The following is a 42,319-nucleotide window of genomic DNA, read 5'->3' as shown; positions in this document are numbered from 1 at the left end:
CCCCGCGGGTGCGGGGGCCGGCGCGCGGTGTGGTCCGCCTGCCGGGGACGGCGGCTTCGGGGACCGTCGGCGTCCTCGTCAGCCGGCGAGGAGCTGGAGCGTGTCGATCACGCGGTTCGAGAAGCCCCACTCGTTGTCGTACCAGGCGACGACCTTGATGTGGCGGCCCTCGACGCGGGTGAGTTCCGAGTCGAAGATCGAGGAGGCCGGGTTGCCGGTGATGTCGGAGGAGACGAGCGCGTCCTCCGAGTACTCCAGGACGCCCTTGAGCGGGCCCTCGGCGGCGGTGCGGTACGCCGCGAGGACGTCCTCGCGGGTCACGTCGCGGGAGACGGTCGTGTTCAGCTCGACGATCGAGCCGACCGGGACCGGCACGCGGATCGAGTCGCCGGACAGCTTGCCGTCGAGGTTCGGCAGCACGTGGCCGATGGCCTTGGCGGCGCCCGTCGAGGTGGGGACGATGTTGACGCCGGCGGCGCGGGCGCGGCGCGGGTCGCGGTGCGGGCCGTCCTGCAGGTTCTGCTCCTGCGTGTAGGCGTGGACCGTCGTCATGAAGCCGTGCTCGATGCCGGCGAGGTCGTCGAGGACCTTGGCCAGGGGAGCGAGCGCGTTGGTCGTGCACGAGGCGTTCGAGACGATCGTGTGCAGCTCCGCGTCGTACGCGTCGGTGTTGACGCCGTACGCGAGGGTGACGTCGGCGCCGTCGGCGGGGGCGCTGACGAGCACCTTCCTGGCACCCGCGTCGATGTGGGCGCGGGCCGCCTTGGCCGAGGTGAAGCGGCCGGTCGCCTCCAGGACGATGTCGACGCCGAGTTCGGCCCAGGGAAGCTGCGCCGGCTCGCGCTCGGCGAGCACCTTGATGCGGTGCCCGTCGACGACCAGGGTGTCGCCGTCCACGCTCACGGGGCGGCCGAGGCGACCGGAGGTCGAGTCGAAGGCGAGAAGACGCGCGAGCGCGGTGGGCTCGGTGAGGTCGTTGACGGCGACGATCTCGAGGCTGCTGTCGCGCTCGAGCAGCGCGCGCAGCACGTTGCGTCCGATGCGGCCGAATCCGTTGATGGCGATACGAGTCATGGCGATGTCCCTTCGGTTCGCCACCCATGCTCGTGCGCGGCGCCCGCCCGTGACAGCGGCGTGATCGCCACGGTCCGCAAGTATCGCGCCAGAGCGCGGCGGGCCCCGGGACCGGGCCCCGTCCCCTCTACTCGCCCTGGGCGAACGTGCGCCGGTACTCGCTCGGCGTGGTGCCCAGGATCCGCTGGAAGTGCAGCCGCAGATTGGCCCCGGTGCCGAGGCCCACGTCGGCGGCGATCTGCTCGACGCCCCGCTCGGAGCGTTCGAGCAGCTCGCGGGCCCGGTCGACGCGGGCCCGCATGACCCACTGCATGGGGGTGTAGCCGGTGTCCTCGACGAACCGGCGCGAGAAGGTGCGCGCCGACACCGCCGCGTGCCGGGCCAGGACGTCGAGGGTGAGGGGTTCGCCGAGCCGGTGCAGCGCCCACTCGCGGGTGGCGGCGAACCGCTCGCCGAGCGGTTCGGGCACGCTGCGCGGCACGTACTGCGCCTGGCCGCCGCTGCGGTACGGGGCGGCGACCAGGCGCCGGGCCGCGTGGTTCGACGCGGCCACCCCGAGGTCCCCGCGCAGGATGTGCAGGCACAGGTCGATGCCCGAGGCGGCACCGGCGGACGTCAGGACGCTGCCCTCGTCGACGAAGAGGACGTTCTCGTCGACGCGGATCAGGGGGCGCTTCGCGGCGAGCGCCCGCGCGTAGTGCCAGTGCGTGGTGGCGCGCCTGCCGTCGAGGAGTCCCGTGGCGGCCAGCGCGAAGGCGCCCGTGGAGATCGCGGCGAGCCGCGCGCCCCGCGCGTGGGCGGCGATCAGCGCGTCGACGACGGCCCGCGGCGGGTCCTCGCGGTCGGGGAAGCGGTAGCCGGGGACGAAGACGATGTCGGCCCACGCGAGCGCGTCCAGGCCGTGGGCGACCTGGTACGCCAGGCCGTCGCCCCCGGCGACGACGCCGGGTTCGGCGCCGCACACCCGTACCTCGTACGGCATGCTCGCGCGGGTCGTGAACACCTGCGCGGGGATGCCGACGTCGAGGGGTTTCGCCCCTTCGAGGACGAGGACGGCGACGCGATGCAGACGGGAAACGGGCACGTCATGAGGGTACGCGGGGCGTGTCGGGGGTGGGGCGCGGGCATCCGGGTCCGACCGCGGCAGGGGGGACGCGCGAACCGGGAGCGGCCTCTTCGCATTCCGTTACCCGTGTCAGGAACCCTTCCCGGGCGTTGGCACTCATGATCAATGGGCCCGGGGCCGCACCGTGACGGCGGCGCTCCTCCGGGCTCCGCGGCGCACCGCTGCCGTGTGCCGTTCCGGACGATTCCGACGAAGTCGAGGAAACCACCGTGCCCCTGACGCCGCACCGACGCCTGGTCGTGAGCGCCACCCTGATCGCCGCACTCGCCGCGGGCGTGGCTCCCGCCACCAGTGCGTCCGCCGCCCCGCGGACCCCGGTCGTCCCGCAGGCCCCCGCCGCCCCGACGGCGAAGACCGTTCCCGCCCCCGACATGAAGGGCGTGGCCACCGCGCTGGACGCCGCCCTGGCCAACGGCGCGCCGGGGGCGATGGCCCGCTTCTCCGGCCCCGGCGGCGTCCAGAGCCGCGCGGTCGGCGTCCAGGACCGGGTGAAGGGCACGCCCATGGACGTCCGGTCGCGGTTCCGCATCGGCAGCGTCAGCAAGACGTTCTCCGCGGTCGTGCTCCTCCAGCTGGTGCAGGAGAAGCGGCTGAGGCTCGATGCGCCGGTCAACGCGTACCTGCCCGGCCTGCTCCCCGACGACCGCATCACGGTCCGTCACCTGCTCACCCACCGCAGCGGGCTCGCCGACTACACCGACCCGATGTTCGCCGCCACGGTGCCGGGCTTCGAGTCCGTGCGGAACAGGGTGTTCGGCTACCGGGAGCTCGTGAATCTCTCCCTGGCGCTGCCCCGGACCACCGAGCCCGGCGTGTCGTACAAGTACTCGAACGCCAACTTCGTGGTGGTCGGGATGCTCGTCGAGAAGCTCACGGGCAAGCCGGTGGCGGACGCGTACCAGCGCCGCATTTTCACGCCGCTGGGGCTGCGGGACACCTCGTACGTCCACCCCGACACCCGCATCGCGGGCCGGCACGTGCGCGGTTACCTGTACCCCGACGCGGCCGGCGACCCGCTGGTGGACTCCACGGAACAGACCGCGTCCTGGGCGCAGTCGGCCGGGGCCGTCATCTCCAGCCCCGCCGATCTGAACACCTTCACCGAGGCCCTCATGAGCGGCCGTCTGCTGTCCCCGGCCATGATGGAGGCGATGACGACGGTGACGCCGACGGACACCACCGGCGCCCGGTTCTACGGGCTCGGCCTGCGCCGCTACGACCTGTCGTGCGGCACCCGGGTGTACGGCCACACCGGCACCGTGCAGGGCTTCTACACGTACGCCTTCTCGACGCGCGACGGCCGGCGCAGCCTCTCGGCCATGGCCAACTCCTCGAACCGCGGCGTGGTCAACACGGCGCTCGGCGGAACGCTGGAGGCGGCGTTCTGCGGCAGGAAGCCGACCGTGGCGCCGTCGTCGCGCGCCGCCTCGCCCTCGGCCCGTGACTTCTCGTCGCTGCCGGCGGAGCGGGACCTGGCCGAGCGGCACTGACCGGCTCCCCGAGGGGGCGTCCGCGGTCTCCACCGGGCGGACGCCCCCTCGGGTTCACGCCTGGTACTCGGTGAGGTCGATGGCGTAGACGCGCAGGGGCACGCCGAGGACCGGGTGGTCCAGGTCGCGCTCGGGCGCCATGCCGAGCTTGGCGGCGACGTTCTCGGACGCGCGGTCGCCGAGGTGCGTGACGGCGACGACCCGGTCGAGCCCCCGGTCCTGGAGCGCCCACTCGAGGACCGCGTGGGCGGCCTCGGAGGCGTACCCCTGGCCCCAGAACTGCCGGCCGAGACGCCAGCGGATCTCGACGTCCGGCACCGTCTCGTCCGGTACGGAGAGCCCCGCGAGGCCGATCAGCTCGCCGGAGGCGATGAGCTCCACGGCGAAGAGGCCGAAGCCCTCCTCGTCCCACTCCTCCTCGTACCGCTCGATGTCCTCGGCGGTCTCCTCCAGGTCTCGGAGGGAGCCGTCGCCGATCCGGCGCATGACCTCGGGGTCGGCGTTGATCTCGGACAGCGGGACGAGGTCGTCGTCGCTCCAGCGGCGGAGGACGAGGCGGGGGGTGCGGATCTCGGTCATGGTCCCATCCTGACGCACGCGGCGGACCGCCCGCGCCACCGGGCGACGGGGGTCCGCCGGCCACGGCCCCGCACATGGTGACGCCCCGGAGGCGCCGGCTGCCTCCGGGGCGTTTCCCGGTCCCGTGGTACCGCGGACCGTGTCGCGGTCCGTGTTACGGGACGATCCGCAGGAGGCGGTTCGGGGAGCCGCTGCCCGGGCCGGTGACCTTGCCGGGCGTGGAGCCGTTGACGAGGGCCGTGGCGACCTGGGCCGGGGTGGCGGAGGGGTGTCCGGCGAGGTAGACCGCCGCGGCGCCCGCCACGTGCGGGGCGGCCATCGAGGTGCCCGAGATGGTGTTGGTGGCGCTGTCGCTCGTGTGCCAGCCCGCGGTAATGGACACACCGGGGGCGAAGAGGTCGAGCACCGAACCGTAGTTGGACCAGCTCGCCTTCGCGTCGGTGTTGCTCGTGGCGCCGACGGTGAGGGCCTCGGCGACCCGGGCGGGCGACGAGGAGGAGGCGTTGGCGCCGGAGTTGCCGGCCGCGACGGCGTAGGTGATGCCGTCGGCGATGGACCTCTTCACCGCGTTGTCGAGGGTGGTGGAGGCGCCGCCGCCGAGGGAGAGGTTGGCCACGGCCGGGGTGCCGGCGGTGTGGTGGGAGGTGACCCAGTCGATGCCCGCGATGACGCCGGCGGTGGTGCCGGAGCCGTTGTTGTCGAGGACGCGGACGGCGACGACCTTCGCCTTCTTGGCCACGCCGTAGGTGGTGCCGGCGACGGTCGTGGCGACGTGGGTGCCGTGTCCGTTGCCGTCCTGGGCGACCGTGTCGCCCTCGACCGCGTCGTAGCCGTTCACGGCGCGCCCGGTCAGCTGGGAGTGGCTGATGCGGACCCCGGTGTCGATGACGTAGGCCGTGACGCCGCCGCCCGCGCTGTCGGGGTAGGTGTACGTGCCGGAGAGCGGCAGGTTCGCCTGGTCGATGCGGTCCAGGCCCCAGGGGGCGTTGGTCTGCGTCGCGTCGGAGCGGACCACCTGGTTCTGCTCGACGGAGGCGACGGACGGGTCGGCGGCGAGGCGGCGGGCCGCCGTCGCGTCGAGGGTGGCCGTGTAGCCGTTGAGGGCGGAGCCGAACGTCTTGCGGACGGTGCCGCCGTAGGCGGATATCAGCTTCCGGCCCTTGTCCGAGCCGGCCTTGAAGCCCGCGCCCTGCTTCAGGGTGACGATGTAGCTGCCGGGGACGGCGTCGGCCGAACCCGCCGCGAGGACCGTGCCCTCGGCCGGGGCCGCCTGGGCGGGGACGGCGGCGAAGGTGCCGAGCAGGGCGGCCGCGGTGGCGGCGGAGGCCGTCACGGCGAAGCGGGTCTTGGTGCTCTTCGGGAGTGCCATTGCGAGGGAGTCCTCCTCGTCCGCGTCGTGCCCGGGGGGTGGGACGGCACGACTGTGGGGGGGTGCACGTGGGGCCACGTACACGGTCGGAACCGGTGTGTCCGGTCTCGGCGTGATCAGCAGCCTGGCGGCTCTACGGGCGTAGCTCAAGGAAGTTGACGCCTTGTCATGCATCCGCCATACGCCTGCAATCGAACCCCCTTCGAAGCCCCTCCGGGTGGCCTGATCAGGCACGCGGGTGGCCGGAAACCGGACCGGCCCGGTCTGCACGGTCCGGCCGGCCCGGCTGGTCCGGCTGGTCCGTCTGATCCGTCTGATCCGTCTGATCCGCGGATTCCACCGGAGCCTCCGCGAGGCAGCGGGCGAGCGCCCCGGCGAAGCCGTCCGGGTTGTCCAGCATCAGGTTGTGCCCCGCGCCGGGGACCTCGGTCACCGGGACGCCGAACGCGGCGGCCTTCTCCGCGGCGGCGTCCGGCAGGCTCTCCTCCCCGACGAGGAAAGCGCGGGGCGCCGTGATCCCGGCCAGCAGGTCCCCCGTGGCGGGCGTGCTCCCCTCGACGAGCGCCACCGCACTGCGGTGGACGGCCAGCGGGTCGGCGAGGCGCAGCCGGGCGGCGTAGTCGGCACGTCCGGCGAGGGCGAGCATGCGGGAGAAGCCCCTCTCCACGAACGCCTCCTCGCTCTGGGCGGCCACCGGCGAGCTGAACGCGCCCCCGCCCGCGTACAGGTTGGGCTCCGCCACCACGAGCCGGGCGACCAGGTCGGGCCGGGCCGCCGCCAGGTGGATGGCCACGGCGCCGCCCATCGAGTGCCCGACGAGGTCCACCCCTGCCACACCGAGGTGGTCGAGGACGGCGGCCACCACCGCCGCCTGGGACTCCATGCGGTAGTCGAAGTCCGCGGGCCGGTCGCTCAGTCCGTGCCCGAGGAGGTCCACCAGGAGCGCCCGGCCGCCGCGGAGCGCGGGATGGGTGGCGATGTGGGCGAAGTCCGAGGCGGCCGTGCACCCGAGGCCGTGGACGAAGACCCGTACGGGCTCTTCCCCCGGCAGGTCGATCCACCGGACGTACGCCCGCTCCTCCGTCAGGAACAACTCCCGCATGCCACTGCTCCCCCGCGTCGTACCGCTGTCGTGTCGCCGTCGGGCGCCACCCTACGAGCCGGTACCGACGACACCCGCCGGAGCGGCCTGCTCCCGCGCGCGGGGGCGGTCGGATAGCGTCGGGTCCGACGCCGAGTCGGCGACGCCGGACACGACCCGAAAGGACGCCCATGCCCCTCGAAGGTGAGTACGAGCCCAGCCCGGAGGCGTGGGTGCGGAACCAGGTCGAGCTCTACGAGTCCTCCGGGGGCACGGAGGGCACGACCATGCGCGGCCTGCCCGTGGTCCTGGTGACCAACCGCGGTGCGAAGAGCGGCAAGCTCCGCAAGACCCCGCTGATGCGGGTCGAGCACGACGGGGCGTACGCGCTCGTGGCGTCGAACGGCGGCGCCGTGAAGCACCCCGTCTGGTACCACAACCTCGTCGCCTCGCCGCTGGTCGACCTGCGCGACGGCACCGAGGTGTGGGACATGAAGGCCCGTATCGTCACCGGCGAGGAGCGCCGGGCGTGGTGGGACCGGGCCGTCGCCGCCTTCCCGGACTACGCCGACTACCAGCGCAAGACGGACCGCGAGATCCCGGTGTTCGTGGTGGAGCGGGTCGGCTGACCGACCGGCGGAGGAAGTGCCCGGGCCGGGGGCGGTCCGGGCCCTTCCCCTGTCGTTGCTCAGCCGGTGCGGAGGACCCGGAAGCGGCCGGGTTCCGCCGGGTCCCGGTCGGCGACCTGGACCGGCGCCCAGGTCCACTGCAGGACGCCGATGTCCGGCGTGCGGGAGAACCGGATCGGCCCCCGGGTGCCCTCGGCCTCCACGCGCGGCCACGACGCGGCGACGGACGCCCGGTCCGTGCCGTGGGAACGCAGCGCCGCGGCGAGGAAGGTGACGGTGTCCCAGCCTTCGAAGGCGACGAAGGAGGGGTCCTCGCCCAGCCGTTCGCCCAGTTCCCTCCCGACCCGTTCGCCGAGCGGGCCCGGGGACTCGGGCAGGTAGCGCAGGAACGGGATCCCGGCACCGTCCCCGCCCAGCGCCGCGGCCCATCCCGCGAACTCCGGCTGTCCGGCGGGGGCGCCGATCAGGAGTTCCGCGAGCCGCCGGTCGCCCCGGACGGCCCTGACGATCGGCACCGCCGGTTCCGGTTGGCCGACGAGGAGCAGGAGCGCCGTCGCGCCGTGCTCGACGAGCGCGTCGCACAGGGCCCCGGGGGTGAGCGCGTTCGCGTCGAGTGCGACGACGGTGCCGCCCCGGGGGGCGAGGTGCTCCCGCAGGACGCGGGTTCCGGACGCCCAGTAGACGCTCGGCTGGGTCGCCACGGCGATCCGGTGCCGGCCCTCGGCGAGGAGGAAGTCCGCGTAGAGCCGCCAGCCGTGGGACTGGGCCGGGGCCAGGCGCGCGACCCACTCCGTCGGCTCCTCGGTGAGCGCGTCGAGCACGGCGGAGGAGCAGAGGAACGGCACGCCGAGGGCTGCGGCGCGGGCGGCGGCGGCGCGGGCGACGACGCTGTGGTACTCGCCCGCCACGGCGGCCACGCCCAGGCCGGCCAGTTCGTCCACGGCCGCCGCGGCCCGCTCCGGGTCGGCCGCGGTGTCCCGGACCAGGAGTTCCAGCGGCCTGCCGTCGATGCCGCCGGTGTCGTTGACCTCGCGGACGGCCAGGTCGAGTCCGGCGAGCAGGTGCCGGCCCGCCTCGACCCAGCCGGGCGGCGTCAGCGGAACGAGGGCGCCCAGGCGGACGGGCGGTCCGCCCGCCCGCTGCTCCGCTCCGGACGGCGACGGTGACGTGCTCGGCGGCATGCTCGCTGACGTGTTCATCGGGTGGCGCCTCCCCTGGGACGATGCGGTCGCGGTCCGCCCGGGTCAGGCGCCGGCCGGGACCGGCGGTCCGCGTCCCCCGCGTCCCGGCCCGGCGGGCACACCCGGACGGTCACGCCGGACATTGGATCCGCCGCCGCCCCGGCGGGCAACCGGTTATCCGTCCGCCGGACCGGCCGACCTCGCCGCCGGCCGTACGCCGCCGGTCTCCGTCCCGGGGCCCGGCCGCCCGGTCACCCGGGTCAGCCCCACTCCGAGCAGGACGACCGCCATGCCCGTCACCACCCGTGCGGTCAGCGGCTCGTCGAGGACGAGTGCGCCCAGGGCCACGGACACCACCGGCAGCAGGTAGCCGACCGTCGCGGCGCTGGTGGGGCCCTCCTCGGCGATCATGCGGTAGTTCAGGTGGAAGGTGACCCCGGTCGCGAGGACGCCGAGGACGACGACCGCGCACACCCCGGTCCAGGTGACCGCCGCCGGGCCGCCCGCCGCCGGGACGGGCGCGCTCAGGGCGGTCGCCGTCAGGAGCTGCGCGGCGGAGAGGGCCAGCGGAGCGGTGCCCCGGCCGGTCAGCCGGCGGGCCATGTACGCGAAGGCCACCGCGTAGCTCGCGGAGGCGCCGAGCAGGGCGAGCGCGCCTCCGCTCAGCAGGCCGGAGCCCGCGCTCCAGGGCGCGAAGATCAGCAGGACGCCGGCGAACCCGAGGACGAGCCCGCCGAGCCGGAGGGCGCGGAACGGGCGCTCCGTGCCCAGGCCCAGGCCGATGAGGAGGGACCAGAGCGGGGTGGTGGCGTTCAGGACGCCCGCCACTCCGCTGTCGACGGTCTGCTCGCCGACCGAGAAGAGCAGGAACGGCAGCGCGTTGCAGAAGAAGGCGGCGACGACCAGCCGCCCCCAGGTGCCCCGGTCCCTCGGCAGCCGCTGCCCGGCCCCGTGCGCGAGCGCCAGGAGCACCGCCGCGCCGAGGAGGCACCGCACGAAGGTGATCCATCCCGGTGTGAGGCCCTCGTTGAGGGAGATCTTGATCCAGAGGAAGCCCGAGCCCCAGAGCAGGGCGAGGACGCCCATGCGTGTCGCCGACGTCATGCCTCCACGCTCCCTCGCCCCCTGCGTGCAGGACAAGCGAAGAGTCGTACATCCAGCGTTAAGCTCTCCTACATGCTGGACGTGAAGCGCATGCAGGTGCTCCGGGCCGTGGTCGCCAGCGGCTCCGTCACGGGCGCCGCCGCGAACCTGGGGTACACCCCCTCCGCCGTGAGTCAGCAGATCGCCGTCCTGGAGAAGGAGGCGGGCATCGCGCTGCTCGAACGCTTCGGCCGGGGCGTGCGGCCGACCGCCGCCGGGCTGCTGCTCACCGAGCACGCCGCCGCCATCGGCAGCCGGCTGGCGGAGGCCGAGACCGCCCTCGCGGACCTGCGGGCGGGTCGTACGGGGCGGATCTCCGTCCGCTACTTCGCCACGGCGGGCGCCGACCTCGTCGCCCCCGCCCTGGCCCGCTTCCGTACCGAGCACCCCGGTGTGCGCGTGGATCTGAGGATCGCGGAGGGCGCGCCCGACGCGGAGGCGGACCTCACCCTCGTCGTACGGCCCCGGGGCGGCCCGGACGCGTACGGCGAGGGCTTCCGGCTCGTCCACCTGGTCGACGACCCGTACCGGGCCGTGCTGCCGAAGGGGCATCCGCTGGCCGGCCGCCGCGCCGCCGTCGACCTGGCGGCGCTCGCCGCCGAGCCGTGGGTCGGCAGCGAGCGGCCGGGGCCCTGTCTCGACGCGGTCCTGGACGCCTGCGCGGCGGCCGGGTTCAGTCCGGACGTCGCGGTGGAGTGCGAGGAGTACGCCACCGCCCAGGGTTTCGTCGCGGCCGGCCTGGGCGTCAGTCTGATTCCGCTGATGGGGCTGGGCAGCCGTCACCCGGGCGTGGTCGTCCGCAGGGTCCGGGGCCCGGAGCCGGTGCGCGCGATCCACGCGGCGGTGCGGGAGTCCTCGCTCGCCCTGCCCGCCGTGCGCGGCCTGCTGACCGCGCTCCGGGAGGTGTGAGCGCCCGGGTCAGGCCGGGGCCAGGACCGTTAGGAGGAGGGCGACCTCCCGGGCCACGGCCGCGCGGGCCGGGGTCAGGTAGTGGCGGGGGTCGACCGCGTCGGGGTGGTCGGCGAGGTGGTCCCGGACCGCCCGGGTGAAGGCCTTGTTCAGGTGGGTGGAGACGTTCACCTTGGTCATGCCGGCCGTGACGGCGGTGGTGAGGTCCGCGTTCGAGACGCCGGAGGAGCCGTGCAGGACCAGCGGCACGTCGACCGCGACGCGCAGACGGGCGATCAGGTCGAAGTCGAGGACCGCGTCACGGGTCAGCATCTGGTGGGAGCTGCCGACGGCGACGGCAAGGGCGTCGACTCCGGTGGCGGCGACGAAGGCGCGGGCCTCCTCCGGGTCCGTGCGCACGCCCGGGGTGTGGGCGCCGCCCTTGCCGCCGACCTCGCCGAGTTCGGCCTCGACCCAGACGCCGTGGCGGTGGCACTCCTCCACGATCTCGCGGGTCGCGGCGACGTTCTCGGCGTAGGGGAGCTTCGAGGCGTCGAACATGACGGAGCCCAGGCCGAGTCCGACGGCCTCGCGGACGAGGTCGGGGTTCTCGGCGTGGTCGAGGTGGACGGCCACGGGGACCTTGGCGGCGCGGGCGACCGCCAGGGAGGCGAGGGCGACCGGCTCCAGGGCGCCGTGGTAGCGGACGGTGTTCTCGCTGATCTGGAGGACGACCGGCCGGTCGGCGTCCTCGGCGCCGGCCACGATGGCCTGGGCGTGTTCGAGCTGGAGGACGTTGAAGGCCCCCACTCCGGTGCCGGCCGCGCGGGCGCGGCGGGCGATCTCGTCGGTCGGCGTCAGCGGCATGGCGCGTCTTCTTCCGGGATGCGGTCGGCTTCTTCTGGGGTGCGGTCGGCGGGGCGGCGGCCGGGCGCGGCCGTCGGGGCGCCGGACACGACGGCCCGGTCGGCGGACATGGCCGCCGGGCCGTCGGGTGCGGCCGCCGTGTCGCCGGGCGTGGCTGTCGGACCGTCAGGCATGGACGTCGGAGAGGACCACGGAGCGGGTCAGGTTGCGCGGGGTGTCGGGGTTCAGGCCCCGGGCCTCCGCGACGGCGACGGCGAGGCGCTGGGCGCGGACCAGGTCCGCGAGCGGGTCGAGGCCGCTCTCGGAGAGGATGCCGCCGACCTTCCGCACGTCGTCCGCGAGTCCGGCGGGGAGGGCGCCGAAGCCCCAGGCGACCCGGCCGGGGCCGGTGATGCTGATCGGGCCGTGGCGGTACTCCATCGCGGGGTACGCCTCCGTCCACGCGCCCGCCGCCTCGCGCATCTTGAGGCCGGCCTCCAGGGCGAGTCCGTAGGTCCAGCCGCTGCCGAGGAAGGTGAACTGCTCGGCCGTGAGGACGTCTTCGCCCAGCGGGGAGGCGAGGGCCTGCTCGGCGTCCCGCGCGGCGTCCTCGACGGTGGACACGCCCTCGGGGAGGGCGTCCTCGGCCTCCAGGTGGGCGCGGAAGAGGGCGAGCGCCGTGGTGGCGAAGCGGGTCTGGACGACCGACTCCTCGTCCGCGAAGTCGAGGACGGCGACCTCGTCGGCGAGGCCCATCACCGGGGTGGTCGGGTCGGCCGTGACCGCGCCCGTGGGCACGGTGCCGCGCAGCCGGGAGAGGACGGCGAGGACCTCGCTGGTGGTGCCGGAGCGGGTGAGGGCGACGACCCGGTCGTAGCGGCGCCCGTGGGGGAACTCGGAGGCCGCGAAGGCGTCGGTCTCGCCGTGGCCGCCGGACTCGCGCAGCTCGGCGTAGGCCAGGGCCATGAACCAGGAGGTGCCGCAGCCGACGACCGCGACCCGCTCGCCCCGCCGGGGCAGGGCGGCGACGTGCCGGGGCAGGGTGCGGACGGCCTGGCGCCAGGTCGCCGGCTGGGAGGCGATCTCCACGGCGGTGCGGGTGGTGCTCATGCCGATCTCCTTGCAAGAAAGACTGCGAGATATTGAACGAACATGCTTGAAGTCGAAGTCATTCAAGCAGAAACATGCATGACGTTTCCAGATCCCACACCCCTCGGCGGCTAGAATCGGACGCTCGCACGACCGGGAGGGAGGGACCCATGTCCAAGCACGAGCGGTGGAACACGCTCCTCGAACTACTGGCGGCCTCGGGAAGGATCGAGGTGGAGGAGGCGGCGACGACGCTCGACGTCTCTGCGGCCACGATCCGCCGGGACCTCGACGAACTCGCCGAGCAGCAGCTCCTCGTACGGACGCGGGGCGGCGCGGTCGCGCACGGCGTGTCGTACGAACTCCCCCTGCGGTACAAGTCGACGCGGCACGCGCCGGAGAAGAAGCGGATCGCGGAGACCGCGGCCGACCTGGTCGCGCCCGGCGAGGTCGTCGGGCTCAACGGCGGCACGACGACGACGGAGGTGGCGCGGGCGCTGGCGCTGCGGTTCGCGAGCGGACGCGCCGAGGGCCCCGGCCCGGTGACGGCGCCCTCGGGCCCGGCGCTGACCGTGGTCACCAACGCGCTCAACATCGCGGGCGAGCTCGCGGTGCGCCCGCAGATCAAGCTCGTCACGACGGGCGGCGTCGCCCGGCCCCAGACCTACGAGCTGGTCGGCCCGTTGACGGTCGGGGTGCTCAGCGAGGTGGTGCTCGACGTGGTGGTGCTGGGAGTCGACGGGATCGACGCCGGGTTGGGCGTGATGGCGCACCACGAGGACGAGGCGAGCATCAGCCGGCTCTTCGCGGAACGGGCGAGCCGGGTGGTCGTGGTGACCGACTCCTCGAAGATGGGCCGCCGGGCGTTCGCGCGGATCTGCGGCCTGGACCGGATCGACACCCTGGTGACCGACACCGGCATCGCGCCGGAGACGGTCGCCCGGCTCACCGAGGCCGGGGTGAAGGTCCTCACCGTCTGACCCGCCCGCCGCTCCCGGCGGAGGAGCGCTTCGACGACCGGCCCCGACGATCGGAGGGGAGGGCGGGTGCGGCACCGTCAACGGCCGGCGTGCGCGGCGCGGCGGATCGTGGCGTCGAGGAGGCCGAGCGCGTCCTCGGCCGTGCGTCCGGGAGCCCTGTTCCACGGACCGATGAGGTCCCGCCAGCCCCGCGACCGCAGCTCGGTCATGATCCAGGCGGCCGCCTCGTTCATGGTGTCCGCGCCGCCGTGACCGAGGCGGTGGGCCGCGAGGAGCGCCCCGCAGACGCAGCGGGCCCCGCGCCTGTCGCGCAGTCTGTACGGGGCGTTCTGCCAGCCCCACTCGGTCAGGACGAGGCGCGCGTAGCCGAGGTGGACCGAGGGGCGCAGCTCGGGCCGGCCGATGCGGCGCCAGACGTGGAGACGGTCCGGCAGTACGGCTCCGATCCGGCCGGGGAGGCGCTCGGCCGGGCCCGGGGCCGGGAGCGCGTCGAGCGCCTCGGCCACGAGCCGGTCCACGGGCACGCTGAGCAGGTCCCGCCAGCCCCGCCCCTCCCCCGGCGGCAGCGGCTCGGGGGCGGGCGCGAGCGGTTCGGGAGCGGTCCAGTCGGTGACGAGCCGCTGCCAGACGGCGCTCTCGTAGAGGGCGGCGGCCTCGCGGTCGAGGGTGTCGGGGGCGTCGGGGGCGAGCTGGGGAACGGCGGGTGGCATCGGGCGGCTCCTGGGTCGGGCACTTCATCCTTCGAGAAGGATGTCGGCTTTGCACCCTTTGCCCTTGAGTGACCCTGATGAGAACAAAGCACCCCTCACTCTCCCGAAGGCCCCACTCCATATATTTTCGCCTTATTTACCCATCAATGGAATTACGCCGCATATTCGGACATAACTCACCGGGTGACGCGACTCACTCCGCACGGCCCACCACACGGCCCCCACCCGCCCCGCCCCATACCGCACAAGGAAGTTCGGCACTTCTGCGGACCGGCCGATCTTGAATTCCCCGAATTCGGTGATCCAATTACGGGGGCCACCGCTCTGATCCTCTTGTTATTCGCCGCATTACTGGCCTACGGTCACCCCCATTCGAGCGGAACGCCTAATCCTGCCGCCGCTCGACAACCTCCCTTTTCACCCGACGGCAGGAGCGGGGGACCCACGAATACGCCGGCCCGGAATCCGGGACGGCTCGGGGTGCAGCCGCGTGCGCGCGGCCGGACATCTCCCGTCCGAACCCGACAGCTCACCTCGTAGGCGCCGGAGAGGAATCCGTCATGCCTGCACACGGTAAGCACCGCCGCATCCGCCGCAGCCGCGTCTCCCGCGGTCTGGCCCTGGTCGGGACGGGTGGGGCCGCGCTGTCCCTGCCCCTGATCGCCTCCACCACGGCCGGAGCCGCGACCGCCGCGCCCGCCGCCGGGACCCCGGAGATCGCCGCCGAGGCCTTCGCCGCTCCCGCCGCCGCCCCGGTCGCCGCCAAGGCCCCGGCCGCCCCGGCGGCCGCGCGCACGTACACCGTCGTGAGCGGTGACTCGCTTTCCCTGATCGCCCAGAAGAAGGGAATTCAGGGAGGCTGGAAGAGCCTTTACCGTGCCAACCAGAGCGCCGTGGGTGACAACCCGTCACTCATTCACCCCGGTCTGGAACTGACGATTCATCGGGGTTCGGCCGAGGCCGCTCCCGCGCGGGCCGAGACGCAGGAAAAGGCCGAGCGGAAGAGCACCGCGAAGACGGAGAAGTCCGGTACGACCGAACGGGCGAACCGCTCCGAGCGCCGCGCCACGCCGACCGCCGCCACCACCGGCACGGGTGCCTCCGCCGCCGCTCCCGCGGTCGCCGCCGCCCCGGCCGCCGTCCCCCAGTACACCGACAACCTCGACGGCTGGATCCGGGAGTCGCTGGACGTCATGGCCCGGCACGGCATCCCCGGTTCCTACGAGGGCATCCACCGCAACATCATGCGCGAGTCCTCCGGCAACCCGCTGGCCATCAACAACTGGGACATCAACGCCGTCAACGGCACCCCCTCGAAGGGCCTCCTCCAGGTCATCGAGCCGACGTTCCTCGCCTACCACGTGCCCGGCACGGCGATGGACCTGTACGACCCGGTCGCCAACATCACCGCCGCCTGCAACTACGCGGCCGACCGCTACGGCTCCATCGACAACGTCAACGGGGCCTACTAGTCCGCACCGGGCACTTCCGGGGCCGGGGCGCCCCGGAAGTGCTTGGTGAACCAGGAGGTGGCGAGCTCCGCCACCTCCTCCAGGGCGCCGGGCTCCTCGAAGAGGTGGGTGGCGCCCTCCACCACGTCCAGCCGGTGCTCGCAGCGCAGCAGCGCCCCGGCCCGCCGGTTGAGGTCCAGGACCAGCGGGTCCTCGCCGCCCACCACCAGGAGGGTCGGGGCCCGCACCCCGGCCAGGCGGTCGGCCGCGAGGTCCGGCCGCCCGCCGCGCGAGACGACGGCGGCGACGGGGGACGCGGGGTCGCCCGCCGCCCACAGCGCGGCCGCCGCCCCCGTGCTCGCGCCGAAGTAGCCGAGCGGGAGGCCCGCGACGTCGGGCCGCTCGGCCAGCCGCTCCGTGGCCCCGGCGAGCCGCCCCGCGAGGAGCGGGGTGTCGAAGACGTGCGCCCGGTCGGCCGCCTCGGCCTCTCCGAGCAGGTCGAACAGCAGGGTCCCGAGACCGGCCCTGTTCAGCTCCGCCGCGACCGCCCGGTTCCGGGGGCTGTGGCGGCTGCTGCCGCTGCCGTGGGCGAACAGGACGAGCCCGACGGCCCCCTCGGGCACGGCGAGCCTCCCGGCGAGGACGGCGCCGTCGACCGGGATCCGTACGTCCGTGTCCAGGACGACGGGGTCGCGCGCGGCCCGGCTCCGGTCCAGACAGGCGATCACCTCGTCGTCCGGCGTCTGCGGGAACTCCCGGTAGAACTGGCCGACGGCGTAGAACCCCTCCGGGGTGCGGACGCCGACGGTCTCGTCGGCCTCGCCGCCGAGTCGGGCCGTCCAGCCGGGCGGAGCGACCGGCACCGCGAGGACGATCCGGGCCGCTCCCCGGGCGCGGACCACCCGGCAGGCCGCCAGGGCCGTGGCGCCGGTGGCCAGCCCGTCGTCGACGACGAGGACCGTCCGCCCTTCGAGCGGCACGGGCGTCCGGCTGCCCCGGTAGCGGCGGGCGCGCTGGTCCAGTTCGGCCAGCTCGCGCTGCTCCACGGCGGCCAGCGCGCGGTCGTCCACCCCGGCCTCGTGGATCACCCCGTCGTTGAGCACCCGCACGCCGCCCTCGCCGATCGCGCCCATCGCGACCTCCGGCCGGTGGGGCACGCCCAGCTTCCGCACGAGGCAGATGTCGAGCGGGGCGCCGAGGGCGTCGGCGACCTCGGCGGCCACCGGCACGCCGCCGCGCGGAAGGCCGAGGACCACGACGTCCTGGTCCCTGAAGTGGTCGAGCCGGGCGGCGAGCTGCCGCCCGGCGTCGCCGCGATCGCTGAAGAACATGGTCCGACGCCCTTCCGCCTGTGCGCCCGCCCGGGCGGGCCCGGGACGGACGACCACGTTCCTCCAGGGTAGGCGCGGCGGGCCGCGGGGGTCGCCGTCAGGCGGCGAGGAAGGCCTCGATGGCCTCGGCGAGGGCCTTCGGGGTCTCCTCGGGGGCGTGGTGCCCGGCGTCCTCGATGACCTCCAGGCGCGCGTTGGGGTACCAGCGCAGCCAGGTGCCCTCCATCGCCTCGGCGCCGAGCGCCGGGTCGTGCGCGCCGACGACGAGGAGGACGGGCGTGGGGTTGTCGCGGACGCGCTCGTGGAAGTCGGCGCGGGACCAGGAGTCCAGGTAGGCGCGGAAGGCCGTGGCGGAGGAGCGGCCGAGGGAGCGGTCGACGAGCCTGCCGAGCCAGGCGTCGTCGTACCGGCCGCCGGTGGTGTGGTCGATGATCGCGCGCCGGTTGGCCGGCTCCCCGGCGGCACCGGCGAAGAGGTCCCAGGACTCCCCGTCGAGGGGGAACCCGGCGGCGGAGACCGGCGAGACGCCGATGAGCGAGCGCACCCGGCCGGGGGCTTCGAGGAGCATCAGCTGGGCCGCCTTGCCGCCCATCGAGTGGCCGATGACGGAGAAGGAGTCCCAGCCGAGGTCGTCGGCGACCGCCAGGGCGTCGGCGGCGACCTCCTCCATCGTGTAGGCGCCCTCATGGTCGAGGGCCTCGCCGTAGCCGCGGCAGTCGACGAAGGCGTAGGTGCCGACGGCGCCGTCCAGATGGGCGCGCAGCGGGGCGAAGCCGGTGCGGTCGCCGAACCAGTCGTGGAGCACGAGGGCCCTCGCCGGCCCCTCGCCGTGGACGTCGTACGGAAGAACCCGGCCGGTCATCGTGCCCCCTGGTCGCGCGGTGGCGCCGCCGATTCGACGACGGCGGTCGACCACCGAGTGTGACGGAACGGGCGCACACGGTCAACGCCCTCGACCGGTGGAGGGTCCTCCCGGGATGCGGGCGCTTCGGCTCCCGGGGCATCCTTGCTGTGTGACCTCGCACGGTGCTTCCGGCCTCGGCCCGGCGGGCGGTACCGGGCGTCCGTCCGGGAGCGGAGCCGGCGGCGAGCCCGCTCCCGTAGCCCTGACGTGGGCGCTCGCGGAGGCGGCGCTCGGGGCCGTGGAGGAGGTCGGCGGATACGCGGGCGGGGTGTACCTGCGCTCCGAGACTCCCGGTCTGCTGCGGCTCGCGGTCCTCGTGGGGCTGCCGGGGCCGTTGTTCCGACCGTGGTGGCGGATGCACGCCAATCGTCCGTTCCCGGTGGCGGAGGTCCACCGTTCGGGCCAGGCCGTCCACCTCGCCGACGTCGAGGAGGCGATGCGACGCTTCCCCCAGCTGGTGGCGAGCCTGCCGTTCCCCTTCGCTTCGCTGTACGCGCCGGTGACGGCGGGCCGCGAGCGCTTCGGCGTGCTCGTGGCTCTGCGCGCGCCCACCCCGGGCGTACCGGTGGACGCGCGGGACCGGAGCCGGATGACGCGGGGCGCGCTCCGGCTCGGCGAGGCCCTCACCGAGCTGTCCCACGCGGGAACGGCGGTCGAGTGGGCGGGCGATCCGGTGTGCGTGCAGCTGCCGACCGGCTCGGGACCGCCGGTGCGGTTCGGCTCCTTCGACTGGGACCTGGTCGCGGGCACCGTGACGATGGACGAGGGTCTCCTGAAGATCCTCGGCGCGGGTGTGCCCTCGTCCTGCACGATCGAGACCCTCATGTCCCTCCTGGAGCCGGAGGACGGGTACGCGCTGTGGGCGGCGGCCCGGCACGCGACGGGCGCCGGCGGGCGCCCCCTGGTGCGCCGGCTCCGGCTGAAGGGCCCGGACGGCGGGCTGCACCTCCTGGAGGTGTCCGCACGCGCGCGGCGGACCGGCACCGAGAAGGGCTCCAGACTCGTGGGCACCCTCGTCGACCTCGGTACCGGCCTGATCGGCTCGGACGCCACCGACCGGCTGCCGCGGGCGCTCCTGGCCGTCGACCGACTCGGCCGCGTCACGTACGTCAACGAGCGCACGGAGCAGTTGCTCGGCCGGCCGCGCGGGGACCTGGCCGGGCGGCCGCTGTGGGAGGCGCTGCCCTGGTTCGGGCACGCCTTCCACCAGGAGCAGCTGCGCGCCGCCCTGCTCTCGGGCGAACCGGTGCGCTTCCTGGCCCGCCCCGAGGGGGGCCACTGGCTGTCGGTCTCGCTGCATCCGGGACGGGACGGGGTGACGATGGTGCTCCAGCCCGAGGAGGGGGTGGCGGTCCGCGCGCACGGGGCCGGGACGGGCCGGCGCATCGCGGACGACCTGGCCTCGCCCGGGGACCGGGCGGCGGACCTGTACCGGCCGGTGGCCCTCGCGATCGCGCTCACCGAGGCGGTGACGGCGCGCCAGGTGTCGGCGGTGGTGACGGAGGAGCTGCTGCCGGCGTTCGGCGGGCGGCAGCTGGCGATCTACCTGCTGAGCGACCGGCGCCTCTACCTGGCGTGGGAGACGGGTTTCCCGCAGGGCTTCCTCGAACCCTTCGACGGCGTGGGCCTGGACGCGCGGGTGCCTGGGGTGGTGACGCTGACGACGGGCAGGCCGCTGTTCTTCGAGTCCATGGAGCAGTTGGGCCGGGCGTATCCGGGCCTTCCGCTGGACGCGGAGCAGGGGGCTCGGGCGTTCCTGCCGCTGATCGCCTCGGGCCGGCCGGTGGGCTCCTGCATCCTCGGCTTCGACCAACCGCGCGGGTTCAGCCCGGAGGAGCGGACCGTCCTCACGGCGCTCGCGGGGCTGATCGCGCAGGCCCTGGAGCGGGCGCAGCGGTACGACACCGAGTCGGCGGTCGCGCGCGGGCTCCAGGACGCGCTGCTGCCGCACCGGTTGCCGGTCCGGGTCGGGGTGGACACGGTGGGCCGCTACCTTCCGGGCACGCAGGGCATGGACGTGGGCGGGGACTGGTACGACGTGATCGAGACGGAGCAGGGGCGGCTCGCCCTGGTCATCGGCGACGTGCAGGGCCACGGGGTGGCCGCCGCCGCCACCATGGGCCAGCTGCGCAGCGCGGTGCGGGCGTTCGCGCTCGGGGGCCACCGGCCGCAGGACGTCATGCGGGGCACCAACCGGCTCCTGATCGACCTGGATCCGGGGCAGTTCGCGAGCTGCTGCTACGTCCTGCTCGATCCGGAGACGGGCGAGGCGCGGGCGGTGCGGGCGGGACACCCGCAGCCGCTGCTGCTGCGGCCGGACGGGACGGCGCGGCAACTGGACCTGCCGGGCGGGATGGTCCTCGGGATCGACGACGGGGCCACGTACCCGGTGTCCAGGCTGCGGCTGGCCCCCGGGGCGGTGCTCGCGCTGTTCACGGACGGGCTCGTGGAGCGGCCGGGCAGGGACATCGACGAGGGGATCGAGCGGTTGCGCCGGGCGCTCGCCGCGACGGCCTCCCTGCCGCTCTCGGAGACGGCGGACCGGCTGACCCGGGAGGCCCGGCAGGCCACGGCCCGGCCGGACGACATCGCCCTGCTGCTCGCGGCGCGTTGGCCGGAGGGCGGCTGAACCGTACGGGGAGGTCCGCGCCGGGCGGAAGGAGCGTAGGGGGATCCGAGCCGGGCGAAAGAGCCGTACGGAGGGAGTCCGCGCCAGGTCGGAGGAGTCCGGCGGCGGTACGCGTGCGCGTGTCCCGTTCACCCGGTCGGGCCCGCGGCACTGGTCGGCGGCCCCGGGCCCGGGGAGGCTGGGGGTGCCGCGCCGATCAGGCCGGACGAGTCAGGGCGGAAGCCCGAGGAGGACACGTGCAGCAGGACAAGCAGCCCGAGTACGGCCCCGTGGTCTTCCGCGACCGCTCGGCCGGGTACGCGTTTCTGACCCGCTCCACCGCGACCAGCGACCGGACCATCGAGTGGGACGACGGCAACACGTACCCCGTGATCGACGTCGAGATCTCCTCCGAGAGCCACCCGTTCTACACGGGCAAGGCGCGGACCGTGGACACCGAGGGCCGGATCGCCAGGTTCGAGCGCCGTTTCGGCGAGCAGGGCTCTTCGGAGGGCTGAGCACTCCCCCGGGGCAGCGGCCCGGCCTTCAGGGCTTCGGGAACGCGGCGGGGCGGGAACACGGGTCCGTGGGACCGCGTTCCCGCCCCGGCCGGGGTCGGTGAGCGGGGGCCCGGGGCCCTCCGCTCAGCTCCGGAAGGCGATCAGGCCTTCACGACGCCGGACTCGGCGACCTTGACGGAGGCCTTGGTGGAGCCGGAGGGGGAGCCGAGGCCCTCGATCTTCTTGACCAGGTCCTGGCCCTCGACGACCTCGCCGAAGACGACGTGCTTGCCGTCGAGCCAGTCGGTGACGATCGTGGTGATGAAGAACTGCGAGCCGTTGGTGTTCCGGCCGGCGTTGGCCATCGAGAGCAGGAACGGGCGGTCGTGCTTCAGCTGGAAGTTCTCGTCCGCGAACTTCTCGCCGTAGATGCTCTTGCCGCCGGTGCCGTTGCCGTTGGTGAAGTCGCCGCCCTGGAGCATGAACTGCGGGATGACGCGGTGGAACGGGGAACCGGCGTAACCGAAGCCGTGCTGGCCGGTGGCGAGCTCGCGGAAGTTCTGCGCGGTCTTCGGCACGACGTCGTCGAACAGCTGGAAGACGATGCGGCCCGCGGGCTCGTCGTTGATGGTGATGTCGAAGTAAACGTTGTCGCTCATGGGGACATCCTGTCATTACTCGCGCACCGGGTGCGCACGGGCTGCCTCCGGCCGTGTCACGGCGCGCCGGTGCCCCGCCGCCCGTGGGGAGCGCGGGGCACCGTTCGCACCGCCGGACAGGTCCTAGAGCAGTCCGCCGGTCTCCGGGGACTGGAGGGCGCCCCCGGCGCCCTGGACGGTGTCCTGGAGGACGGACTCGGCGCCCTTGTCCTCCTGGAGGAGGCCGAGGGGGCTGCCGACGGGGTTGTCCCCGACGACGGCGTTGGCCTGCGGCGGAGGTGTGATGAGGGCGGTGACGACACCTGCGGCGAGGGAGGCGATGGCGAGCATGCTGCGCTTCTTCATGCCCGGGTCAACTGCCGAACGGCCGAGGGGTTACGGGCTTTCCCGGATCGGACGCGGATCGGGCCCGGTCCGGCCCCGTACCCAGACGAGCAGCAGCAGGGAGGCGACGGCGGCGAGGGCGCACCAGGTGGAGACGAACTCGGTGGTCCACAGGAGGGCGCAGACGACGGCTCCGGCCCCGGCCAGGAGCCCGAGGAGCCGCAGGAGCCGGTCGCGGGCGAGGAGCAGGGCGCCGACGGTGGCGAGGAGGTACGCGGCGAGGAGCAGCGGCGCGTGCGGCAGGTCGACGACGTAGCCGAGGGTGCGGCCGCGGATCTCGGCGGTGACGGGGCCGGTGGCGAGCCGGTGCGCCAGGACGCCGGCGGTCGCGAGACCGGCGGCGAGCGGTACGAGCAGGCGCGGCCGGTCGGCGGGGCGGGCGGCGGTCAGGACGCCGACGGAGAGCCAGAGGGGCAGCAGGGGAAGGGCGATGACGGCCCAGGCGAGGGTGGCGGGCCCGGATCCGCCGCCGGCGTGCCAGACGGCGGCCTCCACGACCTGGTGGGCGCCCAGGAGCAGGGGCAGGGCGGCGAGCGGCGCGTCCCCGGGACGCCGTACGGAGGCGAGGGAGGCCACGCCCACGGCGCCGATCCCGAGGCCCGCCCAGAGGTCGGCCGTCGCGCTCCAGCACATAGCGCACTTCTACCCCATATCGGGTGGAACCGTACGGCCGTGGCGGATGTCTCTCCCGGTGACATCACTGTCCCCGAGCACCAGGAAATGGGGGACGTCATGCAGCACCGTCATGCGTTCGCCGCCGTCTCCGCCGTCGCCGCGGGAGTCCTGCTGACCGCCGGGATCGGCGCCACGATCCCGGCGGGCGCGGCCGGCACCCCGCCCCGGAGCGGGCCCGCCCCGTCCACGGCCCTGGTCGTCGACGCCCGCTGGGGCGGCCACGCGGCCTTCGACCGGCTCGTGATCGACGTGCGGGGCGCCGTGCCCGCGGTCACCGTGCGCCAGGTCTCCGCCCTGTACCAGGACGGCTCGGGACGAAAGGTCCCACTGCCGGGGAGGTACTTCCTGGAGATCAGGCTCTCCCCCGCCGCCGCCCACGACGGCGCCGGAAGGTCCGTGTACCGGGGCCCCCGGCTGGCCGAGGTCTCCCTGCCCGCGCTCAAGGGGGTCGCGCTGACGGGCGACTTCGAGGGCGTGGTCACCGTCGGAGCGGCCTTCGACGCCAAGCCGGTCCACAAGACCTTCCGGCTGCACGCGCCGGAGCGACTCGTGGTCGACATCGCCCATCCGGTGGGCTGCCGGTCCTGAGGCGCGCCGCCGGTGCGGCCGGTCGGCCGCACCGGCACGCGCGTGCCTTTCCTACGAGCCGGTCTCCACGTACAGGGGGATTCCGGTCCGCCGGGCGCGGTCGGTCGCCGCGAGGCGGGCGAACTCGGCCGGGTCCATCTCCCGCTCCCATTCGTCGAGGGTGCGCAGGCGGTACTCGCTGTGTTCGCCGGGGTCGAGGACGACGGCGGCGATCTGCTCGTCCGTCAGTTCGCCCCCGTCGAAGACGAAGCCGATGTGGTTGGCGGGCCAGGCGTCGCCCCGGTCGGTCGTGAAGTGGGTGCCGAGCAGCCGGGGCTCGCCGGTGAAGACGATGCCGGTCTCCTCGCGGCACTCGCGCACCGCCGTCTCCCAGGGCGTCTCCCCCGGGTCCATGTTGCCGCCGGGCCACTGCCACATCCGGGAGTGGTAGGTGGCGCGCAGCTGGAGGGGGCGGCCCCTGGTGTCGGTGAAGTAGAGGCAGGCGTAGGCCGTCGCTCTCGGCAGGGTCGCTACGTACTCGACGGGCGGCAGCCAGATATTCGCCATGGGGCGGCTCTCTCTCGACGGGCCGATGGGGTCGCCTCCATCCAAGCGGTCGCGGAAGCGCGGACCGGCCGCTCGCGGGCGGATCACCGGATCGTGTGATCAGGCCCTGCCCGCGGGCCCTCCGGGGCGGTGCAGGAGGCGGCGCAGGCGGCGCCGGACGAGCTGCTCGTGGACGAGGCGGCCGACGAGGGCGCCGCCGTAGACGACGAAGCCGACGCCGACGAGCCAGGACTGGAGGACGAGGACGGTGCCGAACTGGCCGTACGTCACCGCGTTCGAGGCGATGAGGGGGGAGAAGACGAGCTGGGAGAAGATCCGCAGCCCGAGGAGGCCGAGCGCGGTGAGGACGGCGCCGGGGAGGAGGGCGCGCCAGCGGATGCGTCCGCAGAGCAGGAAGCGCTGGGACCACCAGAAGAAGAGGAAGGTGCCGAGGGTGTCGCCGACGGCGACGGCGGCGGTGGTGAGGGCCGGGGCGTCCTCGGGGGCGGGGAAGGCGACGAAGACGAGGAGGGCCGCGACGAGGACGGCGAGCCAGACGACGTGCCGCCACATGGTGTGCCAGCGGGCCGTGGGGAGGTCCCAGACCCGTTCGTACCCGGTCTGCACGGCGGATCCGAAGGTGACGCCGAAGGCGGCGAGGGCGGCGAGGCCGAAGGCGGTGGTGCGTTGCAGGGCCTGACCCGGCCGGCCGAAGAGCTGTTCGACCTCCTCCTGGGAGACCTCGGTGACGCCGAGGCCCTGGACGAGCCAGCGGGCGAAGCCCTGTCCCCTGGCGAGGTCGGCCGCCGCGACGACGATGAGGAGGGGGACGAGGGTGAGCAGGCTGAGCGCCGCGAAGCCCATGGCGCGGTGCATGAGTTCCATGGCGCGGCCGCGGTTCCACGCGAGGCCGACGGGGGAGGCGGCGACGCGGTCGTGGACCCGTCGGAACCAGTGGCCGTGTTCGGTGGGGGCACCGTCGTGCGGCGGACCGGATGTGGAGGGCATGCCTCGTGAGGTACCCGGCCGGGCGGCGCGGCATCGCGGGGGTGCCGCCGAACGGGTGGGGCGGGTGTCCGGAGGGAGGGGGCCGGGCCCCGGAAGGGCGGGAAGTGGGCGCCGGAAGGAGGTTCAGGCGGGGAGGGGGCGGGCGCCGGGGCCGGGGCGGACGGTGACGTCGCGGGCGGAGAGGGTGGCCCGCTCCTCGCCCTCGCACTGGACGACCACGCGGACGGGGGCTCCGCAGTCGGCGTGGCGGATGTCGAGGACGGGGCCTCCCGGAGCCTCCACGTGGGCGTCGCCCCACTGCTTGAGCGCGAGGAGCACGGGCCAGAGGTCGACGCCCTTGGCGGTGAGCCGGTACTCGTACCGCGTCCGGGCGCCCGGCTCGCGGTAGGGCTCGGCGCGCAGGACCTCCGCCGCGACGAGCTTGCGGAGGCGGTCGGCGAGGACGGCCTCGGAGAGCCCGAGGTGCCGGCGGAACTCGTCGTAGCGGCGCACGCCGTTGAACGCGTCCCGCAGGATCAGCAGGGTCCACTTCTCGCCGACCAGGTCCAGGGCGCGCCGGACCGAGCAGTTCTCCGTGTCCGTCTCCAGCCACTTCATCGTCCCACTCTAACCACCTGGCTGCGTCGTTGACAGTCAGCTTTCCGGACAACTAGCTTCGGTATGCAAAGTCAGCAGGTCGGAGTGAGCGGAGTGTGGTCGTGGGACGGACGCGTACGGTCGAGTGGGAGGATCCCGCGGCCTCCGCGCGGGCGGCGGGGACGATGGCGGGGCTCGACTTCCTGCGGGAGATCGCCGCCGGGCGGCTGCCCGGACCGCCGGTCGCCGCACTCCTCGGCTTCACCCTCGAAGAGGTCGGGGACGGGCGGGTGGTGTTCTCCTTCGAACCGGCCGAGGAGCACTACAACCCGATCGGGAGCGTGCACGGCGGCGTGTACGCGACGCTGCTCGACTCGGCGGCCGGGTGCGCGGTGCACTCCACGCTCCCCCGGGGGACGGCGTACACCTCGCTCGACCTGTCGACCCGTTTCCTCCGCCCGATCACGATCGCCACCGGCAAGGTCAGGGCCGTCGGCACGGTGCTGACCCGGGGGCGCCGCACGTCGCTCGCGGAGGCGGGGCTGTACGACGCGGAGGACCGGCTGCTCGGCCACGCGACCAGCACGTGCATGCTGTTCCCGATCCCGGCCTAGGGCCTGTCCGGCGGATCAGGGTCGGACAGGCCCCAGGACTCCGCGTCGCGCGACACGGACCGGACGGAGCGCGTCGGCTCAGAGGCCTCGGCGGACGCCGGGGACCGGGCAGGTGCGGGTGCAGCCGTCCGGGACGGTGTCGGGGACGCCGCTGGCCTGGAGGGCCGCGCTCACCAGGGTGGCGAGCAGGTCGATGTCGGAGCCCATGTCCAGACGGACCGTCACCCACCCGGACCCGGCGCGCAGACGGACGGCGCTCGACCCGAGGAGGGCCGGGCGCAGCCTGGCGATCATGGCGCGGGTGAGGTGGACGTCGGCCTCGTGCTCACCGTGGAAGTGCACGATCTCCTGCGTCGCGGTGCCCAGTCCGACCTCGGCGCCGCAGTGGGCACGGCCGGGGGTCAGCGAGGGCCAGCTCATCAGACGTTCACTGGCATGCCTGGCCGTGTTCATACGAGGAGCGTGCCGGGCGCCGGGGCCGCGCACAAGCGTCCTGCGGCAAGAATCCGGCCTGCGTCCGAAACAGGTCGCTGGAAGGGCCCTCGCGGCCGCGCGTCACGGCGGCGCGTGGGGAGGGAGTGACCGTGTGTCACGGTGGGGCGGGCGGCTCCGGGCGTCCCGGTTGTACGCCGGACGGGTCCTCGAACTAGCGTGGCGCCCATGGAACTCTTGGGAGAGATCACGGGCGACCGCCCCCTGCTGGTGCTCGCCGTCAAGGAGGAGGCGCAGTTCCTCGACGCGGGGCTGCCGGTGCTGCTCACCGGCATGGGCAAGGTGAACGCCGCGACCGCGCTGGCGACCGTGCTCGGCCGGGGGCCCCGGCCGTCCGGGATCGTGAACCTGGGGACGGCCGGGGCGCTGCGGCCGGGCCTGACCGGGACGCACGTCGTCGGCACGGTGGTGCAGCACGACTTCGACGGGCGGCTGCTCGCCATGCTGACGGGAGAGTCGTACGGGGCGCCGCTGACGCTGCCGGACGGCGGTGACGTGGTCCTGGCCACCGGCGACACCTTCATCTCGGACGAGACCGCCCGCGCCCGGCTCGCGGAGCAGGCGGCCCTCGTCGACATGGAGGGGTACGCCCTCGCGCACGTCGCCGAGGTCGCCGGGGTGCCGCTGCGCGTCGTGAAGCACGTGAGCGACGAGGCCGGCGAGGGCGCCGCGCGCACCTGGCGCGAATCGGTCGCCGGATGCGCGCGGATCCTGGCCGACTGGGCGGCTCAGAACGTTCCGTACCGCTCCTGAGGGGCAGGCCCCGGTCAGGGGTTCTGGAAGTGCGCCTCCGGGTTGGCCGCGGACGGGCCGTCCAGGACCGGGCGCGGGAGTCCGCGCAGGTGCCGGTCGAAGAAGGCCGAGACGTACGTCCGGGTGAGGGCGACGGCCCGGTCGGCGGGCAGCTCCGGCTCGGGCAGGCCGAAGTGACGCGAGATCACCGGGCCGTCCGAGAAGGAGAAGTGGTCCGACCCGGCCAGGGTGATCCAGCGCTTCCAGCCGTCGAGCGCGGACCACGTCCGGTCCCAGCTCGTGTCGGCCCCGCCCGGCAGGTGCGTCTCGTCGTGGGTGCCGAGCATCAGGAACGGACGGCCCCGCAGGCCCTCCGCCGGAAGCTCCTCCCAGAAGGCGCCGTCCATGTTGATCCCGGCGTCGATGCGCCGGTCGGCCACCATCGCGGTGGCCGCGCTCGCCCCTCCGATGGAGTGGCCCGCCATGCCGATCCGGCGGGCGTCGATCATGTCGGCGTGCCGCCAGACGGACCGGGGACCGACGAGCCGGTCCAGGACGTACCGCACGTCGGCGGCGCGGGTCGTGGTGACCACGCTCCCGTGCACCCCGCCCTCGTCGAGGGCCGTGCAGGCGACACAGGTGAGGGTGCGGCCGCCGGGGAGGCTGATCCCGAACGACTCGTAGGCGTGGTCGACGGAGGCGACGACGTAGCCGCGCGAGGCGAGGTCCTCGGCGAGGGAGGTGAGCGTCCAGCGGGAGACGCTGAAGCCCGGCGAAAGCACCACCAGGGGGTGGCGGCCCGGAGCGGGCCGGGCGTCGGTCCCGCTGTGGGTGCGCGTCCGGGCGAGCACGTCGCCGGAGACGCCGGGCCCGAGCTGCTCGGCGAGCAGCCGCGCCTCCTCCCGGGTGGCGTACGGGGCGGGGCCGCCGCCGCCGGAACGGGCGGCCGGGTAGTGGAGCGTGACCATCAGCGCCCGCCCGTCGGCGGTGGGCACCCAGGGGTCGGTGCGGGACCGGTCGACCAGCGGCAGGACCGTGCTGCCGACGGCGTGCGGTCCGGTGGGCGCGGGAAGGGCGGCGGGCCGCGCCGGATGCGTGGCCGCCGTACGCGCGCCGGGGGCGGGGGCGTCGGCGGCGGTCGCGGTGGCGACTCCGGCGGTCAAAGCGAGGGAACAGGCGAGAGCGGTGGCCGCGACGGCCCTGGTGAGTCGAGTCATGCGGGCACGGTAGGCGCCGGGAGCGGTACGGCGCGTCCGCCCGTGGGCCCACTTTCGATCAACCTCGGGTCTGAGACGGGGGCGTGCCCGTCCCCCACGGGTACACCCCCTGGTTCCGATGCCCGGCCCTCCTCGACTCCCCTCCTCCGCACCGTTTCTGACGTGCCGACCGGCCGGGCGGCCCCGTGCGGCTCCGGCGGCGAGACGACCTTGACAGGGCGGAAGGCCGCCTGCCTATGGTGAGGAGTCTCCGTCCGCGTCCGGGCGGGGCCGGGACCCGGGGGGAGGCGTACGTGCTCGCAGCGACCACGGCGCCGCACGCCCCGGTCCGGGCGGGTGCCCGCCTCGTCTGCCGTCGGCACGTCGACTTCTGCCGCACCGCCTCGGCCATCTGTCCTTCCCCTCGCGCCTGACCCCGCCCCGCGGGCCCGCACGTCCCGTCGCCCGCCCGGCGCGGGACTTCGCGGCGATCCCGCCACGCCCGGGTCCGCGCGCCCCGTGACGTCCCGTCGCCCGGCCCCGCGCAGCCGTGTCCCGCACCGCTGCCGTGCCGCCGTGCGCCCCTGCCGTTCGGAAGGACTCCCATGCCCCAGCCCGCCCTGCACCTGGCCGTCGAGATCGACGGCGACGGTGCCCATCCCGCCGCGTGGCGCCGTGCCGCGCACACCCCCGGAGAGCTGCTGAGCCCGCGCCGGCTCGCCCGGACCGCGGCCGCCGCCGAGAACGCCGGGTTCACCCTGGTCACCCTCGACGACTCGGTCCTGCCGCCCGGCTCCGCCGACGGCACCGGCCCGGTGGGCCGGATCGGCGCGGTCGAACGGGCCGCGTTCGCGGCCGCGTCGACGAGCGTCCTCGGCATCGCCCCCGTCCTCGCGACCACGTACGCCGAGCCGTTCCACGTCTCCTCGCAGATCGCCTCGCTCGACCACGTCTCGGCCGGCCGGGCCGGCTGGGTGGTGGGCACCGAGGAGGATCCGGCCGCCGCGCGCGCCTGGGGGCGCCCGGTCGTCGAGGGCGCCGACGCGATCGCCCGCGAGGCCCGCGACGGTCTCCGGGTCGTACGGGACCTGTGGGACTCGTGGGAGGACGACGCGGTGATCCGGTCGGTGGCCACCAGCCGGTACCTGGACCGGTCGCGGCTGCACTACGTGGACTTCGCGGGCGAGACGTACTCGGTGAAGGGGCCGTCGATCGTGCCGCGTCCGCCGCAGGGCCGGCCCGTGGTCCTGGCGCCTACCGGTCTCGTCCCGGCGGAGCTGGTCGACGTGGCCCTGGTCGACGGACCGACCCCGGCCGAGGCGGGCGCGGCGGCATCGGCCGCCGGTGCGCCGCTCGCCTTCGCCGAGGTCGAGGTGGCCCTCGACACCCCGCGCGAGACGGCGCGGAAGCGGATCGCCGACCTGGAGCGGTACGCACCGTGGGAGGGCCGCCCCGGGCGGCTGCGGTACACCGGTCCGGCCGCCGGTCTGGTGGAGCTGCTCGCGGAGCTCGGCGGGCGCGTCGACGGGGTGCGGCTGCGGCCGCTCGTCCTCGACGAGGACCTCGCCGTGCTCTCCCGGCTCGTCCTGCCCGAGCTGTTCGTGCGGCGGCTCGCGGCCCGGCCCCTGCCGGGCACCACCCTCCGCACCTCCCTGGGCCTCCCCCGGCCCCTCAGCCGCTTCACGACCGACGGCGCCGCCGCGCCCGTTCCGGAGGAGACCCGATGACCCGCACCGATCCGCACGACGTCCCGCGCCCGGACGCGCGGCTGCACCTCGGGGTGTTCTTCCAGGGGGTCAACCACTGGACGATCTGGTCGGACCCGTCCAGCGGTTCCCAGATCGACCCGGCCTCCTTCCTGCGGGTGGCCAGGACCGCCGAACGCGGGCTCTTCGACGCCTTCTTCCTCGGCGACGGCCTGCGGCTGCGCGAGTCGCGGGGAGGCGTCCACGAACTGGACGTGGCGGGCCGGCCGGACTCGATCACCCAGTTGTCGGCGCTCGCCGCCGCGACCGAGCGGATCGGGCTCGTCTCCACCTCCAACACCACCTACAACGAGCCGGGCGACCTCGCCCGGCGGCTCGCCGGGCTCGACCTGCTCTCCGGCGGCCGGGCCGGCTGGAACGTGGTGACCACGCACAACGCCTGGACCGGCGAGAACTTCCGGCGCGGCGGGTTCCTCGACCACGCCGACCGGTACCGGCGCGCCGAGGAGTTCCTGTCCGTCGCGCGCGCCGTGTGGAACGGCTGGGCGGAGGGCGCGGTGGCGGACTCCGCCGAGGCCCGTTCCTGGTCGGTGCCGGGGGCGGTGGGGCGCGTACGGGCGGAGGGCGCCCAGTTCGACGTCGACCTGGTGCCGACCCTGCCGCGCAGCGCCCAGGGGCATCCGGTGATCTTCCAGGCGGGCGACTCAGGCGAGGGCCGGGACTTCGCGGCCCGCAACGCGGACGTCATCTTCTCCGCGCACGGCACGGACTTCGACGACGCCCTCGCCTTCGCCGAGGACGTCCGGCGGCGGCTGCGGGCGGTCGGCCGGGCCGAGGACGCGCTGCGGATCCTGCCGGGCACGGAGATCGTCGTCGGGGCGACCGAGAAGGAGGCGGAGGAGAAGGCCCGCTGGGTGCGCCTCGAACAGGTCACGCCCGCGGTGGCGCTCGGCATCGCGAGCCGGCTGTGGGGCTTCGACCTGTCCGGGCGGGACGCCGACGGGCCGCTGCCCGCCGAGGACCCGGTGGTCGCCGAGGACCAGGGGAAGTTCGGGACGCGCTGGGTGGAGGATCCCCGGGAGGTGGTGGCCGAGTGGCGGGCGAAGGCCGGGGCCAACGGCTGGTCGCTGCGGGAGACGGTGATCGAGCTGGGTCCGCAGCGCGGGCACGTCGGGACTCCCGCCGGGCTCGCCGAGAAGTTCGCGCGGTTCGTCCGGCACGGTGCCCTGGACGGCTTCAACATCTCGCCGTACCTCGTGCCGGACGGCCTCGACGACATCGTGGAGCTGCTGGTGCCGGAGCTCCAGGAGCGGGGCGTGTACCGGACCGCGTACACCGGGACGACGCTCCGGGAGCACCTGGGACTCGCCCCGGCGGTGTGACGGCGGGAGGCGGGACCGGGAACCGCCCGGCGTTCAGGGGGCGTCGGGCGGGCGGACCACCAGGAGGGCGGCCACGTCGTCGTCGGGGCCCCTGCCGCCGTAGGCGGTGAGGTCGCGGCGGAGGAGTTCCAGGAGGCCCGCGGAGGGTTCCCGGTCCCAGCTCCGCAGGCGTGCCTCCAGCGGGTAGAAGGCGCCCGCCCGGTCGCGGGTCTCGCTGACGCCGTCGGTGTAGAGGAGCAGCCGGTCCCCCGGGCCGAAGGGGGCCTCCTCGACGCGGTGGCGCCCTTCGGCGAGGCCCGCGAGGTTGACGGGGAGCGAGGGGTCGGCGAAGCGGACCGGCTCGACCCCGCCCCCGTGCTGGAGCAGCGGGGCCGGGTGGCCGCGGCTGAGGAGCCGTACGACGTCCCGGTCGTCGGGGAGTTCCACGAGGACGACGGTGGCGAAGCGTTCGGCCGCGTCGGAGTCCGGGTCCCAGGCGCCGTAGCGGGCGAGGCCCTCGTCGAGGCGGTCCGCGAGGACGGCCAGGTCCTCGGCGTCGTGGACGGCGGCGCGGAACGCGCCGAGCAGGACGGAGGCGGTCTCGACGGCCCCGAGCCCCTTGCCCTGGACGTCGCCGAGCATGACGCGCACGGCTCCGGGGACCTTGACGGCCTCGTAGAAGTCGCCGCCGATCCTGGCCTTGGCGGCGGCCGCGACGTACAGCAGGTGGAGTTCGAACCGGCCGAGACGGCGGGGCAGGGGACGGAGTACGACCCGCTGGACGACCTCGGCGACGGCGGTGAGTTCGCGCAGGTCCCGTTCGCGGCGGGTGCGGACCCTGCTGGCCCAGGCCGAGGCGGCGGTCACGACGGCGAGGACGGTCTCGCTCGCCAGGATATCCGGCAGGGGGTCCCCGCCCCGGTCGAGGCCGAGCAGCACGCGGACCGCCATCGCGAGCAGCCCGATGCCGACCGTCCCGCGCACGCTCCAGGTGACGGCGGCGAGGGCGGGCGCGGCGACCAGGAGGCGGTCGAAGCGTTCCTGGTCGGGGGTGAGCAGATCGGCGAGGGCCGTCAGGAGCAGGACCAGGAAGGGCAGGGCGCGACCGATGGTGAGCTGGGTGCGCGTCGCCGTGCCTGGGCTGTTGCGGGGACCGGCTGCGGGCATTTCATGATCGTACGCAGGGCCGTCGGCCGGGGCGGGGCGGGACCGGCTCCGGGCGTGTCCTCCGGCGGGCGGTGCCGGGGAGGGCGAGGGCGGCGGGCAGCGCGAGGGCGGCGATCGCCGTCAGGGCCGGGAGCGCGGCGCCCTCGGCCGGTACGAATCCTCCGTGCGGTACGAGGGTGAGCAGGAGGGTCGCGGTGGCGACGCCGAGCGCCGGGCCGACGTTCATGGCGGTCTGCTGGAGGCCTCCGGCGACTCCGGCGTGGGCCTCGGGGGCGCGGTGCACGACGACGGAGGTGGCGGTGACCATGAGCGTGACGAAGCCGGCGCCGAGGAGGGCGGAGCAGAGGCCGATGGGGAGGGCCCCGGCCGTGGCGTCCAGGCGGGAGAGCAGCAGGACGCCGAGCGTGAGGAGGACGGCGCCGGCCGTCGCCGTGCGGCGGGGGCCGAAGCGGCGCTGGAGGGGCGGGCAGAGCGGTGCGCCGAGCACCATGAGGAGGGCGAGCGGCAGGACGCGCAGCGCGCAGGTGAGGGGGTCGAGGCGCTGGACGTCCTGGAGGAAGTACGTCGCCACGAACAGCGAGCCGAAGAGGGCCGCCGAGGCGGCGAGGAGGGCGGCGACCCCCGCGACGACGGGCACGCTCCCGAGCAGTTCCGGGGGCAGCAGGGGGTGGGGGGCGCGGCGCTCGTGCCGGGCGAGGGCGATCCCGGCGACGGCGGCTCCGGCGCACGCGAGCGCACCGGAGGCGGCGCCGCCGGGCCGCGCGGCCTCGACGAGCCCGTGGACGAGCAGCCCCAGGGCCACGGCGAGCAGCAGGGCGCCGAGCGGGTCGAGCGCGGCGAGGCCGGAGGCCGCCCGGTGGGAGGCTTCCGCCTCTCGTCCCCGGGAGCGCGGCTCCCCGGCGGTGAGGGCCAGGAGGCCGATGGCGAGGGTCGGCGGAACGCTCAGGAGGAAGACGGAGCGCCAGCCGTACGCGGAGACCAGCGCACCGCCCACGAGCGGCCCGGCGGCGGCCGCGAGGCCGATGACGGCGGTGCGGACGGCGATCGGGGTCGCGAGCCGGTCGGGCGGGAAGGCCGTGCGCAGCATGCCGAGGGTGGCGGGCTGGAGCAGCGCCCCGCACACCCCCTGGAGCACGCGCAGCGCGATCACGGCCCCGATCCCGGGGGCCAGGGCGACACCGGCGGAGGCGGCGGCGAAGCCGAGGGCGCCGGCGGCGAAGACGTGGTGGTGGCCGTGGCGGTCGCCGAGGCGGCCCGCGAAGACCAGGAGGCTCGCGACGGCCACGAGGTAGCCGGTGCTGGTCCACTGGACCTGGCCGACGTCGGCGTGCAGGTCGCGCTGGAGGGCGGGTTGGGCGACGGTCAGGACCGTGCCGTCGAGGGCGACGACGGCGGCTCCGACGACGCTGCAGGCGAGGACGGGGGTGCGGCGCCGGTTCACGGGGCCGGCTCCGCGGGCCCGAGGTGGGCGTCGAGGGCGGCCGCGAGCAGCGGGGCGGGGTCGGTGCCGCCGGTCGCGAGCCGGAGGCTGCCCCAGTGCCAGAGCTGGGCGATGCCGTGCAGGTTGGCCCAGAGGGCGCCCGCGGTGGTGACGGGGTCGGCGTCGGGGCGGACGCGGGCGACCAGTTCGGCGAGCCGGGCGAAGAGCGGCAGGCTCGTCTCGCGCAGCCCGAGCCGCCCGCTCTCCAGCAGGTCGTGCCGGAACATCAGCTCGTACATGCCGCGCCGCGATCCGGCGTAGTCGAGGTAGACGCGGACGAGGAGCGCGATCCGCTCGCGCGGCCCGGCGTCCTCGCGGTCCTCGGCGGTGACGCGGGCGGACAGTTCGGCGAAGCCCTGCCGGGCGATGGCCGACAGGAGGTCGAGGTGGGTGGGGAAGTGGCGGCGGGGCGCGCCGTGGGAGACGCCGGTGCGGCGGGCGATCTCGCGCAGCGAGAGGGCCTGGGCGCCCTCGGCGTTCACGAGCTCGACGCCGGTCCGGACGAGCCGCGCGCGCAACCCGTCGTCCTCGTGGCCGTCTTCCTCGCGACCTTCTTGATCTCTCCGTATAGGCATGGACACTGTCTACCAAGCTTGAGTAGACGGTGTCTACTGAATCCGAGTAGACACCGTCTACTCACCCTCGCGCCCCGGTCCGCTACACTGGACGGCAGCGAAGGGGAGTAGCCCTGCGAACCGGTCGTCGACACACTGGAACCCCCGGGTTCCCGGTGACCGGGTCCACGCAGGACGTGGACGGGCGAGACCTTCGGCCAGGCATCAACCGCGTCCGCGCTTCCGTGGGCACGGTCCGTCATGCCGGGCCGAGTGGTCCTCCCGTCGCCCACCGAGGTGTCGCGCGGGGCCCGGCGGCCCGGACCGAGCAGAGAGCCCCGGTATGCACCTCGACCCCTTGGCGATCCTCACCGCCTTCGGGCTGATCTTCCTCGCCGAGCTTCCCGACAAGACGATGTTCGCGTCCCTCGCCATGGGCACGCGCATGCGTCCCCTGTACGTGTGGATCGGCACCTCCACCGCCTTCCTGGCGCACGTCGCCATCGCGGTGGGCGCCGGCAGCCTGCTCGGGCTGCTGCCGGGCTGGATCGTCAAACTCGTCTCGGCGCTCATGTTCGGCTTCGGCGCCTTCATGCTGCTGCGCGGCGGGGGCGACGACGAGAACGACGACACGGGCGGCCGGACGGTCACCGGCTTCTGGCCCGTCTTCTCGACTGCCTTCATGGCCGTGTTCATCAGCGAGTGGGGCGACCTGACCCAGATCACCACCGCCAACCTGGCCGCCACCAACGGCACCTGGTCGACGGCGATCGGTGCGTTCGCCGCCCTGACCAGTGTCTCCGCCCTCGCCCTGATCGCGGGCCGCTTCATCGCGAAGCGCGTCCCCCTCAAGACCGTCCAGCGCGTCGGCGGCGTGTGCATGGCGGGCCTGGCGATCTGGTCGCTCACCGAGGTCTTCACGGGCTGACACCGGCCCCGTCGACCCACCGGCCGACACCCTCTCCACTGCCCCGCCGTCCTCCGCAGGACGGCGGGGCAGTCCTTTCGCCCCCGCCCGTCCGGACCCTTGATGAAGCAGTGAATCACTGCTTCACTCCTTCCATGCCCTACCGACGCACCCCCGCCGTCCAGGCCCGGCTCGACGCGCAGCGCGCCTCCGTCGTCGAGGCGGCCCTCGGGCTGCTGGCCGAGCAGGGCTACGCGGGGTGCACCGTGGCGGCCGTCGCCGCCCGGGCCGGGATCGCCACGGGCAGCGTGTACCGCCACTTCGACGGCAAGTCCGAACTCGCCGTCGAGCTCTTCCGGACCGTGGTGGGCCGGGAGGTGGCGGCCGTCTCCGAGGCGGCCGGGCACCCCGGGCACCGTTCCGCCGCCGAGCGGGTGGTCGCCGTCGTCGAGACCTTCGCCCAGCGCGCCCTGAAGTCGCCGCGCCTCGCCTACGCGCTGCTCGCCGAGCCCGTCGACCCGGCCGTGGACGCGGAGCGGCTCGTCTTCCGGCGCGCCTTCCGGGACGTCTTCGCCGCCCGCGTCGAGGAGGGCGTCCGCTCGGGCGAGCTGCCGCCCCAGGACCCCGTCCTGACGGCCTCGGCGCTGGTCGGGGCGGGCGCCGAGGCGCTCGTCGGCCCGCTGGCGGAGGGGTCCGTCGGGCCCGGCACCGTACCCGCACTCGTCACCTTCACCCTGCGAGCACTGGGAGTCCCCGATGCCGACCACGCATGAGGTCACCAACCAGGTCCCCCCGCTGACCGGTCACGACGTCTCCGCCGACCCCGCCCTCCTGGAGGCGCTGCGCCGGGAGGGCGCCGGCTGGGCCGAGGCGGAGGTCCGCGAGCTGGGCGTACGGGCCGGTGGCGCCGAGGCGCAGGAGTGGGGGCGGCTCGCCGAACGCCACTCCCCCGTGCTGCACACCCACGACCGGTACGGCCACCGGATCGACGAGGTCGAGTTCCACCCGTACTGGCACTCCCTGATGGACGTGGCCGTGCGGCACGGGCTGCACGGCGCGCCCTGGGCCGACGAGCGGCCCGGCGCCCACGTGGCGCGCGCGGCCAAGGTGTTCGTGTGGGGGCAGGCCGACGCCGGTCATCTGTGCCCGGTCTCAATGACGTACGCCGCCGTGCCCGCGCTGCGCGCCCAGCCGGAGCTCGCCGAGGTGTACGAGCCGCTGCTCACCTCACCGTCGTACGACTTCGGGCTGCGGACGCCGACGGAGAAGCGCGGGATCATCGCCGGGATGTCGATGACCGAGAAGCAGGGCGGTTCGGACGTCCGGGCGAACACGACCCGGGCGGTCCCGGCGGGCGAGCCCGGTCTGTACGCGCTGACCGGTCACAAGTGGTTCACCTCGGCCCCCATGTCCGACGTCTTCCTCACCCTCGCGCAGGCGCCGGGCGGCCTGTCCTGCTTCCTGGTGCCGCGCGTCCTGCCCGACGGCACCCGTAACGCGATCCGCCTCCAGCGCCTGAAGGACAAGCTGGGGAACCGGTCGAACGCCTCCTCCGAGATCGAGTACGAGGGCGCCCTCGGCCGACTGGTCGGCGAGGAGGGGCGCGGGGTGGCGACCATCATCCGGATGGTCAACATGACGCGACTCGACTGCGCGATCAGCTCGGCGGCCGGGATGCGCCTCGGGCTCGTGCACGCGGTCCACCACGCCACGCACCGCGGCGCGTTCGGGGCGCGGCTCGTCGACCAGCCGCTGATGCGGAACGTCCTGGCCGACCTGGCCGTGGAGGCGGAGGCGGCCACGCTCGCGGCGCTGCGGCTGGCCGGGGCGGTGGACCGGGCGGCGCGCGGCGACGCGGAGGAGGAGCAGCTGCGGCGGCTCGGCCTCGCGGTCACCAAGTACTGGGTGTGCAAGCGGGCGCCCGCGCACGCGGCCGAGGCCCTGGAGTGCCTGGGCGGCAACGGCTACGTGGAGGACTCGGGCCTGCCGAGGCTCTACCGGGAGGCGCCGCTGCCCTCCATCTGGGAGGGGTCGGGGAACGTGGCCGCGCTCGACGTGCTGCGGGCGATGGCCCGTCAGCCGCTGGCGGTGGAGGCGTTCTTCGCGGAGGTCGACCGGGGCGCGGGCGCCGACCGGCGCCTGGACGCGGCGGTCGCCGGGCTCCGTAAGGAGCTGGCCGGGCTCGGCGATCCCGACGCGGTGGCGTACGGGGCGCGGCGGCTCGTGGAGCGGCTCGCGCTCGTGCTCCAGGGCTCGCTGCTGGTACGGCACGGGAACCCGGCGGTGGCGGACGCGTTCTGCGCCTCGCGGCTCGACGGCGACCGGGGCCTGGCCTTCGGCACGCTCCCCGCGGGCCTGGACACGGCCGCGATCATCGAGCGGAGCGGGCCGGACGCGGCGGTCTGACAGGACGGTCCGCGGGGGCCCTTCTCCGCCGCGTTCCCGCCGTGCCCCCGCCGCCTTCCGGTGGCAGGCTGAGGGGGCACGTCGGAGCGCGAGGGAGGAGTCCTCTTGGACAGCGGGGCGATGCACGAGGAGTTGGACGCGCGGGCGGCCGGGACGGCGGAGCGGGTGGTGTCCTGGCGGCACCACCTCCACCGGCATCCGGAGCTGTCCAACCGTGAGGTGAACACGGCCCGTCTGGTGGCGGACCACCTGCGCTCCCTCGGCATCGACGAGGTCCGCACGGGCATCGCGGGCCACGGGGTCGTGGGGGTCCTGCGCGGCGGGGCGGCGGGCGAACGGGTCGTGGCGCTGCGGGCGGACACGGACGCGCTGCCGGTGCGGGACCTGTGCGGGGCGGACTTCGCCTCGGAGGTGGTGGACGCCGACTACCCGGGCGGCCCGTTCCCCGTGTCGCACGCCTGCGGCCACGACTGCCACACGGCGATGCTGCTCGGCGCGGCGACGGTCCTCTCCGGGGTCCGCGACCGGCTGCCGGGGACCGTCCTGTTCGTCTTCCAGCCCGCCGAGGAGGGCCCGCCGGTGACCGAGGAGGGCGGTGCGCGGGCGATGGTCGAGGCGGGCGCCTTCGCCGGTCCGGTGCCGACGATGGTCTTCGGGATGCACGTGACGCCGTACCCGAAGGGGTACGTGGGGTACAGGATCGGCAACCAGTACGGCGCGTCCACGCTCGTCCGGGTCGTCGTCACCGGCCGGCAGACGCACGGCTCCACGCCCTGGCAGGGCGTCGACCCGATGCCGGCGGTCGGCGCGGTCCTCACGGGCATCGGCCAGCTCTACCGGCAGGTCTCGGCCTTCGACCCGGTCACGGTCTCCATCGGGCACGTGGAGGACGTCGGCCGCTTCAACATCGTCGGGGAGACGGTGACGCTGTGGGGCACGATCCGCACCGCCGTCGAGTCGGACATGACGGAGGTGCAGCGGCGGCTCACGGCGCTCGTGGAACACTCGGCGGCGGCGTACGGGGCGACGGCCACGGCGGAGTACCTCCAGCCCGTGCCGCCCGTGCACAACAGCGGGCCGTGGGTGGCGGCCGGGCTGCCGACCTTCCGCCGGGTGGTCGGCGAGGAGCGCGTGGTGGAGACGGGCGGGACGCTCGGGTACGACGACGTCTCCGAGTTCGTACGGCGGTTCGGCGGCCTGTACGTGACGCTCGGCGTCCAGGACGCGGCCCTGGACGCGTCGGGCCGGCCGGTCCCCGTGGAGGGCGGGCGCGGTCTGGTGACCAACCACAACCCGGGCTTCTACGCCGACGACTCCGCCCTCGTCACCGGTGTCCGGCTGCACGCGCACGTGGCGTACGACCATCTGAGGGGAGCGCTCGTCATCCCGGAGGAGAGTCCCGACGCGGGCGGTCGGCTCCCGGCGCGGCGACCGCCGTCACATAGGCCCTGAGCAGGGCGGAGTCGGCCGCCGTGGGCCAGACCAGGGCGTAGGAGAGCGGCGGGACGTCGCGCAGGGGTACGTAGGCGACGCCCGGCCGGGGGTGATAGCGGGCGCCGCGCGCCGCACCGGGGGCGACGCCCCGTCCCGCGGTCACGTGGGAGAGGACCTCCTGCCAGGTGGCGGCGGCCGGACCCCGGCCGACAGGGGCTCCGGAGGGGGTGCGGCGCGGGTAGTGGTGGTCGAGCCAGTACCGGGGATGGGTGCCCGTCGGAGCGATCAGGGGCAGGCCGGCGAGGTCCTCCGGACCGAGGGAGGGGTGGCCGGCCAGGGGGTGGGCGGCGGGAAGGAGCAGGACCCGGTCGTCGCGCAGGACGACGGGGCCGGTGGTGAGGCCCGGCTCGCGGACGGGCAGGGCGGCGAGCTGGACGTCGAGCATGCCGTCGAGGAGGGCCCGCACCCCGCCGTCGAGGGGGACCTCGCGGACGGTGACCTCGCAGCCGGGGTGGGCGGCGAGGAGGGCGTCCGCGGCGGCCGTCAGGAGCTCGCCGCCCCAGGGGGTGACGAAGCCGGCGCGCAGCCCGCCGAGGACGCCGCGTCCGGCGGCGGTGGCGCGCTCCACGGCGGCGCGGAGCTGCCGGTACGCGGGCAGGAGGTCCTCGTACAGGGTCCGGCCGACGGGGGTGAGCCGGACGCTGCGGCTGGTGCGGGCGAAGAGCGGGGTGCCGACGCGCCGCTCCAGCTTCTTGACGGTCTGGCTGATCCGGCCGGTGGAGACGCCGAGGCGTTCGGCGGTGCGGCCGAAGTGGAGTTCCTCGGAGAGCGTGAGGAAGGCCTCCAGTTCGTACCGTTCGAGCACCGTCCCCCCCTCGTGGTCGAGCGTCGCGATCGTTCACCGGCCACCCCGGCCGGGCGTCGCGATCGTTGAGCGGGGCTCAACGCCGGTTCCATGATGACAGCTTGTTCCGGCGGGTCGTCACCGGGGAGCCTGGAGGCCTCCCCCAGCCCCTACGGAAGAGGTTCCGTGGCTCCCTCCGCACGCCCCCTCGCACCGTCCCCGAACGTCCCGCTCCTCGCCGTGGCGGGGGCGGTCGCCGTCGCCAACCTCTACTTCCCGCAGCCGCTGCTCGCCGCCGTGGCGCGCGGTCTGGACGTGCCGGAGCGGACGGCGGGCCTGATCACCCCGGCCGCGCAGTTCGGGTACGCGCTCGGCATCCTGCTGCTCGTGCCGCTCGCCGACACCGCGCGGCTGCGGCGCCTCGCCTCGGTGCTGCTCGCCCTCACCTGTGCGGCGCTGCTCGTCGCCGCGGCGGCGCCCGGCATCGTCACCCTCGCGCTCGCGACGCTCGCGCTCTCCACCACGACGGTGCTGCCGCAGATCCTCACGCCGGTGGCGGCGGTGCTCGCGGATCCCGGGCGGCGGGGGCGGGTCGTGGGCCTGGTGGGCCTCGGCCTCACCCTGGGCTCCACCCTGTCCCGTACGGTCTCGGGGGCCGTCACCGACGCCACCGGCACGTGGCGGACGGCGTACGTGGTCGCCGCGGCGGCGACGGCCGTGCTGCTGTGCGTCCTGCCGCGCCGGCTGCCCGAGCGGCTGGGCCCGCCCGGCGAGCGTGGCGGCGGGTCGTACGCGAGGCTCCTGGCCGGACTGCCCCGGCTCCTCGCGGCCCACCGGGAGCTGCGGGTCCCGGCGCTGCTCGGGGCCTGCGCCTTCGCCGCGTTCAGCGTCTTCTGGGCGGTGCTCGCCTTCCACCTGGCGTCCCCGCCGCTCGGGTACGGGCCGGGGGCCGCCGGTCTCTTCGGGGTGCTCACCCTGCCGGCGGCGCTGCTCTCGGCGGGGGCCGGGCCGCTGGCGGACCGGTACGGGGCGGCGGCCGTGGGCGCCGGGGGCCTGGTGTGCGCGGGGCTCGGGCTCGCGGTGGCGGGCCTGCTGCCGTACTCCCCCGCGGCCCTGGTGGCCGGGGCGAACCTGCTCGTGGTGGGGGTCGGCTCGTGCCAGGTGGCGAACCAGGCCAGGATCTTCGGGATCGGCCGGGCGGTGGCGGCCCGGGTCAACACCGTCTTCATGCTGGCCACCTTCGGCGGCGGGGCGGCCGGGTCGCTCGCCGGGACGTGGCTGTACGCGGCGCACGGCTGGCCGGCCGCGCTGTTCGCGGCGGGGGCGTGCGTCGGCGTCGGCGGACTCGTCCTGGTGACGGCCCTGGTGCGGCCGGCGGTCCCGACTTGCGGCTCCGTCGGCACGCGGGAGGCTGGGGTCGTCCACCCGCGCACCCCGCAGGGAGAGTCATGATGCTGGACCTCACCGCCCTCGCCGACGAGCACCTGGCCGCGGCCCGCACCGCGCCGCACGGGCGGAGCGCCCATCTGGTGATGCACGACGGAGTGCTGCGGCAGACCGTCATCGCCCTGACGGCGGGCACGTCCCTGGACGAGCACAACGCGCCGCCCGCCGCGAGCCTCCAGGTGCTGCGGGGCCGGGTGAGCCTCACGGCGGCCGACCGGGCGGAGGAGCTGCGGGCGGGCACGCTCCGCATGATCCCCAAGGAGCGGCACGGGCTCACCGCCCTGGAGGACGCGGTGGTCCTCCTGACCGCCGTGAACGACTGACCCGAGCCCCGCCGCGCCCGGTCATCCGGTCGCGTCGAGGTCCTCCGCGTAGTGCTCGATGGCCGGCCGGTACGTGCGGACGGACGGGTCCTCGCTGGTCGAGGCGAGCAGGCGCAGCAGCAGGGAGACCGACTCGTGGTGCCGGCCCGTGTTGTAGAAGGCCATCGCGAGGAAGGCGCGCAGGGAGCCGTCCTCGGGGAACTCGTCGGCCGCGCGGGTCAGGAGGGCGACCGCGTCCTCGTACCGGCCGAGCACCCGGTAGG

At 74.9% G+C, this 42,319-nt stretch carries 43 protein-coding genes and 1 riboswitch (1 of these 44 cut by a window edge); of the genes, 18 read left to right on the top strand and 25 right to left on the bottom strand.

Annotation, left to right across the window (positions count from 1 at the left end; all coding sequences use genetic code 11):
* Nucleotides 1-78: 78 nt before the first annotated feature.
* Nucleotides 79-1,074: a type I glyceraldehyde-3-phosphate dehydrogenase gene (gene gap / locus AB0398_RS30100; RefSeq protein ID WP_366378812.1), complete on the bottom strand. Its 996-nt coding sequence runs from the start codon at nt 1,072-1,074 to the stop codon at nt 79-81.
* Nucleotides 1,075-1,201: 127 nt separating this feature from the next.
* Nucleotides 1,202-2,158: a helix-turn-helix domain-containing protein gene (locus AB0398_RS30095; protein ID WP_366378811.1), complete on the bottom strand. Its 957-nt coding sequence runs from the start codon at nt 2,156-2,158 to the stop codon at nt 1,202-1,204.
* Nucleotides 2,159-2,409: 251 nt separating this feature from the next.
* On the opposite strand from AB0398_RS30095, the gene AB0398_RS30090 reads away from it, so the two are divergent.
* Nucleotides 2,410-3,690: a serine hydrolase domain-containing protein gene (locus AB0398_RS30090; protein WP_366378810.1), complete on the top strand. Its 1,281-nt coding sequence runs from the start codon at nt 2,410-2,412 to the stop codon at nt 3,688-3,690.
* Nucleotides 3,691-3,744: 54 nt separating this feature from the next.
* Here the strand turns inward: AB0398_RS30090 and AB0398_RS30085 are convergent, their stop codons facing one another.
* The 3 genes from AB0398_RS30085 to AB0398_RS30075 form a co-directional block, all read right to left on the bottom strand.
* Nucleotides 3,745-4,269, bottom strand: a complete 525-nt coding sequence (locus AB0398_RS30085) for a GNAT family N-acetyltransferase (RefSeq protein WP_366378809.1) — start codon at nt 4,267-4,269, stop codon at nt 3,745-3,747.
* Nucleotides 4,270-4,423: 154 nt separating this feature from the next.
* Nucleotides 4,424-5,638 carry a S8 family peptidase gene (locus tag AB0398_RS30080; RefSeq protein WP_366378808.1) on the bottom strand — a complete coding sequence of 405 codons (1,215 nt, stop codon included), beginning with the start codon at nt 5,636-5,638 and terminating at the stop codon, nt 4,424-4,426.
* Nucleotides 5,639-5,864: 226 nt separating this feature from the next.
* Nucleotides 5,865-6,740: an alpha/beta hydrolase gene (locus tag AB0398_RS30075; protein WP_366378807.1), complete on the bottom strand. Its 876-nt coding sequence runs from the start codon at nt 6,738-6,740 to the stop codon at nt 5,865-5,867.
* A gap of 170 nt (nt 6,741-6,910) precedes the next feature.
* Here AB0398_RS30075 and AB0398_RS30070 point away from each other — a divergent pair, with 170 nt between their 5' ends.
* Entirely contained in the window at nt 6,911-7,348 is a 438-nt protein-coding gene (locus AB0398_RS30070; protein WP_366378806.1) for a nitroreductase family deazaflavin-dependent oxidoreductase, read from the top strand.
* Nucleotides 7,349-7,407: 59 nt separating this feature from the next.
* On the opposite strand, the gene AB0398_RS30065 is transcribed toward AB0398_RS30070, so the two are convergent.
* Both AB0398_RS30065 and AB0398_RS30060 read right to left on the bottom strand, forming a co-directional pair.
* Nucleotides 7,408-8,547 (bottom strand): ABC transporter substrate-binding protein, encoded by a 1,140-nt coding sequence (locus AB0398_RS30065; protein ID WP_366378805.1) that lies wholly within the window; start codon nt 8,545-8,547, stop codon nt 7,408-7,410.
* Between the two features lie 156 nt (nt 8,548-8,703).
* Complete coding sequence (locus AB0398_RS30060; RefSeq protein ID WP_366378804.1) at nt 8,704-9,633, bottom strand: DMT family transporter; 930 nt, start codon at nt 9,631-9,633, stop codon at nt 8,704-8,706.
* A 72-nt stretch (nt 9,634-9,705) separates the two neighbouring features.
* On the opposite strand from AB0398_RS30060, the gene AB0398_RS30055 reads away from it, so the two are divergent.
* The gene (locus AB0398_RS30055) at nt 9,706-10,581 is read left to right on the top strand and encodes a LysR substrate-binding domain-containing protein (RefSeq protein WP_366378803.1); all 876 of its coding nucleotides are present in this window, start codon (nt 9,706-9,708) and stop codon (nt 10,579-10,581) included.
* A gap of 9 nt (nt 10,582-10,590) precedes the next feature.
* Here the strand turns inward: AB0398_RS30055 and AB0398_RS30050 are convergent, their stop codons facing one another.
* Complete coding sequence (locus AB0398_RS30050) at nt 10,591-11,427, bottom strand: class II fructose-bisphosphate aldolase (protein WP_366378802.1); 837 nt, start codon at nt 11,425-11,427, stop codon at nt 10,591-10,593.
* A 165-nt stretch (nt 11,428-11,592) separates the two neighbouring features.
* Nucleotides 11,593-12,516, bottom strand: coding sequence for a sugar isomerase (locus tag AB0398_RS30045; RefSeq protein ID WP_366378801.1), 924 nt, complete (start codon nt 12,514-12,516; stop codon nt 11,593-11,595).
* Nucleotides 12,517-12,665: 149 nt separating this feature from the next.
* Between AB0398_RS30045 and AB0398_RS30040 the strand changes: the two genes are divergently transcribed.
* Complete coding sequence (locus tag AB0398_RS30040) at nt 12,666-13,475, top strand: DeoR/GlpR family DNA-binding transcription regulator (protein ID WP_366378800.1); 810 nt, start codon at nt 12,666-12,668, stop codon at nt 13,473-13,475.
* Between the two features lie 77 nt (nt 13,476-13,552).
* Here AB0398_RS30040 and AB0398_RS30035 read toward each other — a convergent pair whose 3' ends face one another.
* Nucleotides 13,553-14,185 (bottom strand): hypothetical protein, encoded by a 633-nt coding sequence (locus AB0398_RS30035; RefSeq protein ID WP_366378799.1) that lies wholly within the window; start codon nt 14,183-14,185, stop codon nt 13,553-13,555.
* Nucleotides 14,186-14,557: 372 nt separating this feature from the next.
* Nucleotides 14,558-14,741, top strand: a riboswitch (cyclic di-AMP (ydaO/yuaA leader).
* 4 nt (nt 14,742-14,745) lie between these two features.
* Here AB0398_RS30035 and AB0398_RS30030 point away from each other — a divergent pair.
* A complete protein-coding gene (locus tag AB0398_RS30030; protein ID WP_366378798.1) occupies nt 14,746-15,657 on the top strand; it encodes a LysM peptidoglycan-binding domain-containing protein in 912 nt (303 codons plus the stop codon).
* Here AB0398_RS30030 and AB0398_RS30025 read toward each other — a convergent pair.
* The gene (locus AB0398_RS30025) at nt 15,654-16,967 is read right to left on the bottom strand and encodes a phosphoribosyltransferase family protein (RefSeq protein WP_366378797.1); all 1,314 of its coding nucleotides are present in this window, start codon (nt 16,965-16,967) and stop codon (nt 15,654-15,656) included. The two genes, AB0398_RS30030 and AB0398_RS30025, sit on opposite strands and share 4 nt — an antisense overlap.
* Nucleotides 16,968-17,064: 97 nt before the next feature.
* Entirely contained in the window at nt 17,065-17,829 is a 765-nt protein-coding gene (locus AB0398_RS30020) for an alpha/beta hydrolase (protein ID WP_366378796.1), read from the bottom strand.
* A gap of 151 nt (nt 17,830-17,980) precedes the next feature.
* Here AB0398_RS30020 and AB0398_RS30015 point away from each other — a divergent pair, with 151 nt between their 5' ends.
* Nucleotides 17,981-20,500 carry a SpoIIE family protein phosphatase gene (locus tag AB0398_RS30015; protein WP_366378795.1) on the top strand — a complete coding sequence of 840 codons (2,520 nt, stop codon included), beginning with the start codon at nt 17,981-17,983 and terminating at the stop codon, nt 20,498-20,500.
* Between the two features lie 236 nt (nt 20,501-20,736).
* Nucleotides 20,737-20,997, top strand: a complete 261-nt coding sequence (locus tag AB0398_RS30010; RefSeq protein ID WP_030212502.1) for a type B 50S ribosomal protein L31 — start codon at nt 20,737-20,739, stop codon at nt 20,995-20,997.
* 143 nt (nt 20,998-21,140) lie between these two features.
* Here the strand turns inward: AB0398_RS30010 and AB0398_RS30005 are convergent, their stop codons facing one another.
* The 3 genes from AB0398_RS30005 to AB0398_RS29995 all read right to left on the bottom strand — a co-directional run bounded on the left by AB0398_RS30005 (nt 21,141) and on the right by AB0398_RS29995 (nt 22,655).
* Nucleotides 21,141-21,638: a peptidylprolyl isomerase gene (locus AB0398_RS30005; RefSeq protein WP_366378794.1), complete on the bottom strand. Its 498-nt coding sequence runs from the start codon at nt 21,636-21,638 to the stop codon at nt 21,141-21,143.
* Between the two features lie 123 nt (nt 21,639-21,761).
* Nucleotides 21,762-21,983, bottom strand: coding sequence for a hypothetical protein (locus AB0398_RS30000; protein WP_366378793.1), 222 nt, complete (start codon nt 21,981-21,983; stop codon nt 21,762-21,764).
* A gap of 30 nt (nt 21,984-22,013) precedes the next feature.
* Complete coding sequence (locus AB0398_RS29995) at nt 22,014-22,655, bottom strand: DUF6629 family protein (protein WP_366378792.1); 642 nt, start codon at nt 22,653-22,655, stop codon at nt 22,014-22,016.
* Between the two features lie 99 nt (nt 22,656-22,754).
* Here AB0398_RS29995 and AB0398_RS29990 point away from each other — a divergent pair, with 99 nt between their 5' ends.
* On the top strand, nt 22,755-23,285 hold the full coding sequence (locus AB0398_RS29990; RefSeq protein WP_366378791.1) for a hypothetical protein: 531 nt from the start codon (nt 22,755-22,757) through the stop codon (nt 23,283-23,285).
* 51 nt (nt 23,286-23,336) lie between these two features.
* On the opposite strand, the gene AB0398_RS29985 is transcribed toward AB0398_RS29990, so the two are convergent.
* The 3 genes from AB0398_RS29985 to AB0398_RS29975 form a co-directional block, all read right to left on the bottom strand.
* Entirely contained in the window at nt 23,337-23,831 is a 495-nt protein-coding gene (locus tag AB0398_RS29985) for an NUDIX domain-containing protein (RefSeq protein ID WP_366378790.1), read from the bottom strand.
* 99 nt (nt 23,832-23,930) lie between these two features.
* Nucleotides 23,931-24,818: a YhjD/YihY/BrkB family envelope integrity protein gene (locus tag AB0398_RS29980; protein ID WP_366378789.1), complete on the bottom strand. Its 888-nt coding sequence runs from the start codon at nt 24,816-24,818 to the stop codon at nt 23,931-23,933.
* A 123-nt stretch (nt 24,819-24,941) separates the two neighbouring features.
* Nucleotides 24,942-25,415: a helix-turn-helix domain-containing protein gene (locus AB0398_RS29975; RefSeq protein ID WP_366378788.1), complete on the bottom strand. Its 474-nt coding sequence runs from the start codon at nt 25,413-25,415 to the stop codon at nt 24,942-24,944.
* A 101-nt stretch (nt 25,416-25,516) separates the two neighbouring features.
* Between AB0398_RS29975 and AB0398_RS29970 the strand changes: the two genes are divergently transcribed.
* Nucleotides 25,517-26,008: a PaaI family thioesterase gene (locus AB0398_RS29970; protein WP_366378787.1), complete on the top strand. Its 492-nt coding sequence runs from the start codon at nt 25,517-25,519 to the stop codon at nt 26,006-26,008.
* 78 nt (nt 26,009-26,086) lie between these two features.
* Here the strand turns inward: AB0398_RS29970 and AB0398_RS29965 are convergent, their stop codons facing one another.
* The gene (locus tag AB0398_RS29965; protein ID WP_366378786.1) at nt 26,087-26,461 is read right to left on the bottom strand and encodes a luciferase family protein; all 375 of its coding nucleotides are present in this window, start codon (nt 26,459-26,461) and stop codon (nt 26,087-26,089) included.
* Between the two features lie 207 nt (nt 26,462-26,668).
* Between AB0398_RS29965 and AB0398_RS29960 the strand changes: the two genes are divergently transcribed.
* Nucleotides 26,669-27,253, top strand: a complete 585-nt coding sequence (locus tag AB0398_RS29960) for a nucleosidase (RefSeq protein ID WP_366378785.1) — start codon at nt 26,669-26,671, stop codon at nt 27,251-27,253.
* Nucleotides 27,254-27,267: 14 nt separating this feature from the next.
* Here AB0398_RS29960 and AB0398_RS29955 read toward each other — a convergent pair whose 3' ends face one another.
* Nucleotides 27,268-28,449, bottom strand: a complete 1,182-nt coding sequence (locus AB0398_RS29955; protein WP_366378784.1) for an alpha/beta hydrolase — start codon at nt 28,447-28,449, stop codon at nt 27,268-27,270.
* 584 nt (nt 28,450-29,033) lie between these two features.
* Here AB0398_RS29955 and AB0398_RS29950 point away from each other — a divergent pair.
* Nucleotides 29,034-30,155, top strand: a complete 1,122-nt coding sequence (locus tag AB0398_RS29950) for an LLM class flavin-dependent oxidoreductase (protein WP_366378783.1) — start codon at nt 29,034-29,036, stop codon at nt 30,153-30,155.
* A complete protein-coding gene (locus tag AB0398_RS29945; RefSeq protein WP_366378782.1) occupies nt 30,152-31,516 on the top strand; it encodes an NtaA/DmoA family FMN-dependent monooxygenase in 1,365 nt (454 codons plus the stop codon). Before AB0398_RS29950 ends, AB0398_RS29945 begins: the two co-directional genes overlap by 4 nt.
* A 33-nt stretch (nt 31,517-31,549) precedes the next feature.
* Here the strand turns inward: AB0398_RS29945 and AB0398_RS29940 are convergent, their stop codons facing one another.
* The 3 genes from AB0398_RS29940 to AB0398_RS29930 are packed head-to-tail and all read right to left on the bottom strand — an operon-like array spanning nt 31,550 to nt 34,717.
* Nucleotides 31,550-32,662, bottom strand: coding sequence for a PP2C family protein-serine/threonine phosphatase (locus AB0398_RS29940; RefSeq protein WP_366378781.1), 1,113 nt, complete (start codon nt 32,660-32,662; stop codon nt 31,550-31,552).
* A 1-nt stretch (nt 32,663) separates the two neighbouring features.
* Nucleotides 32,664-34,103, bottom strand: a complete 1,440-nt coding sequence (locus AB0398_RS29935; protein WP_366378780.1) for an MFS transporter — start codon at nt 34,101-34,103, stop codon at nt 32,664-32,666.
* Nucleotides 34,100-34,717 carry a TetR/AcrR family transcriptional regulator gene (locus AB0398_RS29930; protein ID WP_366378779.1) on the bottom strand — a complete coding sequence of 206 codons (618 nt, stop codon included), beginning with the start codon at nt 34,715-34,717 and terminating at the stop codon, nt 34,100-34,102. Before AB0398_RS29930 ends, AB0398_RS29935 begins: the two co-directional genes overlap by 4 nt.
* Nucleotides 34,718-35,039: 322 nt before the next feature.
* On the opposite strand from AB0398_RS29930, the gene AB0398_RS29925 reads away from it, so the two are divergent.
* The 4 genes from AB0398_RS29925 (at nt 35,040) to AB0398_RS29910 (ending at nt 39,461) form a co-directional block, all read left to right on the top strand.
* A complete protein-coding gene (locus tag AB0398_RS29925) occupies nt 35,040-35,624 on the top strand; it encodes a TMEM165/GDT1 family protein (RefSeq protein ID WP_366378778.1) in 585 nt (194 codons plus the stop codon).
* A 134-nt stretch (nt 35,625-35,758) separates the two neighbouring features.
* A complete protein-coding gene (locus tag AB0398_RS29920) occupies nt 35,759-36,376 on the top strand; it encodes a TetR/AcrR family transcriptional regulator (protein ID WP_366378777.1) in 618 nt (205 codons plus the stop codon).
* Entirely contained in the window at nt 36,360-38,009 is a 1,650-nt protein-coding gene (locus AB0398_RS29915; protein WP_366378776.1) for an acyl-CoA dehydrogenase family protein, read from the top strand. Before AB0398_RS29920 ends, AB0398_RS29915 begins: the two co-directional genes overlap by 17 nt.
* Before the next feature lie 105 nt (nt 38,010-38,114).
* Complete coding sequence (locus AB0398_RS29910; RefSeq protein WP_366378775.1) at nt 38,115-39,461, top strand: amidohydrolase; 1,347 nt, start codon at nt 38,115-38,117, stop codon at nt 39,459-39,461.
* On the opposite strand, the gene AB0398_RS29905 is transcribed toward AB0398_RS29910, so the two are convergent.
* The gene (locus AB0398_RS29905; protein WP_366378774.1) at nt 39,391-40,308 is read right to left on the bottom strand and encodes a LysR family transcriptional regulator; all 918 of its coding nucleotides are present in this window, start codon (nt 40,306-40,308) and stop codon (nt 39,391-39,393) included. The two genes, AB0398_RS29910 and AB0398_RS29905, sit on opposite strands and share 71 nt — an antisense overlap.
* Nucleotides 40,309-40,473: 165 nt before the next feature.
* Between AB0398_RS29905 and AB0398_RS29900 the strand changes: the two genes are divergently transcribed.
* Nucleotides 40,474-41,739: an MFS transporter gene (locus tag AB0398_RS29900; RefSeq protein WP_366378773.1), complete on the top strand. Its 1,266-nt coding sequence runs from the start codon at nt 40,474-40,476 to the stop codon at nt 41,737-41,739.
* A complete protein-coding gene (locus AB0398_RS29895) occupies nt 41,739-42,056 on the top strand; it encodes a cupin (protein ID WP_366378772.1) in 318 nt (105 codons plus the stop codon). Before AB0398_RS29900 ends, AB0398_RS29895 begins: the two co-directional genes overlap by 1 nt.
* Nucleotides 42,057-42,077: 21 nt before the next feature.
* On the opposite strand, the gene AB0398_RS29890 is transcribed toward AB0398_RS29895, so the two are convergent.
* On the bottom strand, nt 42,078-42,319 hold the end of the coding sequence (locus AB0398_RS29890; protein WP_366378771.1) for a tetratricopeptide repeat protein. The gene runs 268 nt beyond the window's last position; 242 of the gene's 510 nt are visible here — the last part of the coding sequence; its start codon lies beyond the right edge, outside the window; the stop codon is at nt 42,078-42,080.

This window comes from Streptomyces sp. NPDC086147 (assembly GCF_040702165.1).
Taxonomy (GTDB): domain Bacteria; phylum Actinomycetota; class Actinomycetes; order Streptomycetales; family Streptomycetaceae; genus Streptomyces.
The sequence above is the reverse complement of the archived record's forward strand: the minus strand, read 5'-3'. Positions and strand labels throughout refer to the sequence as shown.

What these genes read in the sequence shown, in the direction of transcription:
- AB0398_RS30075 (WP_366378807.1), bottom strand. Translation starts at nt 6,740, where the DNA reads ATGCGGGAGTTGTTCCTGACGGAGGAGCGGGCGTACGTCCGGTGGATC.
- AB0398_RS29950 (WP_366378783.1), top strand. Translation starts at nt 29,034, where the DNA reads ATGCCCCAGCCCGCCCTGCACCTGGCCGTCGAGATCGACGGCGACGGT.
- AB0398_RS30035 (WP_366378799.1), bottom strand. Translation starts at nt 14,185, where the DNA reads ATGCCACCCGCCGTTCCCCAGCTCGCCCCCGACGCCCCCGACACCCTC.
- AB0398_RS30000 (WP_366378793.1), bottom strand. Translation starts at nt 21,983, where the DNA reads ATGAAGAAGCGCAGCATGCTCGCCATCGCCTCCCTCGCCGCAGGTGTC.
- AB0398_RS30085 (WP_366378809.1), bottom strand. Translation starts at nt 4,269, where the DNA reads ATGACCGAGATCCGCACCCCCCGCCTCGTCCTCCGCCGCTGGAGCGAC.
- AB0398_RS30055 (WP_366378803.1), top strand. Translation starts at nt 9,706, where the DNA reads ATGCTGGACGTGAAGCGCATGCAGGTGCTCCGGGCCGTGGTCGCCAGC.
- AB0398_RS29915 (WP_366378776.1), top strand. Translation starts at nt 36,360, where the DNA reads ATGCCGACCACGCATGAGGTCACCAACCAGGTCCCCCCGCTGACCGGT.
- AB0398_RS29925 (WP_366378778.1), top strand. Translation starts at nt 35,040, where the DNA reads ATGCACCTCGACCCCTTGGCGATCCTCACCGCCTTCGGGCTGATCTTC.
- AB0398_RS29995 (WP_366378792.1), bottom strand. Translation starts at nt 22,655, where the DNA reads ATGTGCTGGAGCGCGACGGCCGACCTCTGGGCGGGCCTCGGGATCGGC.
- AB0398_RS29990 (WP_366378791.1), top strand. Translation starts at nt 22,755, where the DNA reads ATGCAGCACCGTCATGCGTTCGCCGCCGTCTCCGCCGTCGCCGCGGGA.
- AB0398_RS30065 (WP_366378805.1), bottom strand. Translation starts at nt 8,547, where the DNA reads ATGAACACGTCAGCGAGCATGCCGCCGAGCACGTCACCGTCGCCGTCC.
- gap (WP_366378812.1), bottom strand. Translation starts at nt 1,074, where the DNA reads ATGACTCGTATCGCCATCAACGGATTCGGCCGCATCGGACGCAACGTG.
- AB0398_RS30080 (WP_366378808.1), bottom strand. Translation starts at nt 5,638, where the DNA reads ATGGCACTCCCGAAGAGCACCAAGACCCGCTTCGCCGTGACGGCCTCC.
- AB0398_RS30005 (WP_366378794.1), bottom strand. Translation starts at nt 21,638, where the DNA reads ATGAGCGACAACGTTTACTTCGACATCACCATCAACGACGAGCCCGCG.
- AB0398_RS30045 (WP_366378801.1), bottom strand. Translation starts at nt 12,516, where the DNA reads ATGAGCACCACCCGCACCGCCGTGGAGATCGCCTCCCAGCCGGCGACC.
- AB0398_RS29960 (WP_366378785.1), top strand. Translation starts at nt 26,669, where the DNA reads ATGGAACTCTTGGGAGAGATCACGGGCGACCGCCCCCTGCTGGTGCTC.
- AB0398_RS29920 (WP_366378777.1), top strand. Translation starts at nt 35,759, where the DNA reads ATGCCCTACCGACGCACCCCCGCCGTCCAGGCCCGGCTCGACGCGCAG.
- AB0398_RS29980 (WP_366378789.1), bottom strand. Translation starts at nt 24,818, where the DNA reads ATGCCCTCCACATCCGGTCCGCCGCACGACGGTGCCCCCACCGAACAC.
- AB0398_RS29930 (WP_366378779.1), bottom strand. Translation starts at nt 34,717, where the DNA reads ATGCCTATACGGAGAGATCAAGAAGGTCGCGAGGAAGACGGCCACGAG.
- AB0398_RS29895 (WP_366378772.1), top strand. Translation starts at nt 41,739, where the DNA reads ATGCTGGACCTCACCGCCCTCGCCGACGAGCACCTGGCCGCGGCCCGC.
- AB0398_RS30020 (WP_366378796.1), bottom strand. Translation starts at nt 17,829, where the DNA reads ATGACCGGCCGGGTTCTTCCGTACGACGTCCACGGCGAGGGGCCGGCG.
- AB0398_RS30070 (WP_366378806.1), top strand. Translation starts at nt 6,911, where the DNA reads ATGCCCCTCGAAGGTGAGTACGAGCCCAGCCCGGAGGCGTGGGTGCGG.
- AB0398_RS29945 (WP_366378782.1), top strand. Translation starts at nt 30,152, where the DNA reads ATGACCCGCACCGATCCGCACGACGTCCCGCGCCCGGACGCGCGGCTG.
- AB0398_RS30025 (WP_366378797.1), bottom strand. Translation starts at nt 16,967, where the DNA reads ATGTTCTTCAGCGATCGCGGCGACGCCGGGCGGCAGCTCGCCGCCCGG.
- AB0398_RS30030 (WP_366378798.1), top strand. Translation starts at nt 14,746, where the DNA reads ATGCCTGCACACGGTAAGCACCGCCGCATCCGCCGCAGCCGCGTCTCC.
- AB0398_RS29985 (WP_366378790.1), bottom strand. Translation starts at nt 23,831, where the DNA reads ATGGCGAATATCTGGCTGCCGCCCGTCGAGTACGTAGCGACCCTGCCG.
- AB0398_RS30060 (WP_366378804.1), bottom strand. Translation starts at nt 9,633, where the DNA reads ATGACGTCGGCGACACGCATGGGCGTCCTCGCCCTGCTCTGGGGCTCG.
- AB0398_RS29955 (WP_366378784.1), bottom strand. Translation starts at nt 28,449, where the DNA reads ATGACTCGACTCACCAGGGCCGTCGCGGCCACCGCTCTCGCCTGTTCC.
- AB0398_RS29940 (WP_366378781.1), bottom strand. Translation starts at nt 32,662, where the DNA reads ATGCCCGCAGCCGGTCCCCGCAACAGCCCAGGCACGGCGACGCGCACC.
- AB0398_RS29965 (WP_366378786.1), bottom strand. Translation starts at nt 26,461, where the DNA reads ATGAACACGGCCAGGCATGCCAGTGAACGTCTGATGAGCTGGCCCTCG.
- AB0398_RS29975 (WP_366378788.1), bottom strand. Translation starts at nt 25,415, where the DNA reads ATGAAGTGGCTGGAGACGGACACGGAGAACTGCTCGGTCCGGCGCGCC.
- AB0398_RS30050 (WP_366378802.1), bottom strand. Translation starts at nt 11,427, where the DNA reads ATGCCGCTGACGCCGACCGACGAGATCGCCCGCCGCGCCCGCGCGGCC.
- AB0398_RS30040 (WP_366378800.1), top strand. Translation starts at nt 12,666, where the DNA reads ATGTCCAAGCACGAGCGGTGGAACACGCTCCTCGAACTACTGGCGGCC.